This window comes from Flavobacterium aquatile LMG 4008 = ATCC 11947 (assembly GCF_000757385.1).
GTDB classification, from domain to species: Bacteria; Bacteroidota; Bacteroidia; order Flavobacteriales; family Flavobacteriaceae; genus Flavobacterium; species Flavobacterium aquatile.
Genome location: NZ_JRHH01000002.1, coordinates 1 through 57671 on the forward strand (window position 1 = coordinate 1; position 57671 = coordinate 57671).

The following is a 57671-nucleotide window of genomic DNA, read 5'->3' on the forward strand; positions in this document are numbered from 1 at the left end:
TAAATTATGGTGAAATGTTAATTTGAATTTGTAAAACTGGTCCACTTAGTAGTTTAAAATTTTCTATTTATTAAAAATTGTTGTTTTATACGCGGTTGCGTGAGTGATAGTAGCGGCATCCTTTTCTTTTTTTCTTAAAAAAAGAAAAGATAGAGCGGATAGCACGACCCTTGGGGCACGCCAAAATAAAAGATTACTAAGTATTGGTCTCTAAGTCTTTTATATAATCTTCGTATTCAAAAAAGAATGTTTCGAATTGTGTCATTGTTTGACTAAAAAAATCGAATATTTCGTTCCAAGTGTTTTTATTGTTTAGACTTACATTTAGTTTTTCAATCCATATTCTACTTATTATCTTACCATTTTCTAGATAATGGTTTCGTTCTAAAATTGCATCAGGTAAATATTCGTCTAATAAAATAGTTTTAAGAGATTCAATTTTTTCAAAATATATTTTTCTTTTTTCTTCTTCTTTTGGTTCGATATCTAATAGGACTTTTGCTTTTTTATTATCGACATAGAATTTGAAAGTTACATCTTTTATCTTTGTATCATATAAAAGCCATTTTCTTGGGTATGTTTCTGCAAACTGTACCCAAAATTCTTTCTTAATTTTTAAACTTTCTTCTTTACTGTACATGTAGAATTTAATTTTTGGGTTTGTTGTGTTTTTTTTGGTAAATTTATAAATAATTAGAACTATTAACTATGAATTTCAATTTGTTTTTTAATGCAATACCAAATGTTATGAATGTAGAATTACCTTCTATTTCTTCACATATTAAAATGGCACCTTTGGAAAGAGTTAAAATGATGGAGGAAGATAGTTATGATATTAGCTCTGTGAGAAAAGCTGCTGTAATGATGTTGTTTTATCCAAAAAATGACATTACACATTTGTTATTAATTATTAGGAATTCTTACCCAGGAGTTCATTCTTCACAGATTGCTTTTCCTGGTGGAAAAGTGGAAGATATTGATTTTGATTTGAAACAGACTGCTTTACGAGAAACACATGAAGAAATAGGTATTCATCCCAATGATATTCATGTTATTAGAGATTTTTCATCTATTTATATTCCGCCAAGTAATTTTTTGGTGTTTCCTTTTTTAGGAATATCACAATCAGAATTAACGTTTACACTTCAACAAGAGGAAGTTGCAGGAATAATAGAATTACCGTTGTCAACTCTGTTAGACGATTCTATTATCAGTAGTAAAAATTTAGAGACTTCTTACTCTAAATTAATTGATGTTCCAATTTTTCAAATAGAGGAACATTCTGTTTGGGGTGCAACTGCAATGATGCTAAATGAGTTAAAAGATGTACTGAAAATGGTTCTATAAATTTTAATTTTTGTAAGTTTGCCTTTCAATTTTCTACTGAATATTATGGGATTATTTAAACGAAATCCTTTTGGACATATACTTTTTATTAAGAAATGGCTTATCCGAATTTTCGGTGTGATAACTCATAGACGTTATCGTGGATTTAATGAATTGCATATTGAAGGATCGGAAATTATTAGAAATTTACCTGATAAAAATGTGCTATTTATTTCCAATCATCAAACATATTTTGCCGATGTTGTAGCCATGTTTCATGTTTTTAACGCGAGTCTCTCGGGTAGAGAAGATAACATCAAAAATGTGGGTTATTTGTGGCAACCAAAAATGAATGTTTACTATGTGGCAGCGAGTGAAACAATGAAAGCAGGATTGCTCCCAAGAATTTTATCCTATGTTGGTGCAATAACAGTTGAACGAACGTGGAGAGCAGGAGGAAAAGACGTAACTGAAAAAAGAGAAGTAAATCCAAACGATACCGAAAACATCAAAATTGCTCTTGCCGACGGTTGGGTAATCACTTTTCCGCAAGGAACTACCAAATCTTTCAAACCCGTAAGAAAAGGAACAGCCCACATCATCAAGCAACACAAACCAATTGTTGTTCCAATTGTTATCGATGGTTTTCGTCGATCATTTGATAAAAAAGGGCTTCGTCTTAAAAAGAAAAACATTCTTCAATCATTTATAATAAAAGAACCGCTCGAAATTGACTATGAAAATGAAACCATCGAACAAATAGTTGAAAAAGTGGAATATGCTATAGAGCAACATCCGTCATTTTTGAAAGTAATTCCTGCAGAAGAAATTGAAGAACAAGAAAAACTTAATCGCCTACGCCAGTGGGAATATTAATAAAAAAGTCTCGCTATTAACGAGACTTTTTTTTATAAATCAATTTTCTTTAATTCATTGTAATTTCTAAATAACTTTCGAAGTAATATTCCATAAATTAATCGGTAAAATAGCCAAAATAAACCAACGAAGATAATTATGCAAATGGTACAAAATGCAACCATAAAAATCATCGCATTACCTTTGGAGGTCAATTCATGCAATTTTGGATCTACAGTAAAAACAAGCGCAAAACCAATAATCATACTAACTACCATCATTCCAAGATTGTACCAAACATAATATTGTACTGTTTTTCTTGTTTTCAAAATATCCTTCATCAATTGTTTCGTTGATGTTATGGTAGAAATAGCTCTATAATTTTTGTAAAACATATAGATAAACACAGCCACAACAGCATAATTGAAAATAGTCAAATATTTAAAATATTCAATCAAGTACTCACTATGTGTTTTAATAAAATATTCATCTGAGTTGTATACCAAGCTAATTCCTGTCCAAAGTAGTACTTCTAATATACTAATAATCAATATCCACTTCACAATTGAAGACGATTTCTTATGTAACATTTTATAAATATCCACTTCCGATACCTGTTCAAAAGAATTTTCGTTCTTTTTCCAGTCTTTTTTTAATAAATCCAATTCTTCCATCATAGCCTTACGGATTTAATATTTTTTTCAATTTCCCTTTAATTCTATTCATTTTAACTCTTGCATTAACCTCACTAATACCCAATGTTTCGGCAATTTCTGTATAATCTTTATCTTCGAGATACATGAAAACCAATGCCTTTTCAATATCATTCAACTGATGCACCGCTTGATACATCAACTTTATCTGCTCTTCTTCTTCGCTATTATATTCGTCTTGACTAATAAAAAAACTATGCTTTTCATACTCCACTGTAGAAACACTTCGCGTACTCTTTCGGTACAAAGTAATGGCGGTATTTAAAGCAACTCGATAAGCCCAAGTCGAGAATTTAGAATCACCACGAAATTTCGGAAAAGCCTTCCATAATTGTATCGTAATTTCCTGAAACAAATCCTTATGCGCATCACCATCAGATGTGTACAACCTACAAATCTTGTGGATTATATTCTGATTTTCACGCAATTGCTGCACAAACGTCTGTTCCAAATTCTCGCTCATATATACGTTAGTAAACCTTTACTAGATTTTGTTACAAGATACGTAAATCAATTTCAATTTCAAAAGTCAAATTTCAACTTCAAAAATGAACAAAAGGTCAATAACAAGTCAATTATAATTTTAAAGTGTTTTATTTAGCATTGATTTTTGAGATTGCTTTTTGAAGTTGATTTTTGAAGGAGCGAATCACTTGCGCATTTCTATAAACCCTATTCCTGCTTTCCGCGTTACAAGGTAACTGCTCCAATCAGGGCTAAACTGTAATCGTCTTACCTAAAATCAGATTTTCAAAACACTATTTTCAAAACCATTTAAACTGTTAAACTCATAAACTTTTAAACAACTTTTACAATCAAAAACAACTAACTTTGTATTTCAGATAAATAGTATTCTACAATGAACATTCCACATTCAGATAAAAAAAGAGTAGTCATCATCGGTGGCGGATTTGCAGGTTTATCAATAGCCAAAAAACTTAGAAACAAAAACCTACAAGTTGTTTTACTCGATAAACATAATTACCACACGTTCCAACCACTTCTATATCAAGTAGCCACTGGCGGATTAGAAGCAGGTTCTATAGCGTATCCAATCCGTAAAGTAATTCAAGAATACAAAGATTTCTATTTTAGATTAACATCTGTAAAAGAAATCGATACGCCCAATCAAAAAATAATTTCAGAAATTGGCGATTTACACTACGATTATTTAGTAATTGCAACCGGTTCCAAAACCAATTATTTTGGTAACAAAGAAATCGAACGTAATTCCATGTCAATGAAAACCATTCCGCAATCATTAAACATTCGTAGTTTGATTCTAGAAAATTTTGAACAAGCAGTTCTTACAACAAACGAAGCTGATAAAAACGCATTAATAAATTTTGTACTTGTTGGTGCTGGACCAACAGGAGTAGAGCTTGCAGGCGCACTTGCCGAAATGAAAAGAGCCATTCTACAAAAAGATTATCCCGATTTAGATATTTCTAAAATGGAAATAAACCTAATTCAAAGTGGCGATCGAGTTTTAAACACAATGTCTGAAAAATCATCTGAAGCTGCCGAAAGATTCTTGGTGGATTTAGGCGTAATTGTGCACAAAAATGTTCGCGTAACCAATTACGACGGAAGAACCATCACAACCAACTCCGATTTAACTTTTGAAACCGCAACTGTAATTTGGACAGCTGGAGTTCAAGGCGCAAAAGTAGCAGGTTTAGACTCTAAATCTCTTGTAGAAAAAGTAGAACGTATTCGTGTAAATCAATTCAATCAAGTAGTTGGTTATAATAATATTTTTGCCATTGGTGATATTGCTTCAATGGAAAGCGAAAAATATCCTCAAGGTCATCCAATGATGGCGCAACCGGCATTACAGCAAGGTGATTTATTAGGAGAAAATCTGGTAAAATTAATAGACAATAAACCAATGAAACCCTTCGAATACAACGATAAAGGTTCCATGGCAACCATAGGAAGAAATTTAGCCGTTGTGGATTTACCAAAATACCATTTCAACGGAGTTTTCGCATGGTTCGTTTGGATGTTTGTACACCTTTTTTCACTAATCGGATTCAAAAATAAAGCTGTAGTTTTTCTAAATTGGGTATACAACTACGTTCGTTTTGACAGAGAAGGAAGACTAATTGTAAGACCTTTCAAAAAGAGAAGTTTTGTGACTTTTACTTCTGACGAGGTTTAAAATTATATACCGCAAATTCGCAAATTGTAATTAATAGATTATAAAAATAAATTTGTGAATTTGCGGTTATTTTAAATTACTAATAATCTAATCTAAAAAAAATTATAGCGATTTATTTGCATAATAATTAATCAACAAATCCACAAACTTACTATAACTTTCAATGCCATCCTGTTGCTGATTAATCTTTAAAAACTGATCGTAAAAAGCATGAAAACCTTTATCAATAAAAGTATCGTATTGTTTCCAAAAAGCATCAGTTTCTTTATAATTTTCTAGAATTCCTAGATTAATTTGAGCTTTAAAATAATTGAATTTTGCTTCATCTTTCATGCCAATATTATTCATGCAATAACGCAAAGCATTAGAATATGCTGAATATTGAAAATATAAATCCTCGTTTTTTACAGAAGCCAAAAACCCAATGAAATTGCATTCACTTTCACTTGCAAAACCCATTTGATGCGCCATTTCATGACAAATAACATTCGGAAAACCAACCATCGGAAGTTTATAATTCACCTGAGCTTCATTTGTAAACGGATTCAAATAACCACCAAATCCCATATAAGTCAACGGTAAACTAAACAACGATTTTTTCCTGCTTGGAGTTTCATACTTAAAAAACGGATATTCTTTCGCCAAAGCATCATATCCATTTTGAGTCATCTTAAAAATAGAATCTTGCGAATATAAATTAGTAACTTTTAGATTTTTATTTTTTGTAATTTGAAACTGAATTTCATTTGTTTTTAAAATCAATTTTTCTGTAAAAGCATACAAATCTTCATCAGAATACTCTCGTTTAATGCTCATTTTTTCAAAAAGAGGAACTCTATAATAATTAAAAGCCCACAAAAAATGAAACAGAAAATAGGCCACCGACAAAACGCTACTAATTTTCAGTAAATTATTTTTCCATTGCAATCGCCACGATTTTCTGGTTTTCCAAAGTTGAATCAGTAAATAAATAATTAATACTCCATAAATTACATCTCCAACCGAAAACGGAATTTTACCCAAAACTGTTCGAGAAATTTTTGAAATAAAAATGTATAATCCGTTGCTGTAAATGCGTTCAACCGCTTCAGGAAAAAAGGCAATTATCTTCAGAAATAAAATCTGAAATAGTAAAAATATTGGGAGAATGTATTTTCTTTTCATTATCAAAATTAGAAATGTAAATATAATCACAAATCAATTCGCAAAGAAATTAAACTTTGTAACTTTGTCTTTTAAAATAATTTTATAAATCGAGCTTCATTTTAAACAGTTTCCAAAATTTGTGAAAATCTGTGAAATTTGTGGCAAAAAACAAACATAATGAGCCAAGAAATTAGAAATCTTGAACCAAAACAACTTTGGAACAAGTTCGCCGATTTAAACGCAGTGCCACGTCCATCTAAAAAAGAAGAACGTGTAATTGAGTTTATGAAAAACTTCGGAGCCAGTTTAGGATTAGAAACTTTTGAAGATGAAATCCGTAATGTAATCATCCGTAAACCAGCGACTCTAGGAATGGAAAACCGCAAAACCATTGTCTTACAAGGACATTTGGATATGGTACACCAAAAAAATAACGATACTAATTTCGATTTCTTGACGCAAGGAATTGATATGTTCGTTGATGGTGATTGGGTAAAAGCAAAAGGAACAACGCTTGGCGCCGATAACGGACTTGGGGTAGCCGCAATAATGGCAGTTTTAGAAAGTAAAGATATTCCGCATCCTGCTATCGATGCGCTCTTTACCATAGATGAAGAAACCGGAATGACCGGTGCTTTAAACTTAAAAGGAGGTGTTTTAAAAGGAGAAATTCTTTTAAATCTGGATACAGAGGAAGACGACGAAATTGATATCGGTTGTGCCGGTGGCGTTGATGTTACTGCAACTAGAGCATACAACGAAGAAGAAACTCCAGAAGGTTCTGTGGGTTATACAATTACCGTAAAAGGATTGAATGGCGGACATTCAGGAATGGATATTCATAAAGGCTTGGGTAACGCTAACAAAATCATGAACCGACTTTTATTTGACGGTTTTGAGAATTTCGGACTTCAAATTGCAGAAATTTCTGGTGGAAGTTTACGTAATGCTATTCCACGCGAAAGCGTTGCAAAAGTGATTGTTGCCGCAATTTATAATGAAGCTTTTGCCTTTGATATGCAAGAAATTATTGGTGATATCAAAGCTGAATTCAAAGTGATGGAGCCTAATTTGACTATCGAAATCGAAAAATCAGATTTGCCTACTAAAGTTATGGATTTAGGAGTTCAAGAAGGTCTACTTCGTTCTATTTATACAGCTCACAACGGTGTTTACCGAATGAGTCCAGATATGGAAGATTTAGTAGAAACTTCAAATAATATAGCAAGAGTTATTGTAAAAGATGGCGAAATTTCGATTCAAAATTTAACGCGTTCGTCTGTAGAAAGTTCTAAATTTGATTTAGCAAATGCGTTGCGTTCAGCATACGAATTATTTGGTTGCGAAGTAGAATTTGGCGGAAGCTATCCAGGTTGGACACCAAATCCAAAATCGGAAATATTAGACGTTCTGACTTCCATTTATGAAAAACAAAACGGCGATAAACCAAAAGTAGTGGCTTGTCACGCAGGTTTAGAATGTGGAATTTTAGGTACGAATTATCCAGGAATGGACATGATTTCTTTCGGACCAACCATTCACGGTGCGCACAGTCCAGATGAAAGAGCAAGTATTTCGTCTTCACAAAAATTCTGGAAATTTTTCTTAGAAATTTTAGCGAATATTCCTGAATGAAAGTAGAGAAAAGAAAATAGAAAATAGCAACCTCGTTTAGAAATAAGCGAGGTTTTTTTATAAAATCAAATTCCTCCTAAATTCACTTGGAGAATTTCCGGTTTCTTTTTTGAAAAGCTTGGCAAAATAGGAGTAGTTCTCATAATTCAATTCATCAGCAATTTGACTAATCGATTTATTTTGATCGATTAAAAGTCGTTTGGCTTCCAGAATTACGCGTTCTGTAATTAGTTCGGTTGCTGTTTTATTTAAAATTGTTTTGCAAATTCTATTCAAATGCTTTAACGTAATACTCATTTTGGAAGCATAAAACGATGGCGATTTTTCAGACTTAAAATGCAGGTCAATTAATTTTTCAAACTGATTTATTTTATGATTATAAATGGGTGTTTTGTGATTGTTCACAGGTAAATATTTTCTGGAAATTTCAATGTTTATGATATCGAGCAAATTTAAAATCGCCTCTTTTTGTTTTGATTTAACCGATTCACTTTCTTTTTTCATCAAATTGAAATAAACCTCAATATCTTGAAGTTCTTTTTCATCATAAAATAATTCAGGACTTGATTTCACCGATTGATAAAAAGAATAGTCTTCAATTTTTTTATTTCCAAAATGTAAATTATAGGTTTCTTGCGAATAAAAAACAATGTATCCATCAATATCATCAGATAATTCCCAATTGTGAATTTGTCCAGGTCGCAACATAAATAAGCTTCCTCTTTTTATATTATATCGATCAAAATCTATTTCATGAATTCCAGTTCCATGGGTAAATAATACTAATAGATAGAAATTATGACGATGCGGTTTTTCTATAAAACTGTGATCTGTTAAATGATTTTTAAATGTATTTACATACAATTCACTATTTACAGTGTTGTAATTAAAATTAGAAATTCCATATATAGGAAGTTTGCCCATTTTTTAAAATGTCCTTTTTGTATTAGTAATAGCGAATTTACAAAATGTTTTTCAAACAAATTGCACATAACTTTGTAGAAAATTTTAATCATGTTATCAACGCTATCGCACATTTTCAAAAATGAATGTCCAAATTGTAATAAAGGAAAAGTCTTTGCCGATAAAAGTTTCTTTTTTAGCATAGGATTTCCAAAAATGAATACGCATTGCAGTCATTGTAATTATAAATTTGAAAAAGAACCTGGTTATTTTTTTGGTGCAATGTTCGTTAATTACGCTATTACAGTCGGTCAGGCTTTGATAACATTTTTTATCTGTTCCTTGTTTTTTGATAAAATTTTCGATTTCAGAATTCTGCTTATCATTGGTTTTGTAATTCTTACATTGAGTTTTTTCAATATTAGATTGTCACGGATGATTTGGATTTATGCTTTTAAAAATTACACTAATTAAATTCGACCATCAGATTTTTAAATTTCATCATAGAATTTACTTTATTATATTTGTTAAAATTAATAGGTAAACATGAAAAATAAATCTGCTCAAAATGAGGTTGTTTCAACTGATAATTTGTCTTTTTTTCAAAAATATAAATGGGCTTTTGTACCATTATTATTTGCTGTAGCACTTTATTTTAATACTTTAAATCACGGTTTTGTTCTTGATGATAAAATCATATTTCAAGACAAAGGAGTAACTTCTGGATTATCTGGAATTGCTAAAATATTCACCGAGAAAAATCTTCCCGAAGCTCAAAATATCAAACCATATAGACCAATTACTGGTTTAAGTTTTGCTTTAGACTATCAGTTTTTTAAAAATGATAACGAAGCAAAAATGGCTTCCAATCTACATTTAATGAATGTTTTGTATTATGCATTGGCATTATTTTTAACCTTCATTTTACTACTGAAACTTTTTAAAAATAGAAATATTGCAATTGCAGTTTCTGTTCTTTTCGCTGCACATCCAATTCATACAGAAGTAGTTGCTAATATCAAATCTAGAGATGAAATTTTGGCTTATCTCTTTGGAACCATTATGCTTATTTGTTTCCTAAAGTTTAAAGAATCCAATTTAAAAAAGTGGTTGTATGCTAGTTTGAGTTTTTACTTTCTTGCCATTTTATCCAAAGAAAATGCGATTTTATTTATAGCAATTTTACCGTTTATAAACTACTATTTGAGTTTAGAAAAAGGGTTTAAAGCATTTGCTTTAGCGAATTTAAAACTGTTTTTAATTCCTGCAATTTTGTATTTAATGTTGCAAAGAATCATTTTAGGAATGAATTTAATGCCACAAATGACTGAATTAGATAATATGTTGGTTGGCATTTCGAATCCAGCTGAAAATTTGGCAACCCGAATTTATATTGTCGGATTTTATCTTTACAAAATGTTAGTTCCACATCCATTATTTTATGATTATTCATTGAATTATATTGGTAAAAAAAGTTTTGCTTCGCCCGAAGTTTGGATGAGTTTACTTGCCATAATTTCAATAATAGTTTTGACTTACAAAGGAATTATTAAGAAAAATAAAATAGCTTTTGGAATGGTATTCATGTTCATCACTTTTTCATTAACGTGTAATTTTTTCATTGCAATTGGTGCCACTTTTGCCGAGCGTTTTGCTTTCACACCAAGTTTAGGATTTGTAATTGCTTTGGTTTATTTGTTATTCGAATTGGTAAATCGATTGAAATTGAAGCAAGTTTATTTATTGCTTTTTATAGTTCCAATACTTTCATTGTACAGCTTTAAAACCATCACAAGAAATGCCAATTGGAAAGACAATGAAACTTTATTTGTGCATGATTATAACCAATCTTCCAAGAGTTTGCGTGTTCAAAATAATTATGCCGCGATTTTATATCAAGAAGCAAAAACTACAACCGATACTTTAGAAAAGAAACGATTGTATTTGAAATCTATTGAAATTCTTGACACGGTAACCAATCAATATGATATTTATATTGAAGCCTATATCCAAAAAGGAATTGCTTATTTGGAATTGAAAAATTGTGAAAAAGCACTAATTAATTTTGAGAAGGCTAGGAGTATTGCCAAGTACAATCCGGTTGTTGAAGCAAATTTAGGAATTGGTTATATTAATTGTGGAAGACCTCAAGATGCGTTGACTATTTTTTCTAAATTGCTAAAGAATGATAACTTACTTCAGGATTTTTATTTGAAACACATTGGCGTAGCTCATTTTAATTTGAAAAATATAGATTCTGCCGAATATTATTTTAATCGATTAAAGAATGATTATCCTAATGATGTTGAAGTAGATAGTTACATTAAATTAGTTGCTGATTTTAAAAAAGGAACTATCGTTGCCGCAAATTCTTCGCAGGTACAAACTTCAACTCCAATTAATACTGCTCTTTACGATGAAGCTTATAAACTTTATCAAAATGGTGATAAAAATAAAGCCGAAAAAATGCTTTTCGATTTTACAAAAACCAATCCAAATCATGCTATGAGTTATGCTGTTTTAGGATTGATTTCGGATGAAAAACAACAGTTTGGAAAAGCTATCAAGTATTACAAAAAATCAATCGAATTAAATCCAGCCGATTATCGAATTCAATATAATTTAGGAAATACCTATTTAAAAAACAATAATGAAGTTGAAGCGGTAAAACAATTTGAAAAAACAATTGCAATTGAACCTTCCTATATTAATTCTTATAAATCATTGGAACTATATTATAAGAGTAAAAATAATGTTGAGAAAACTGCTTTTTATTCGAATAAAATTAAGGAATTAGGGAAATAAAAAAAGCTCCAAATAAATTTGAAGCTTCTCTAACTTTAAACAAAAATAAGAATTAATAAAGGTATTATCAGTCCAGCGAGTGCTAGTTTCCAACCTCTTTTCTTGAAAGTGAATTTTCCAGCAGGAATCATAATTGCTCCAGTAAAAGCAATTGTAATTAATGACAATCCAAAAATATCACTGTAATAAATCCACCAATTGGATGTAGATTTATGTAATTTCATTGTTTGACTGATGATGGGTGTTTTTACAAACGATACAATTTCGCCTTTTCCAGTTTCCATATCAATTTCAACGTCGTGCTTTTCAAAGGAGATTTTAAACGTTCCTTTCTTTACATTGTGACGACGAATTTTATCATCGATGCCTAGTTTTTTTCCTAATTCTTCAGCATATTTTTCACTAATTTCCTCTTCTGGCGGAAGTTTTACTGCAATAGCTTTCGTTTCAACAGTATATTTTTCAGGATGCCAATGTTCTCTGTGGTTCATTAATATTCCCGAAAAGGCAAAGGAAATAATTAATCCGATGTAGAAATATCCCAAATCACGATGAAGGTTTCTAGCTTTTAATGGTGAAATCATGGTCTTAAAATTTGTATCGTAAAGAAGTTAAAAATTGTCTTGGTGCAATTGGATTCACACTATAATTTTCGTGAACTGTATAATTTAGTTCGTCTGTAATGTTCGATAATTTACATAAAATTGAAAATTTATCCCAATTGTAACCCAATGAAAAGTCAATAGTTGTATAACCTTCAAGTGGAATTTCTCTTTCCCAAATTCCTCCAGGTGAGTCAGTATCATATTGATTGTTCCAACCGGCAACTCTATTTCCAATGTAATTACCAATTGCTCCAACAGATAAACCTTTTAAAGTACCCGATTGTAATGTATAGAAAAAGCTCAAGTTAGCAGTATGTGCAGGTGTTCTTGCAACGCGATCGCCTTCAATAAAACTTCCGTCTAAACCAGATGTTTTTGTAAATCTCATATCGTTATAACTGTATCCAGCCAAGATATTAAATGCATCAGATGGTTTAACAATAATGTCAAGTTCAACTCCTTTACTTGTAGTTTCGCCGCTTAATTCTCTTACTTGCGGATTTGTATTCACATTTCCATCGGCATCAAATTCAGCAGTTTGAACCAAATTACTATTTACAATTTGATAAACAGTAAGATTAGTGCTTAAAATTCCTTTGAAGAATTCCTTTTTTACACCAGCTTCAAATTGATCGATAATAGATGGCTTAATAGGTTCGTTAAAAATAGTTACACCACCAGTATTTGGAGTAAACGAATTAGAATAACTTGAGAATAATGAAATTGTCTTGTTAGGTTGGTAAATTAATCCCACTTTTGGTGAAAATGCACGATCGTTTTTAACAGCTCCAGGTACAACTTTATCTGCTTCAACCGTTGTTGTAGGATTGTAAGTTACTGGTTTAGCTTCTTGAATTGTATAACGAAGTCCGGCTAAAACCTTGAATTTATTGGTAATCGAAATTAAATCTTGAGCGTAAATTCCGTAACGATTGGTTTCTGTTTTTACAATTCTTGTGAGTTCTGAAAGTGGAATTGGCAATTCATCTATGTTTTCATAAGTTGAGGGATCAAAAATATTTATCGTATCATAAATATTCGGAGAAAAAACATAAGTATATGCATCAGCAAATGATTTTTCAGTATCAATTCCAGTGAACAATTGATGTTTGATTTTTCCTGTGTTGAAATTTCCTTGTAGGCTTATTTGATTGGCATAGATTTGCTCAACTGCTTTATTTTTTCCTAAAGGTCTATTCCAATTTCCATCTGCTGCAGGTTGGATACGTTCTGTACCTTCGGAAGCTCTTTGATAATCTTGGAATGAAGCATTAAAACTCAATCTCCAATTGTTGTTAAATTGGTGATTTAATAATAAAGTTGTTGTTGCTTGAGTCGTTTTTCCATTAGACCATCTTGCTCCTAAATAAGCATCTCTCGGTACATCAGCAATTGTTGTTCCTATCATTCCTGTACCAAAATCGGGTGTCCAATCGTCATTTAAGTAATCTCCTTGAATTGTAATATCTGTTTTCGGACTTAATTTGAATAGAAACGACGGATTTACATAGTAACGTTCTCTTGTTGCAACATCACGAAAACTTTCTGAATTTTCGTATGAACCATTAATTCTAAAGGCAATGGTGTTGCTTAAAGGTCCGTATAAATCTATTGATGGTTTGTAGAAATTGTAACTTCCAGCTTGCATAGATGCTTCTCCACCAAATTTAAATTGAGGTGTTTTGGTAACCATATTTAAGATTCCTCCAGGTGCCACATTTCCGAATAGTAGAGCAGAACCACCTTTTAAAATTTCAACTTTTTCTAAAGATGAAACTTCGGGCATTGAACCACTATTAAATCTAAAACCATTTTTAAAAATATTATTGGCAGACATATCATAACCTCTTGACCAAAAAGATTCTTGAGCGCCACCACGAGCAGAACCAACATAAACTCCGTTTGCATTTTTAATAACATCACTTAAGCGAATTGATTGCTGTTGTTCAATTACTGCTCCAGAAATTACTTGAACGCTTTGTGGCAAATCCATTGGTTTAATACCCGATTTAATCACTGAAGCATTTTTTTGTTGGTTTCCGGTGATTTGAACTTCTTTAAGAATTTCACCTTTTTTATTTTTTATAGTATCGTAAATTGCTAAAAGGTCATCGTCATTTGAGGATTCTTGAGCAAAACTTGTGGCACAAAATAGGAGTGCGATGGTTGAAAGGAAAGTATATTTAAACATTTATTTAGAATAATTAAAAATAATATTGATTTTCTGGTGCAAATATAAGTACGAGATTTCGATTAAAAAAGTTTATTTAGATTAAATATAAATAATTAACAACTGTTCGGCTTTAAGTAATTGGTTTTCTGAAAAATAGGAGTAAAAAAAAACCTTGAATAAATTTTCAAGGTTTTAAATTGTGTTTTAATTCTCTAGTTTTTGAGCTTTTTTATTGCGTCTTCCATACCAAATTAAAAACCCAGTTACTGGAAGTGATGCACAAATTAAGCTTATTATTAGCGCCAAAATTTTTGTCCAAATTCCAAATATGGCTCCAACGTGAATATCATAATTAGCTGCAATTGCTTTTTCACCTAAGTTTTTATCGTTGTGCGAACGAACATGTAATAATTCACCTGAATTTTCATCAAATATTAAACTGTGATTTACATGATACGAATAGGAGAGTTGTTTTACAAAAACATCATAATTAGGATGTTCATGATCGTCAATGTGCTCGTGACCAAAATCTAAACTATAGCCAAAAGCATTAGGATATAATTCTTCGACTTTTTTACCTATTTTGTCTAACGTATGCTCGTTTCTTATTTCAATTGGTGCTTTTGTTTTGATATGTGAAAAATCAGGATAGGTTGTGCTTCCACCTGAAAAAACAAAATAAAGAATCGCTTGAATAAAGTAGAACGCATAGAATAATCCAGTAAATGCAACAACAAATGCTATCGACGAAGCATAAAATCCTAAGATATTGTGAACATCATAGTTTTTTCTTTTCCAATTTTTTACGTTTTTCCAGTTGAAAGTAAAACGTTGTTTTCGAGCATTTTTATTTTTTGGCCACCAAAGGATAATTCCAGAAATTAGCATGAAAAGGAAAATAAGTGTCGGAATTCCACATACATAAGTTCCCCATTCTGTATTGAGCATAAAACTAAAGTGAATGGATTTTATGATGTTAAAAAAATCGGTTGTTTCATCATAAACACCTTTAATTTCGCCAGTGAATGGATTTACATAAACTGATTTGTAGATTATGTATTCTTCGTAAAAATTCCATCCGTCGGGATTGTGTTCGTAATAATAAAAAATATAACTTCTGCTTTTATCAATTGGGACATTCACCCAATGAACTGGATATTTCTCTTGAGTATATTCGTTTACTTTTTGTTCTAAAACAGTAAGTGAAAGCGGATTTTTGTTTGTAATATTCTTCTCATGATGAAATATCGACTCACTTCTTACAGAATTTGTAATTTCTTCTTGAAAAACATAGATAGCTCCAGTGATAGAAATTATAAAAACGATTAAGCCCGAAGATAATCCGAGCCAAAGATGAAGTCTGCCAATCCAATATTTAAATCCAGTCTTTTTTTGTTTTTTCATTTGAAAACAAGTGTATTGAAAAACTTCGGCAGCCAAGATTATGACTACCGAAGTTGATAATTAAAATTTGTATGTTAATCCAGCGGTTAAACTTCTTAAACGTTGCGGTGTAATGGTTGACCAACCTGAAAAATACTTTTCATTTAAAATGTTATTTACTTTTAATGCAATGTTGAACTTATCAGTATTATAAGATAACGCTGAATTCAAAATGGTGTAATCTGGTAATTTGAAAGTTCCAGTGTTTTTTCTGTGTAAAACTTGATATTCACTTGCATAGTTTCCACCAAATCCAAATCCAAATCCTTTTAATTTTCCATCGGTGAAAGCATAGTTTGCCCAAAAATTTACTAACGCTCTTGGTCCAGCTTCTTCTGGTCTTAGACCTAAATAAGAATCATCAATAATATCTCTTGTGACTTCGCTGTCATTATAACTGTAACCTGCAATTACGTTTAAACCTTTTATAGGATTGGCAGTAAAACTTATCTCCACACCGTTACTATTTACTTCGCCTCCTTGGATAGTGCTAATAAATGTTACAGGATCAGTCATTACTTTATCTTTAACATCGATGTTGTAATAACTAATTGTTGCTGAAATAATTTCTTTGTAAAGATTTGTTTTTAAACCAAATTCATATTGGTTGGCGTGTTCTGGTTTGAAACTTTTGTAGGTTGTATTGTCAGCTTGAATTGCTGGTGCGATGTTTTTAAATCCGTTCATGTAATTACCAAAAACGGAAACTTTGTTTTCAATTATTTGATAAACAGCTCCAAATTTTGGTGAAACCGCCGTTTGATTAAAGCTTTCTTCAGTTTTGTTGATAAATCTATCAACTCTAACACTTGCCATAACTGATAATTTATCAGTAATATTCAATACATCTGAAACGTAAGCACTAATTACTTCATTTTCAGAATTTGAAATACCAGCATAAGATCCTTCTAGAATCGTATCAACTGCATTTTGGCTTAACTCTGTATTACTAACTTCTCCAGAAATAGGATCTGCATATATGTCAGTTTGATTTGCTAACGAAACTGTTCCAAATCCTCTCCAACCAGCATTGGCATTTCTTTGATTTAAGTTTAGATAATCAAAACCTACGACCATTCGGTTTCTTAGATTTCCAATTTTGAAATCACCAATAAAGTTTTGTTGGATATCTGTTCCTTGCGTTTGAGAATTGGCTTTTGAAATAAATCTTGTAAATTCATCACCATTTCCTACATCGTATAAATAGTGGTAGTAACCATTTGTTTTGGCGCTGCTTCGAGATAAAACTGTTTGTGATGTCCATTCTTTAGATAATTTATAGAACATTTGAGCTTGCATATTAAACGTTGGATTGCTCATAGTTAACTCGTTTGTAGTGTATGAGTTGTTATAGTTTTGTTCAAACAAGTCCATTGAAAAGAAGGATAAATCAACATTTCTATTTAAGAAAATCATTGGAGCATTTGCCGAAGTTCTGTTAGTAAATTCGGTATTTATCAGGAACGAAAGTTTATCATTTACGTTGTAACTCAATGATGGTGCAACAAAAAACGATTTTGAAAAACCTGCGTCTTGAAATGAATCTTCATTTTGATGAGCAGAAGTTACTCGAAGCGAAACGTCTTTATTTAACGGAATATTTACATCGGCAGTAATTCTATCAAGACCATAAGTTCCTGCATTATAACTTATTTCACCGCCAAAAGTAGAATATGGCTTTTTGGTAACAATATTAATTAGTCCGCCATATGATATTAAACTACTACCATACAAAGTTCCCGATGGACCTTTTATCACCTCAATATTATCAACATTAATTGGATCAATTGCACCATTGTTTAATCCTGGCAAACCATTGATCATTGTAGGTTGTACTGCAAAACCGCGCATTGAATAATATTCGGCTCCATCGCCACCACGACCTGTAGATTCCCATAGACGCGTTATTCCAGTTGCATTTTTTAAAGCATCATTAAAGTTTGTAACCACTTGTTCTTTTAATAATTCGCTTGTAACGGTATTGTAAACTTGTGGGTTTTCAATATTGTTTAAAGGCATTTTAGAAACAGTGGTACTTTTCTCTCTTTTGTATTTGTATTTGTTGGAATTGATAATTACTTCCTTCAATACTTGAGTAGAATCTTTCTTCTTCTCATTATTTTCTTGTGCATAATTGGAAAGGGTAACCAATAGCATTGCGGCAACAATTGTAAATTTATTCATTCTTATTTAGATTAATTAAAAATAATGGCAAATATAATTTGCTGTTTTGAATTTACAAAACTTATTTAGACTAAATATAAATAATTAACAATTGTTTCTTTTTAAGTGATTGGTTTTCTGAAAAATAGAAATAAAAAAAACCTTGAAAAATTAATTCAAGGTTTAAGGTATTTAATTATAGAAGTTTATTCTGTTGCTTGCGATATAGTGTAGGTTTCGCTACTTTTTTTACCTTTTATAATGCCAGAAATTGTAGTTTTTACGCTTTTATCTTTATTTAGTTGGTAAGAAATTTTGTTAGGATATTCGTGCTTAGGGTTTGTAAAAACAAGCAAACTATCTTTTTCCTCCATTTTTTGAAAAGGAACCGATTCATCTTTATTTTCGCCTTTAATAGTAGTTCGATAAATTAAATAGTCACCATCTTGCATCAATTCCATCGACTCTCTGTGAATAGTATCTTTTTCGTTAATTATAAAATAAGAAGTTCCTGTAAATGTGCTATCATCTATTGCAATCCAATTTTCTTTCAAAACACCTATGCTGTCTTTTTTCTCCCATTCGCCAAGTAAGAAATTGGCTTTGCTTAATTCTTCATATTCTTTAATTTCTTTACCATTAGCGTCATACTTTTTACAAGAATGCAAAAATAATACTGCAGAAACGACAACTATAAAATGTAACTTTTTCATTCTTTTGTGATGTAAAATTATTGTTTTCTACTCATCGGAAATGATTCTGTTATTTTTTTTCCGTCTTTTAAACCAAAAATTTCAGCAACAATACTGTCTTTCGAAACTTTAGAATAGGTTATTTTAGATGGATAATCGTGATTTGGATTTTCAAAAACAAGTTTATCATTATCAGATGAGGTTAAATAAAACGAAACGGCTTGGTCTTTATTTTGTCCTTTAACAGAAACATTGTAAAAAACAGAATCATTTTTTTGTTCCAAACTCACATTTTCGTAGAAAACTGTATCTTGTTCAATAACTACAATACTTAATCCAGAATAAACACTGTCATTTTTTTTGGTCCAGATTTCTCTAAAACTTCCTTCATCACTAGCATTTTCCCAGTCACCGATAAACCAATTTGCTTCTTCAATTTGAGATTTATTTTTACACGATTGTAAAATTGAAAATAGTATGAATATGGTTAAAATTGGTTTAATGGATTTCATGTTTTTATTTTAAGATTATACAATATTATGAAAATTATGGCAACTAGCCCAGATAGAAGCGAAAATCCTTTTATCTCGTTTTTTTAAACGAGATAAAAGATTGTAGTGAATAGCTGGAAATAGCTTCTAAAAAAAAGAAAATGAATTGGTTTGATTGTGTTTTTAAAAAATGTGTTTAATTTCTGTTAACTCACTATTGATTACTGAACACTTTTTAGTAATTTTGCACTCCAAATAAAGAATACAAAATGTTAGAAAGACTTCAATATGTAAAACAGCGTTTCGATGAGATTTCGGATTTGATTATTCAACCCGACGTAATCAGCGATCAAAAGCGTTATGTTCAACTGAATCAAGAATATAAAGGTTTAAAAAACCTGATGGAGAAGCGTGATGAATATGTAACTCTTGATGCTAATATTAAAGAAGCTAACGAAATTTTAGCCGATGGAAGTGATGCAGAAATGGTTGAAATGGCCAAGATGCAACTTGACGAAGCGAAAGGTCGTTTGCCAGAATTAGAAGAAGAAATTAAGTTTTTATTAATTCCGAAAGATCCAGAAGATGCGAAGAATGTAATGGTTGAAGTTCGTGCCGGAACAGGTGGCGATGAAGCATCAATCTTTGCTGGAGATTTGTTTAGAATGTATACTAAGTACTGTGAAGCGCGTGGATGGAGAACTTCGGTTGTTGATATGAATGAAGGAACTTCTGGCGGATTTAAAGAGGTGATTTTCGAAGTTACTGGTGAAGATGTTTATGGAACTTTAAAATTTGAAGCTGGTGTTCACCGTGTGCAACGTGTTCCTCAAACCGAAACTCAAGGTCGTGTTCACACTTCTGCAGCAACAGTTATGGTATTACCAGAAGCTGAAGAATTTGATGTACAAATTGATATGAACGATGTTCGTGTAGATTTTTTCTGTTCGTCTGGACCTGGAGGACAATCTGTAAATACTACCAAATCGGCGGTTCGTTTAACACACATTCCAACTGGTTTAGTGGCACAATGTCAAGATCAGAAATCGCAACATAAGAATAAAGATAAGGCATTAAACGTTTTACGTTCAAGATTATACGAACAAGAATTGGCTAAGAAAGAAGCAGAAGATGCTACAAAACGTACTTCTCAAGTAAGTTCTGGTGACCGTTCAGCTAAAATTAGAACTTACAACTATGCTCAAGGTCGTGTAACCGATCATAGAATTGGATTAGATGTATTTGATATGGATGGTGTAATGAATGGAAAAATTCAGAAATTTGTTGACGAACTTCAATTAGTTAACAACATGGAAAAGCTTAAAGAAAGCGAAGTTTTTTAATTTAAACATATAGAATTATAAAAGCCAAACAATTATGTTTGGCTTTTTTTATACATACAATTTGATATTTTGTGAAAGATAAAAACCAGCGAAAATAAATTCCGCTGGCTTTCCCCAATTTAAACAAAATTCAAACTTAACCTTATTTTTTTGCCGTAGCATTTTCGTTAGATTTCGCTCCCATTCTGTTTATAGTAAACATTGGAGCAAATTTTAATTTTAACATAGCAATTTTTCTATTGTCTGAACTAGTTAAACCTTCATTTTCAATCGTGTTTTTTCTAGTGTCTAATGCTTCATAGAGCATTTTAATTTCATCCCAATCTTCTCTTGAGTAAGCGTCTTTATAAGTTGAAACGGTTGATACAAAATGATCGTAAACAGCAAGTATATTGTCTTTATTTACCCATTCAAACTTAAAATTATCACTTACATAATCCGCTCCAAAAAGAACTTTCTTTTCTTTCAAATCTTCATTGTTAGCATCAAGAATTACCTTTTTCTCTATGATTAAGATTTTGAAGTTTTCATATCTTGCTTCTGCTTCGTTGATTTTTTTATCGATGGCAGTTTTGTTCTCAAGTTTATCTACTTCAGTATTTAACTGATTTGTTTTTTTATCGTAAATTTTTTCAATTTCGTTCCATTTAGCTGCTGCTTCATCTGAAGGTATAGCCGCAACCGAATCTACAAATCGAATGTAGTTATCGGTAAGCTGTTCTGCTTTTTTTTCTTGTTCACTTGTGCATGACACGAAAGCTAATAAAATTGTAAGTAATCCAGTTGCTTTAATTAACTTTTTCATTAGATTTTTTTTTTACAACTTGAAACCGTATGCTATTCTTAAAGAGATTAGTCCTAATCCAGTATCAACAGAAGCTCCATCTAATACAGGAAAGTCATTGAAATGTTCGTATCTTAAACTGATATCTATTGCACTTGTTGCATATCCAATAGTTGGACTTAATATAAGTGATGTTTTATCGTATCCATTAGTAACAGCGAATGCTGCACCAACTTCACCCATTAAATACAATTGATCTTTAAGAACAAATGCTTTAAAACCAGCTTTTGCAGGAATATATCCTAAATCATTATCATCACCAGAAACAAAAAAGTTGCTAAAACCTGTAGTAAATGTGATTGAATATTTTTTTGATAAATCATATTGTAACCTTGCATCAGCACCTAAATTAAAATCATACGGATCGTCTAATGGAAGTCCACCACTAATACCAATTCCCAAACGGAATCCTTGATCATAATTTTTTTCAGCTTCTTGAGCACTTGTTGTAATAGTAAAAGCTACAGCCATTACTGTAAGGATTGATTTTATTAAGTTTTTCATGTTTTCAGTTTTTTATGTTTTAAAGTATGTTTGATTTATTGATTTGCTTTATGTTATCAAGATTTGATTTTTCTTCCTGTAAAATTTCTTTCGCATCAGCAATTACATCTTGAGTTTCATTTTTTAAACTGCTTACAGTTTGAGATATTTTGTCAGAAATTCTGCAAGCAGTATCCTTTAAACTATCTTTTAAATCATGACTTTTGTCACTGATTTTTTTTCTCGTTTCGCTTCCTTTTGCTGGTGCAAATAAAACTCCTAAAGCTGCTCCTACGGCAACTCCACCAAGTAATCCTATTATTAAATTTTTATCTTTCATAGCATTTTTTTTAAGATTAAACTTTTTAAAGAATTATACTCCGCGACCTCTAATTAATCGTAATAATATTGCTATAACTGCTATCACTAAAAGGATGTGAATGATGCTACCTGCACTGTATACGAAAAATCCTAAAGCCCAAAGGATCACTAAAATTATTGCGATTGTGTAAAGTAAATTTTGCATGATGTTGATTTTTTAAATTAATATTGGTTGAATATATCTTGTTGTTATAGATTTTCTACATTACAAAGTTCCAATTTTACTGATATTTAGTTGTTATATCATTTTACAAAATCGTTATAGAATTTTCATCTATTGAACTTGTAAATCTTGAAAAAGAACGTGTTATAATCTACATTACAAAGTTGCAACAGATTTGAAATTATTGTGTTATAGGATGTTTATAAATAATTACAGAATTTCCATATGAAAGTTATTTAAACAAAAAAACTCTCGTTACGGAGAGTTTTGTTTCTTATTCTATAAAATAAATTTATTTTTCTGAAGGGTTTGCTTTATTAACCTTTATTTCTATTTCATCTGCTTTTTTTAATTCTTTAATTTCTTCATCTGCTTTTTGAACTGTTTTAGAATCGGTTGGAACTTCAACAACTTGAACTAATTCTGCAAATTCTAAAGGTTTTATTGGAGAGGCAAATTTTACAGCATAACATTTAGAAAATTCGGCCCCAAAATATAAAATTACGGAAGAGTAATATACCCAAATCATTAAGACAACTAACGATCCAGCAGTTCCATACATTGATGAAATATTGGATTTAGAAATATAATAGGAAATTAAAAACTTACCAACCATGAATAAAACTGCAGTTGTAATGGAAGCTACTTTTACTTGTTTCCAGGCGATTTTGGCATCGGGCAGAATTGTGAAAATAGATCCAAAAAGCATTGTAATAACTGCTGTGGTTAATAACGTTGTTGCAATATTCATTAAATAAACGCCAACTGTCGAGAATTCAGAAAATAATTTATCATTTGCAAAATCCAACAATGCAGAAAATCCTAACGATACCAGAAGAATAAATCCTAAACTTCCAATAACACCAAAGGATAGCAATCTTGATTTTAGATACAACCAAAATCCCGATTTAATCTTAGGTCTAATTCCCCAAATAGTATTTATAGAATCTTGAATTTCGGCGAAAACCGATGTTGCTCCTATAATTAAGATTACAATACCAACAATTCCTGCAATATGGCTATCATTAGAAATTGTCAAACCTTTTATCATCAATTGCAATTGTTGTGCTGCATTTGGACCGATAAAACTATTGGTTTGATTGTAAATAGCACCTTCAATTGCTTCACGACCTAAAAAAATATCGCATAAAAATAAAACAACTAATAATAATGGTGCCATTGAAAATACAGTCGTATAAGCCAAAGCAGCACTCATTTTAAGTATTTTATGCTCAAAAAAACCGGCAAAAGTATCTTTTAAAACTTGTATAATGGTTTTAAATTTGGACATAGTTACTGTTTTTAAGTTGTAGGTAAATAGATTGTAAATACCGATCCTTCATTTGGATGACCTTCAGCAAAAATATAACCTTTGTGATTTTCGACTATTTTTTTACAAATTGCTAAACCAATTCCGGTTCCATCAAATTGATTTTTATTGTGAAGTCTGTTGAATAGAATGAAAATTTTGTTAGCATATTCTTGTTCAAATCCGATTCCGTTATCTTCTACACTTATTTTATAAAATTTATCTTTTGTTTTAGGTAGTAATTCTTCATCTTTTGCAACAATTAATGAACTTTTAATTTTGATAAGCGGTGTAACGTTTTCTTTACTGTACTTTAATGAGTTTCCAATTAAATTAACAAACAACTGCTGAATTTGAAACGGAATTATGTCTAACATTGGTAAATCGGTATTCTCAATCACAGCGTTTTTATCTTCTATTAATTGACCTAATTCTTGTCTGGCATTTTCAAGTAAACTATTTAAATCTGTTTTTTCAAATACTTTTTCTGCTTTATTGGTTCTTGAGAATTGTAATAAATCATCAATTAATACTCTCATTCTGCTTGCCGACGACTGAATTCTAGTGATGTATTGTTGTCCAGTTTCAGAAATATTATTGAAATCTTTATCGACTAATCTTGAAATAAAGGTTTCAATTTTTCGCAGTGGTTCTTGCAAATCATGACTAGCAATGTAGTTGAAAGCAGTTAATTCTTTGTTGGTCGTTTCAAGTTCTCTGTTTCGATCTTCAATTAATTTTTTATCGTAAATTTCTTCGGTAACATCACTTGTAGTTCCAATAAAAGTCTTGTTCCCCGATGCGTTTTCTACAATTCTACCTAAACCTCTAAAATACCTTATTTGCCCATCTTTTCTTATAATTCTATAGGTAAATGGTGGAAGATTATTATCGACAGACATGTTTTTTGTTTTCTCAATTACAAACTCCAAATCTTCGGGATGAACAAATTTTAAAAACGATTCTAAACTTGCTTCAAATTCTTGAGGTAAGTGACCCAATAATCGATATTCATTATCGGAAAAAATGTAAGTGTTATTTTCAATATTTAGCTGCCAACTACCAAAATTACCTACAATTTCTGCCAGATTATTAGCTTCATTGCTAACCATAAGAACGTTATTGGCTTTTTTGAGTACACTTAAATCATTATTCATTTTTAAAAATGCACTTGTAATTAAAAATAAAGTGATTAATAAGGTTAAGTAAATGAATATTGGCGTGTAACTCATCGTGTCTTCGTAAGCTTTTTGCCGTCCGTTTAAAAGATTTTTCTCGGCTATCATCATGTCTTCTATTTTATATCGAATAGAATCCATAGCAATTTTTCCCTCAATCAAATTTTTATTTAACTCGATTTCATCCGTTTTATTTTGCTTAATTAAATAGAGTGATTTTGATAAATAGTTCTGTTTTTTGTTGATGTAATACAGTAATTTTTTCAAATTACTTTGCTGCGTTCTACTGTTTTTTGTTAAACGTGACACCTTATCAAACGATACTTTTACTAAGTCTTTCGATACATAGTAAGGTTGTAAATAGGAATCATCTTTAGATAATAAATAACCTCTTTGCCCAGTTTCGGCATCTTTTATATATGAAATTAAACGCTCTAATTCGGTGTTAACTTCGTAACTTTTATTTAGCCAAATGGATGAATTTTTTAAAACTGTTATATGTTTAAATGTTATACCACCAATAAAAAAGATTATGGCGATTGAAAGTACAAAAATTACTTTTAAAAATATTGTGGATTTATAAAGTTGTAGGTATTTAAACATTACATTCTCAATAAAAAGTTATCCTTATTTAATCCAGAAGTATGGTATTGCCAGTTTAAAGTAACCACTTCGGCTAGTATTTTCTTTAAAGTATTGAAATCGTTAGGTTTTTTTATATAAATGTTAGCGCCATTTACAAAAGTTTCTTCTATATGTTCTTCTGATGATGATGTAGAATAAATAGCAATTGCTATATCATTAAATCGTTCATTTTGTTTTATTTCTAACAAACATTCTACACCATTTTTTCTTGGCATGTTTAAATCTAGAAATAAAATATTTGGTAAAACAGATTCACTATTATTTAGATAATCCATCAATTCAACTCCATCGTTAAAAGTATTTACTTTGGTATTAATTTTTAATTCACTGAAAGCATCTGTGAAAAATAATCTATCATCTTCATCATCATCTGCAAGCGTAATATATATAAAATCTGTAGTCATTAGTTTAGGTTTTATTAGTTATTTTTTGACGATAATTCTCGTCTTTTTGTAATAATTCTTTGAAAAGCCGATGGAGTAATTCCAGTTGTATTTTTAAATTGTGTACTCAAATGTGCAACACTAGAATAATTTAATCGATATGCTATTTCAGTTAAACTAAGTTGATTATTAATAATCAGTTGCTTGGCCAACTCAATTTTTTGAATAATAATATAATTTTCTATTGACGTGTAAGTAACATCCGAAAATAAATTGGACAAATATCCGTAACTATGATTCAATTTTTCGGCTATAAAAACTGAACTTTTTACATTTAATGGTTCTTCACTTGTAACCAATTCAGTAATGGTGTCTTTAATTTTTTGAACTAAAACACTCTTCTGATTCTCAACCATTTCAATCCCATAAGATTCAAACTTAGCTGATAAATCATTAATCTTTTCATCAGGAATATTTTCTAAGAAATCAATTTCACCAAATCCTGCAATTGTGTATTTGCAACCAAGCTCTGATAGCTTTTCTTGGATGATTTTTTTGGTTAAAATGTTGTAATCAAATTTTAAATATACTTTCATAAGTGCTAATTCATTTAAGTAAAGATAGTTTTTTTTTGCATTTAAAAACATTTAGGTCTTTTTCGATCTATGCATTAGTAATTGTTTTAATGCTTATTGTTGAATGTTAATAACTTATAAATTGTTAAAGTTTAGTATAAGCATTAGAAAATAAACTCGTGTTACTGTAAACGCTGTGAATTATAAATAAAAAAGCACAGAAAAAACTTTTCTCTGTGCTAAATTTCATTACAATTCAGAAATCATTTTTTTAATTTCTTCCTTGGTTGAGCCAATTCTTTGCTGAATTCTTCCGTACAATTCGTCTTCTTTTCCTTCTTCAAATAACAAATCATCGTCGGTTAAATCGGCATACTTTTGCTTTAAAGTTCCTTTCAACTCATTCCATTTTCCTTTAAGTTCTGTACTGTTCATGATTTCTATATTTAAATATTAATAATCTGTTTTATTTTTTATTGGCTTTTTCTTCTACAAACTTGTTATGTCTTAAATTCATTCCGTAAGTGTAATTAGTGCTTAATATCACATCATTACAGTCAAAATGTTTTATAACGCCAGTTTCCTGCAAAGCTACAACCCAACACGAATTTTGATGCATGCCATAATCAATGATAAATAAAGTTTGTCCAGTTCCTAATGGTGTTTCAACCAAAATTGAAGGATTAAGTTGTAGTATCATTTCTATATTTTTACGTTTTAACTCAAGTACTTTTTTAACATCCAACCCATAGATTCATGTGATTCTAATACCGATGTAAGGAAATCTACAGTAACTAAATCACTAGTTTCTTCATCAATTGTTTCTATAAATTCGCGCAATTTTTTCGCCATTGTGTTGTGATCATTCCATAAATCTTCCAGCATTTCTTTTTGACCAACAGTTGTAGTTTTTGCTTCTTCTAAAACTGAGTTTTTCAAAAACTCCTGCATACTTCCAATTGCTTTTCCGCCTAATTTACTAATGCGTTCTGCAATTTCATCAATTAAAAACTCTACTTTTTTGTATTGTTCTTCAATTAATCGATGCAATTCAATAAAACTATTTCCAGAAATATTCCAGTGATAATTCCTCATTTTTACATAAAAGACCATTTCACTTCCTAAAATAATAGTTAAGTTGTCTGTGCTTGATGTAATCTCTTTTTTAGATAATCCAAATCGTGTTTCATTTACCGCCATAACATTAGTTTTTTGAATATTGTTAGTATTTGTATTTACAAAGTTAATCCCATTGAAGCCATAATTTATTACATAATTTCTTTAGAATGTTGCACTATTTTATGTTTTATTGAATAGATGTTTGTAATTTTGCAAAACAACGAAACACAACAATGACTACACAACAATTAATTGATCAAATTCGCCTTAAAAAATCATTTCTCTGCATCGGATTGGATGTCGATTTAACTAAAATTCCTCAACATTTATTAGAACTCGAAGACCCAATTTTCGAATTCAACAAAGCGATTATTGATGCTACAAATGATTTATGCGTTTCCTACAAACCAAATACGGCTTTTTATGAAGCTTACGGGATAAAAGGTTGGCAATCATTACAAAAAACCATTAATTATATTAACGAAAAGTATCCTGAAATTTTTACAATTGCCGATGCAAAACGCGGCGATATTGGAAATACTTCAACTATGTATGCCAAAGCTTTTTTGGATGATTTAAATTTTGATAGTGTAACCGTTGCGCCATACATGGGAAAAGATTCTGTTGAACCGTTTTTGGCTTTTCAAAACAAACATGCTATTATGTTGGCTTTAACTTCAAACGAAGGTGCATTCGATTTTCAAACGAAAAATGTTGATGGGAAAGAGCTCTATAAAGTGGTGATTGAAACATCCAAAACATGGAAAAATTCCGAAAACCTAATGTATGTTGTTGGCGCAACCAAAGCTGAATATTTTACAGAAATTAGAAAAATAATTCCAAATAGTTTCTTGCTTGTTCCTGGTGTTGGCGCTCAAGGTGGAAGCCTTCAAGAAGTTTGCAAATACGGAATGAGTGAAAATGTTGGACTTCTAATAAACTCTTCTCGCGGAATTATTTATGCATCAAATGGAATTGACTTTGCTGAAAAAGCAAGAGAAGAAGCTATGAAAATGCAAAAGGAAATGGATGTGATTCTAAAAAGATAATTGTATGACTAAAAGAGATTTATTTCGTGTTTTAATAAAAATTTTCGGATTATATTCTGGAATATTAACACTGTTTACAGTTATTCCAAATAATATTTCAAATTTAGTTTATCAGCTAGACACAATTATAATTTTAATCATTTTAAGTACCATATTAATTCCAACGGGATTATTTTTACTTTTAATTTTTAAGACAGATACAATAATCAACTTTCTTAAATTAGATAAAGGGTTTGATGATGAACAAATTCAGATAGAGAATTTGAAGAATGAAAGCATTTTGAAATTATCAATTATTATTATTGGAAGCTTCTTGATTTTAGATTACATCCCAGGTTTGTTATTTGATATAGTTAATGCATTCAAATATAAAGGAAGTGCTGCTCCAATAGAAGGCACATCAGTTGATTATTTTGGAATAACAATTGGAATAATTAATATTGTTTTGGGTTATTTATTATTAACAAATTACAAATCGTTAGCTACTTTCTTTAGTAAAAATGAATAAACATATAGATAGTAGTTTAAAAATAACATGAAACAACTTCAAGATCAACTAGGAACGTTCCACACTTTTGAAACTTCTCCAAAACGAATAATTTCATTAGTTCCATCGCAAACCGAATTACTTTATGATTTAGGTTTGGAAGAAAATATCATTGCAATCACTAAATTTTGCGTGCATCCTTACCATTTAAAATCGACTAAAGAAATTATTGGTGGCACAAAAAATGTAAAATTCGATAAAATAAAAGCGCTTCAACCTGATATTATTATTGCCAATAAAGAAGAAAATACGCTTGAAATTGTTGAAGAATTAAGAAAAATTTGCCCTGTTTGGGTAACTGATATTGTGACAATTGAAGACAATTTGAAAATGATTCACGATTTCGGACAATTGTTCAATAAACGTACCGAAGCACAAAAAATATCAGATAAAATTAATTTCGCTTACGCAGATTTTGTGTCGTTCATGAAAGACAAACCGTTTCAAAGAGCTGCGTATTTTATTTGGGCAAATCCATACATGGTTGCAGGAAATAATACATTTATCAACGAAATGTTGAAACTAAATAAATTTGAAAATATTTATGAAAATAGGGAAGAGCGTTATCCTGAAATAATCATCCAAAAAATGCGAATTCAAGGCGATCCAGATTATGTTTTTCTATCATCAGAACCGTTTCCTTTTAATGATGAACACGCTTTTGAACTCGGACGATTTACACATCATGCCAAAACCGTTTTTGTAGATGGAGAAATGTTTTCGTGGTACGGAAGTAGAATTTTAAAAGCATTTGATTACTTCAAACTATTACAGTCTAAAATTCAATAAGTTGAAGTTTTAAACAAAAAAAACCAGTGCTTCTCCAAACACTGGTTCATACTTTAACTAACCTAAACCAAACAAAATAATAAATCCTCATCTATTACTTTGCAAATATCCGACGATTTTTTAAATCTATATGTTAAGATAATGTTATTCTTATGTTATTGATTATTAAAACGTTGTAGGATTTATTCTATGCCCTAAACTAGCCAGTTTTAAAGGCTTAAAAACACTTTAATACAACTATTTTTTATCTTGCAAAGCAAAAACTTTTTTCAATAAATCAGAACTTCTTGCATTTAAATCGGTTCTGATATTTTTTTCTTCAACCGCTACCATTTTAAAAACTCCTTCTAATGCTTTAGTAGTAGTATAATCAGTCAAATCTGGATTTACTTTTTTTACTAAAGGAATAGAATTGTATTTGGTAATAATATTCGACCATACTTTATCAGCTCCAACTTTGGTAAATGAATTTTTAATTACAGGATTGAATTTTCCGTACAATGCAGTTGTTGTGCTATTTTGTAAATAGGTTGTTGCCGAATTTTCATTACCCATCAAAATGTTTTTTGCATCGGCAAAAGTCATCCCTTTTATAGCATCAACAAAAATTGGTGTAGCTTCTTTTACTGCATCTTCAGCTGCTCTGTTTAATACTTTCAAACCTTCGTCGGCCAAACTTGATAAACCAATACTACGCAATCCTTTGTCTACTTTTTGTAGTTCTTCTGGAAGTAAAATTTTAACCATTTGGTTTTTGTAAAATCCATCAACGGCAGTCAATTTTACAACTTGTTTGTTAATTCCATTATTCAATGCTTCTTTCAATCCGCCAGCAATATCAAGCGTTCCGGTTCCCTGATTTAAAATTCCGGGTAATTGATTGGCAACCTGTTGCATTTCGGCACATCCTGAAACAGTTGTTCCAAAAAACAAAATCGATGCTACTAAAAGTGTCTTGTTCATTTTCATACGTATTTATTTTCGTTATTTTTATATTCTTGTTGTTAACAAAGATAATGCCTCAATTAAATATTTGCTCTAAAATTAAGTTAATAGTAATTTTTAAATTTCAAAATTGATTAATTATCAGATAGATATAAATTTTCTGTAAAATTAGTGCTACAGATATTTCTGAAGATAATTTACCCAGAATAAAATCGTATAAAAATTATTAAATTCGTAAATTGCACACCTAAATTCGAATAAAAATTATAAATGGAACCACAAACTCCCTATATTCCTAAAAATAAAGTAAGAATTGTTACCGCTGCATCACTTTTTGACGGTCACGATGCTGCCATAAATATCATGCGTAGAATTATTCAGTCAACTGGTGTTGAGGTAATTCATCTTGGTCACGATAGAAGTGTTGAAGAAGTAGTAAATACTGCCATTCAAGAAGATGCCAATGCTATTGCAATGACATCATATCAAGGAGGACACAATGAATATTTCAAATACATGTACGATTTGCTTAAAGAAAAAGGAGCAGGTCATATTAAGATTTTCGGCGGTGGTGGCGGAGTTATTCTTCCATCAGAAATTTCAGAATTACATGAATACGGCATTGAAAGAATTTATTCGCCAGACGATGGACGTGCCATGGGATTACAAGGAATGATTAACGATTTAGTGCAACGTTCCGATTATCCAATTGGTGATAAATTAACGGATGAATTGGCACATATCGAAGATAAAAATCCTACTGCAATTGCACGATTAATTTCGGCTGCAGAGAATTTTCCTGAAATAGCAAAAGCGGCTTTTGACGAAATTCATAAGAAAAATGAAACCAATAAAATTCCAGTTTTAGGAATTACAGGAACTGGTGGCGCAGGAAAATCATCATTAGTTGATGAATTGGTGAGAAGATTTTTAATCGATTTTCCAGAAAAAACCATAGGATTAATTTCTGTCGATCCATCAAAACGTAAAACTGGTGGTGCACTTTTAGGCGATAGAATTCGTATGAATGCTATCAATAATTCTAGAGTTTACATGCGTTCTTTGGCAACGCGTCAATCGAATTTGGCTTTGTCAAAATATGTAAACGAAGCAATCGAAGTTTTGAAAGCTGCAAAATACGATATCATTATTTTAGAAACTTCTGGAATTGGTCAAAGTGATACCGAAATTATGGATCACTCTGATGTTTCGCTATACGTTATGACCCCTGAATTTGGTGCTGCAACACAATTGGAAAAAATTGATATGTTGGATTTTGCCGATTTAGTAGCATTAAATAAATTTGACAAACGTGGTGCATTAGATGCCATCCGTGATGTTAAAAAACAATACCAACGCAATCATAATTTGTGGGATGAAAATGTAGATTCGATGCCAATTTTTGGAACAATCGCATCACAATTTAACGATCCAGGAATGAACACGCTCTACAAATCTATTATGGATAAAATTGTAGAAAAAACGGGTGCCGATTTAAAATCGACGTTCGAAATTACACGTGAAATGAGCGAGAAAATTTTCGTAATTCCGCCACACAGAACACGTTATTTATCTGAAATTGCTGAGAATAATAGAAAATACGACGAAATAGCGCTATCTCAAGTTGAGGTGGCACAAAAGTTATACGGAATTTACAAAACCATCGAAACTGTTTTTGGAAGCAAACCTACGTTAACAAAGGCTGGAATAGAAGAAACTATTTTGCATTCAAAAGATGAAAATAGAAACGAATTTTTAAATCTTTTGGTAAAAGAATTCGACCGTGTAAAAATGAATTTGGATCCCTACAATTGGGAAGTGATTCTTACTTGGGATGAAAAAGTAGCCAAATATAAAAATCCGATTTATAGCTTTAAAGTTCGGGATAAAGAAATTAAAATTGCTACACATACCGAAAGTTTATCACATTCTCAAATTCCGAAAATCTCATTACCAAAGTACCAAGCTTGGGGTGATATTTTAAAATGGAATTTACAAGAAAATGTTCCAGGAGAATTTCCATTTGCGTCAGGATTGTATCCATTTAAACGTGAAGGAGAAGATCCAAGCCGAATGTTTGCTGGTGAAGGTGGACCAGAACGTACCAACAAACGTTTCCATTATGTTTCTGCTGGATTGCCTGCAAAACGTCTTTCAACCGCGTTTGACTCGGTAACTTTATACGGAAATGATCCACACATTCGTCCTGATATTTATGGAAAAATCGGTAATGCTGGTGTTTCAATTTGTTGTTTGGACGATGCTAAAAAATTATATTCAGGTTTCGATTTGAGTCATCCGTTAACTTCGGTTTCCATGACAATTAATGGTCCAGCGCCAATGTTACTTGGGTTTTTCATGAATGCTGCCATCGATCAAAATTGTGAAAAATTCATTGTTGAAAATAACCTTCAAGTTGAAGTAGAAGAAAAAATCAACGAAATCTACAAGAAAAAAGGAACTATCCGACCAAAATATCAAGGAGATTTGCCTGAAGGAAATAATGGTTTAGGCTTGATGCTTTTGGGAGTAACTGGTGATCAAGTTTTACCGTTGGATGTTTATAATGATATCAAAATTAAAACTTTATCTCAAGTTCGTGGAACGGTTCAAGCCGATATTTTAAAAGAAGATCAAGCTCAGAATACTTGTATTTTCTCTACAGAATTTGCACTTCGATTGATGGGTGACGTTCAGGAATATTTCATCAAACAAAATGTTCGTAATTTTTATTCGGTTTCAATTTCTGGATATCATATTGCCGAAGCTGGAGCAAATCCTATAACGCAGTTGGCTTTCACACTTTCTAATGGTTTCACTTACGTGGAATATTATTTAAGTCGCGGAATGAACATCAACGATTTCGGTCCGAATTTATCATTCTTCTTCTCTAACGGAATTGATCCAGAATATGCTGTAATCGGTCGTGTGGCGCGTAAAATTTGGGCAAAAGCCATGAAAAATAAATACGGAGCCAACGAAAGAGCGCAAATGTTGAAATACCATATTCAAACATCGGGTCGTTCGTTACACGCACAAGAAATTGACTTCAATGATATTCGTACAACGTTACAAGCCTTGTACGCAATTTATGATAACTGTAACTCGTTGCATACCAATGCGTATGACGAAGCGATTACAACGCCAACCGAAGAATCGGTTCGTAGAGCAATGGCAATTCAGTTGATTATTAATAAAGAATTAGGTTTGGCGAAAAACGAAAATCCAATTCAAGGTTCGTTCATCATTGAAGAATTGACCGATTTAGTTGAAAATGCAGTTTTACAAGAATTTGACAGAATTACAGAACGTGGTGGAGTTCTTGGCGCAATGGAAACAATGTACCAGCGTTCTAAAATTCAAGAAGAATCGTTGTATTATGAAACTTTGAAACATACAGGCGAGTTCCCAATTATTGGTGTGAATACGTTCTTGAGTTCTAAAGGTTCGCCAACGGTAATTCCAGCGGAAGTTATTCGTGCAACCGAAGAAGAAAAGCAATATCAAATTGATATGTTAACCAATTTACAAAAATCAAGTGCTGATAAAGTTGCCGAACAAATAGATTTGTTACAAACAGCAGCAATTAAAAACAAAAATCTTTTTGAATTATTGATGGACGCAACCAAAGTTTGTTCGTTAGGTCAAATCACAAACGGATTGTTTGAAGTTGGTGGACAGTACAGAAGAAATATGTAATTAAGAAAATAGAATAACGAAAATAGAAAAAAAGACCTTTCAGAATTGGAAGGTCTTTTTTTTATTCTATTATTTTTTATTTATCGAATATAATCCACCTGCAAATAAAACTACAGCGATACCAATAAACAAATACCCTTTTTCTTTTCCAGATTCGTTTGAAGCATCAATTTCTAATCCTAAAACTTTGACTTCTTTACTGTTGTTAGAAACTTTATCGATTCCTAAATAGCCAACATAAAGCGAAATTAAGATTAATACAGTTCCAATAATTTTTTCGGTTTTCATAATGTTAAATTTTATTTTGTAAACTTACTATTAAGTCATCTCAAGTTTATTATATCCTTTATTGGCAAATTTGTAAAATTACCATCTAATTGAAAAATTGATTTTATTAATGGAATAACTTGCAAAAAGATGTTTAATTGTTAGAAGGTTTTTTTTATTTTTGAAAAATGAACCCAACAATAAAAACCTTCCCAACCACAAAATTCATCGGTAAAAACCTTTCGTTTACTTATGTAGATTATCGCACTTTCGAATTATGGAGTAGTTTCATGCCAAGACGAAAAGAAATTAAAAACGTCATTGGTAACGAAGTTTACAACATCCAAATCAATCCCAAAGATTTCGATTTTAAACCCAATACGCCTTTTGTGAAATGGGCTGCGGTTGCAGTTACAAATTTTGATTATATTCCAGATGAAATGGAAACCTTAGTAATGGAAGAAGGATTGTATGCTGTTTTTAATTATAAAGGTGATCAAACTAATGCGGCTGCATTTTTTAATTCGATTTATACTGAATGGTTACCTAGTTCGGGTTATCAATTGGATAGTCGTCCGCAGTTTGAAATTTTAGGAGAAAAATATAAAAATGATAGTTCTGAATCTGAAGAAGAAATTTGGATTCCAATCAAGCTCAAATAAAATTAGTAACTTCCATCAACATACAACCAACTTCCATTTTCAAAAATAAAAGTAGAATGTTCGTGATGAATTTGAGCTTTCAATTGGTAATCTAAATAATACGCTTTAAAAGTTACTGTAGTTTCAGTTGTAGCAAGAACTTCCAATTTTATCCATTGGTTGCATTTACTCCATTCTAAAATATCCGATTTTTTATGATTTTTTCTTGTAGATGAATGCGTGGTTGCTACTAAATAATCAGCATTTTGCGTGGCATAAGCTGAATATCTTGAACGCATTAATGCTTCTGCAGTAGGTGTTTTCTTTATACCTATTATATATGGTTGGCAACAATTTTCTAACGATTGTAAATTTCCGCAATAGCAATTGGACATAAACTATTCTTTATTTTCATTGAATTTTTTCACAATAGCTTTTAGTTTCTCTTCACGTGCTACTTTTTTAGCCTTGACTTTATCTTGCTCTTTATGCAGTTTGTCGTTGTGCTTCTTGATATTTCTTTCGTTATTTCTTCCCATGGTTATTGTAGTTTATCAATTTTCAAATAGCCAATGTGCAGCCTATCTTCGTTAGTGTTATCAGATTCAGAAATTTGAATATCAAATCGTTCAGTAAAAGTATCAGCTAATATTTCTTCAACTTTAAAAGCATCGTCAATATCAATTCCAAATTTATCATCAATATGAGATGTTGCGCCTTTAAATCCGCAATGTTTGTAAAAAGTGGTTGCTTTTGCTTTTTTTGAAGCATCGGCTAATGTTTGACCAACGGCTAGAACTTTATAATGGTATTCTTCAAATTCGTTTTCTTTATATCCGCCAAGATTTATAAAAAATAAATTATTTGAAGTTGGTGCGCTCGTACCTTTATCTAAAATTTCAATTTTGTAATTATCGACTTGGGTAACTTCGCGCCAAGCATCAATATGAATTCTACCTTTTGCTTCGGGCCAAAAATTTTTCATGTCTGGAAGTAATTCTTTCAAGGATTTTCCAATTCCAAAAAAAATATCGTGTTGCTCTGTATATCTGCCTTCAGGACGACATCCAAGCATAACCATGTATAATTTATTCTGATTTTCCATTTGTCAAAGATACATTTTTTTTAAATTAATAAACTTTGGCACAACAATTGGTTATATCTTTATGTCATTAATCTAAAAAAAATATACTATGAAATCGAAGATTCACGAATACCTAAAAAACAGTAATATTATGAGTAAAAAACTTACTTTGATTTTAGCTTTTATCGGGATGATAGGACTAACAACCGCTTGCTCTAACGAAGATGATATTGATAATGATACAATTGCAGAAGCTTTTGAATTAAGAAATGTAAATTTCGATTTCAATCCTGCTGATGGTTATACGATTTATCGCGCTTTGAATCCGCAAATTTTTGCATCAGACGTAATTTTAATATACAGATTAGCTGGAACAATTGATTCAAGTACACCAATTTGGCAACAAATTCCAAGAACTTTATATTTGCCAGAAGGTGAATTAGATTACGATTTTGATTTTAGTAAAGAAGATTTTACAATTTATGCTGGTGGAACGTATGATTTAGCAACAACTCCTACATATATCACTAATGAAACTTTTAGAATTGTAATAGTTCCTGCCTATTTGTCTAATAAAGGTGCAAGTCAAGTAGATTTCTCAGATTATAATGCAGTTATCAAAGCTTATAATATTGATGAATCTAAAATAAAAATAATGAAATAGATTTTGGTTAGTCTATAGTTTGTTTGTTTGGTAAAAGAGATTGTGAAAGCAGTCTCTTTTTTTTGTGCTCATTTTTTTACATTATAAGACACTAAATGTTATCCTAATAACATGAATTCATTGTAAAATTATTAATTTATAAAATTTGCCCCTAAAAAAATAGGGTATAATTAATTTTGAATTAAAATATTGCTATATTTGCATCAAATTAATAGGGTATAACTTTTTAAAATCAATTTTATGTCAACTTTACGTTTTCAAGCATTAAAAGAAGCATCAGGTAGAAAGCCTGTAAAATTTGAGGAAGCAGGAAGAAAATCAGATCTTTTTGGTTCTAATGTATTCAATGATAAAGCAATGAAGCAGTTTTTAACTTCAGATGCACACAAAGGAGTAAAAGATGCCGTGCAACACGGAACTAAAATTGACAGAAAATTAGCCGATTATATTGCAATGGGAATGAAAGAATGGGCTTTGTCGAAAGGAGTAACTCATTACACGCACTGGTTTCAACCATTAACTGGAACAACTGCTGAAAAACATGATGCTTTTTTTGAAACTTCATATGATGGTTCAGATGCAGTTGAAAAATTTGGTGGTGGACAATTAGTACAACAAGAACCAGATGCATCGTCTTTCCCAAATGGAGGAATTAGAAATACATTCGAAGCTAGAGGATATACAGCTTGGGATCCAACTTCTCCAGCTTTTATCTTTGGAACAACTTTATGTATTCCAACGGTTTTCATCTCTTACACAGGTGAAGCTTTAGATTATAAAACACCACTTTTACGTGCTTTAAATGCTGTTGATGAAGCGGCAACTGATGTATGTAAATATTTTGATAAAAATGTTAAGAAAGTAACAGCCACTTTAGGTTGGGAACAAGAATATTTCTTGGTTGATTCTTCTTTAGCACAATCACGTCCCGATTTAATGATGACAGGTAGAACATTACTTGGTCATACTTCTGCAAAAGGGCAACAACTTGATGATCATTACTTTGGTTCAATTCCGTCTCGTGCATTAAATTACATGAGAGAATTAGAAGAAGAATGTATGTTATTGGGAATTCCAGTTAAAACTCGTCACAATGAAGTAGCTCCAAATCAATTTGAGTTAGCTCCAATATTTGAAGAAACGAATTTAGCAGTTGACCATAATTCACTTTTAATGGATGTTATGTCTAAAGTTGGTGAGCGTCATGATTTTAAAGTACTTTTCCATGAAAAACCTTTTAAAGGTGTAAATGGTTCTGGAAAACATAACAACTGGTCATTGGCTACAGATACTGGAGTGAATTTACTTTCTCCAAGTAAAACTCCAATGAGCAATTTACAATTTTTATCATTTTTTATCAATACAATCAAAGCGGTAAATGATTATGAAGAATTACTTCGTGCAGCAATTGCAACAGCAAGTAATGATCATAGATTGGGTGCAAATGAAGCGCCGCCAGCAATTATTTCGGTATTTATTGGTGCGCAATTGACAAAAGTTTTAGCAGAATTAGAAGGTGTTTCAACAGGAAAATTATCTCCAGAAGAAAAAACCGATTTAAAATTAAATGTAGTTGGTAAAATTCCAGACGTAATGTTAGATAATACGGATAGAAATAGAACATCACCATTTGCTTTCACAGGAAATAAATTCGAATTTAGAGCTGTTGGTTCTACTGCAAACTGTGCTAATGCAATGACAACTTTAAATTCAATCGTTGCAAAACAGTTGAAAGATTTCAAAAAAGAAGTTGATACTTTAATCGAAACTAAAGATTTAAAGAAAGACGAAGCGATTTTTAATGTATTGAGAGAATATATTAAAGGAACAAAAAATATCCTTTTTGAAGGCGATGGATACAGCGATGCTTGGGAAAAAGAAGCTAAAAAACGTGGATTGAGTAATCACAAAACTACTCCAGCGGCTTTGAAAGCTAAAATTTCTAAAAAAGCATTAGATTTATTCAAAGATTTAAATGTAATGAATCATGTTGAGGTTGAAGCTCGTTACGAAATTGAATTGGAAGAATACACTAAGAAAATCCAAATTGAAGGAAGAGTTTTAGGAGATATTGCTCGTAATCACGTAATTCCAACAGCTATTCGTTACCAAAATACTTTAATTGAAAACGTACGTGGGTTGAAAGAAATCTTCGGAAGCGAATTTGAAAAAATTGGAAAAGAGCAGATTGTTTTAATCAAAGAAATTTCAGGTCATATAGAAGGAATAAATTCTAAAGTTGAAGCAATGACTGAAGCTCGTAAAAAAGCTAATGCGTTGACCGATGCTCAAAAAATGGCTGAATCGTATTGTGATAAAGTAAAACCATACTTTGATGAAATCCGTGAACACTGTGATAAATTGGAACTTTTAGTAGATGACGAAATCTGGACATTGACAAAATACAGAGAATTGTTATTTACAAGATAATTTTCTGGATAATAAAAATAGAGAAAACCTGTTAAGAAATTAGCAGGTTTTTTTGTGGAACAACTTTTGCAATCATCAAGTTTAATTTCCGTAAATTCGTAGTATGAAGAAGTTATTTTTTTACAGTGTATTTTTATTAGTTTTTCAAATTGGAAAAGCGCAAGAAAAATTTGTAGTCTATTTTGACAACAATAAATATGATTTGAATAAAGTAGAACAGGCCAAATTTGATAAGTGGATTATCGAAAATAAAACATCTAAAATTTTATCAATCACTGGTTCTACAGATGAAGTAGGTTCTAACGGATTTAATGATACGCTTTCGCAAAAACGTGTTAATACAATTTATGCTTTAGTTAATGGGAAATTAAAAATTCGAAACGATTTTAAAAGCATTAGCCTTGGTGAAAAAGGTGCAACATCTACAAACAAAGCCGAAAATAGAAAAGCAATTATTCATTATATATTCGAAAAAGATTTAGCTCGCGAAGATGAGATTTTAGGTATTAAACCAAAAGTTGTTCAAGAAGAAGAGATTATTCCGATTGAAGAAGAACGTATGCATTTCCCTGAAGGTGCAACCTTACAAGACAAAATCGAACTTTCTACAAAAGGAACATTAATTCGTTTGAATAACATCAATTTTCATATTAATACGTTCGCTGTTATGGCAAATTCTAAACCATCAATTACGGAATTGGTAAGAGTTTTAGATAAATATCCAAAAATTAAAATCGAAATTCAAGGACATATTTGTTGTGTCGATAAAGATGTAAAAAATCTATCGCTTGATAGAGCTAAGCAAATAAAACGAATTTTGGTTTATGAAGGAATCAACGAACGAAGAATTAAAGTCAAAGGATTTGGAGTGTCAAAACCAAAATTTCCTATTCCTGAAAAAACAGAATTTGAAGCAGCTCAAAACAGAAGAGTTGAAATTATGATTATAGATAAATAAATCATGAAAAAATGTATCATTTTATTTCTAATTTTTACTCTTGGGATTAATGCTCAAGAAAAACTCAATGTCTATTTTGATTTTGATAAGCATAATCTAAACGAACAAGCAATAAAAACAATAAATACCTGGATTGCTGAAGGGAAAAATTATCAAGTAACAAAGTTGTATGGTTTTTGTGATTGGAAAGGAACCAACTCCTATAATGATACATTAGCTTTAAAACGTGTTAATGAAGTTTATAATTTCTTGATAGAAAGCGAAGTTGATGTTGTAAAGAATATCGAAATTCGCGGATTTGGAGAAGATTTTAAACAGTCAAAAATACAAGATGAGAATAGGCGAGTAACAATAATATTTAAAGAAAAATCGTCTGTAGCAGTTACAGAAAATAATATTGAACTAGAAAAAAATAAATTCACCGAAAAAATTAAGTCGGCTAAGAAAGGCGATTTATTAAAACTTGATAATATTTATTTTTACAATAACTCTGCTAAAGTAGTTCCTAAATCTGAGTCTATTCTATATGAACTTCTGTGTGTAATGGTCGATAATCCTAATTTAAAAATAGAAATCCAAGGACACATTTGTTGCAAAAGACCAACTGAACCTGAAGTGATATCTACAGCACGAGCGCGAGCAGTTTATAATTATCTTATTCGAAATAAAATTGATAGAACTCGCATGACATTTAAAGGCTATGGCGTGTCAAGACCAATTCATCCAATACCAGAAAAAAACGCTTTAGAAGAAGATGACAACCGAAGAGTTGAAATTTTAGTGATTGAAAGGTGATTTTAATTTCCTTAAAATCAACGCTTTAGCTTTAATGAAATTATCTAAAATACGTATTTTTACGTAGTGATATATTACTTTTATGGGTAAAATTCTTATATTTTTGTGAATTTGATGTATTTTGGCGACTATAAATATTATGTATCGAAAATATTCACATTTTTTATAAATTTAATTCATTACTTACATTTACTTAACAATACTTGTTGTAGTTTTGTGTAGTTCAAGTTCTACAAAAAGACGTCGTTGTGGGATTGAATTTTAAAATTTAGTTTAATTTTATTTTTTCCCAAATCTAAAACACTAACCTCATTTTAATCATTTACCAAATTATTTAAATTATGAAAAATGTGTTTTTAAGCATCTCAATGATGCTAGCTACAACGGTAGCTCTTGCTCAGGCAAATTCAAGTAGTGTTTCACAGTCTGGAACTTCAAACAGTTCTAATGTGCTACAAGTAGGAAGTTCTAACAACTCAGCGGTTACTCAAGCTGGTGCAGTTGGTCCATTAAGTGGATTATCAAATTTAGCTGATGTTGACCAAGCTGGTGTTGACAATGAGTCTTTAGTTAACCAAAATGGAGATTTCAATCAAGGTTTTGTTGAACAAGACGGTGATTTAAACGACGCTACAATTGATCAAGGTGTTGGTAATGCAGAAGGAAACTATGCAACTACTACTCAAACAGGAGACAGTAACGTTTCTATGCAAAAACAAAGATTTGACAACAATGATGCTTACATTACTCAAACAGGTGATCGTAATGATGCATTGCAAGATCAAAGTTCAGGACCAAATGGATCTGCAGGTAACTATGCATTAGCATCTCAACTTGGCGATGACAATCAATCTATCCAAAGACAAAATGGAAGTTTGAATGATGCTCGTGTATTCCAAGTAGGTACAGATCATTGGGCAAGACAACGTCAAACAGGTGACTCTAACGACGCTATTGCTTACCAAGGAAAATCTGGAAACAGTTCTGATCAATGGCAAATTGGTAATAGCAACTACGCATTAGCTTATCAAAATGATGTTAACAATGGTGGTGATAATACTTCTATGCAAACTCAAACTGGTGATAGCAACAATGCAATTGTTGATCAAGGATTAGGAACTCCAGATACAACAAACAGTTTAGCTGTTCAAGTTCAATCAGGAGATTTTAACTCTGCTTATGCTGAACAAAATGGTGACATGAACGATTCTTACCAATCTCAAGTTGGTGATGGAAACTTAGCTAACCATAATCAAACAGGAGACTTGAATCAAGCAGACACTTTACAAAGTGGTGATGATCATGATTCATTTATAACTCAAAATGGTAATGGAAACGGTGCGTTAACAACACAAACTGGTAATTTACATTTAAGTACTGTAACTCAAAACGGTAACATGAACATGTCTACTGTTACACAATCAAACTAAATTTTAAATATAGAGTAAGGCAGTTTTCTTTTAAAGCTGCCTTGCTTTATTAATAATATGAAAATTATGAAAACCAAATTTTTATCGGGTATTATTTTATTATTTTCATTAGGAACTTGTTTTGCTCAAGAGGAGCAGGATGAGTTTTCTTCCGTTTTTAGTAATAAGCAAAATTCATTACTTACACTTTCTAAATTTTCTACATTAGAAAATAATAATGCTGTAAATACTACTACTCAAAACGCAGTTTTTATTCAACAAATTGGCGATAATAATCAAGCTAGAACAACTATCAACTCGTCTAATTCTAATGTAAATCTTAACCAAAATGGTTCTGATAATTTTATTTTTTTAGATAAAACTGCCAATCAAATTAATCAGTTTGTACTGCAGCAAGGTTCTAACAATAATGTAATTGATTTTAATTTGTCAACAAATAGTTCAATCAACTCTAATTTTACCCAAACAGGAAATAATTTAAATATTGTCAATATTGGAGCTAATAGTATTTCTAAAGATTTAACTATAAACCAAACAGGAAATGCAGGTTCGGTTATAATTCTCAATAAATAAATCATGAAAAAAATCCTCCTTTTTATCTATTTAATTTTACCTTTTGTAGCTTTATCACAAACGATGAATAAAGAAGTAAAAGCTAAAATTGAAGTGAGCTATACTGAAGATTTGATTTTGATTAAAGGAACTGCCGAAAATTTAACTGATGTTTACAAATCAATTTCATACAAATTATCGGTAATTAAAAACGGTAATAATGGCGGTAATAAATCTACCAATGCACAATCTGGTAGAGAAACATTGGAAGCAAATCAAATTAAAGATTTATCTAAAACTCAAATTAATAAAAGCAAAGACGATGAAATAATATTGTTATTGTTACTTTTTGACGAAAAGGGAAATATCATCGGTAAAGATCGAATTGTAATAGGCGAAAAAAAAAAGACTTTAGAAATTAAAGAAGTACCAGAAGATGGTTTAGAGCTAACCGGACTAGTATTTGACGAAACAAAAACCAAATTTGGCAAAGACTTCTACGACTTATTTTATACCGAATATGGTAAAATAAATAAGAAAGCCAATAAAATTGTTAAACTTACTGAAGAATTAACAATAGGTAGAAATACAAAAATGACTATATTTGTTGATACAGATATGATTTCGGAGTTTATTATTAAGCCAGATGAAGACTATCTGACTTATATGGCTCAGGAATCTGCTAATGCCGTTTTTAAACATTTTAAAAATTTAGAACGTCAAAGTGAACAAATAATTAGGTATTAAATTATGAAAAAATTATTACTTCTTTTTTTTCTTTTTATTTCTGGTTTTTCATTTGCACAAGAATTAGTTTATAAACCAAGAAATCCCGCTTTTGGTGGCGATACATTCAATTATCAATGGCTATTGAGTTCTGCCGAATCTCAAAATTTATACAAAGATAAAGCTGCTGCAAAAGATGAACGCTCAGAGATTGAACGATTCACAGAAAATCTTAATGCACAATTATTAAATCAAGTTTCTCGATCTTTATTTACCCAACAATTTGGTGAAGAAGGAATATCCGAAGGAAATTATGTTTTTGGAAGTCTTTCTGTAGAAGTTTATCAATCTACAGGAGGTTTAACAATTAATATTTTAGATACCGTCACTGGCGAAGAGACTCAAGTTATTATCCCAAATCCATAATAAATGAAGTTATTAAAAATTACAAGCCTATTAGTAGTTTTTCTATTTACAAGTTGCGGAGCCTATTTTAATCAACCTGTTGATGTTGAGAAAGCAACTTTAGGCGAAGCTACTAGTGCTACTAAATTGCTAAAAAATCTTCCGAGTCCAAAAGATAAAGTTGTAGTTGGCGTTTATAAATTTAGAGATCAAACTGGGCAATATAAAGCGCTTGAAACTGGAAGTACCTTTAGTACAGCGGTTACTCAAGGCGCAAGTTCTATTTTAATTAAAGCATTAGAAGATTCTAAATGGTTCATTCCTATTGAAAGAGAAAATCTAGGAAACTTACTTAACGAACGTAATATTATTCGTTCTACAAGACAAGAATATCTTAAAAATGCTAATCCGAATGATACACAACTCACACCACTTTTATACGCAGGAGTTTTAATTGAAGGCGGAATTGTATCGTACGATAGCAATATTATAACCGGAGGTTTTGGTGCTCGATATTTTGGAGCAGGTTCATCAACTAGATACAGACAAGATCGTATATCAATTTATTTACGATTGGTTTCTACTTCAAATGGTGAAATTCTAAAAACAGTTTATGTTTCTAAAACGATACTGTCGCAAGCAATTGACGCCAGTTTATTTAGATATGTTAGTTTCAAACGATTGTTAGAGGTGGAAACTGGTTTTACCAAAAACGAACCAGTACATCTTGCGGTTACAGAAGCGATTGAAAAAGGTGTAGAATCTCTAGTTATTGAAGGAATTCAAGACGGAATTTGGAAAACTACTGCCGATAAAGAAACTATGGATAAAGTATATGCAAAGTATTCTGTTGAAGAAACCGATGCCGATGCTGCACTTCTTTACGGAAGAACAACCAATAAAATCAGAAAAAAATACGGAGTAGATTTTGCTTCTGGTGTAACTTACATCGATAGCGATTATGAAAATCCACAAGCAAGACATTTTGTGCGAGCAAGTGGTAAAGTTGCTTTGAGTCCTTATTTTAATTTTTCTGCCTCATTACAACTTTTTGGTCTATCAAATAAAGATAAATTTGACGACAGTTACGGCTCATTTGACATTAATACCGAATTTTTTCTACTTCCAAAAGACAAGCTAACTCCTTATTTTTATGGTGGTTTTGGTGCAGCTGGAACTTCGTATGTACTAAAATATCATATGAAAACGCAATTCGGATTTGGACTAGAATATCTATTTGCTAAAAATGCTGGTGTACGTGTTTTTGGAGAACAAAATGTAACTTTTTCCGATGAGATAGATTACATTTCAGCAGGTAAATTAAATGATAATTACTGGCGAGCAGGAATCGGATTTGTGTATTACTTCGGAAAAAAATAAAAAGGCATTGTTATGAATCAACTATTAAAATATACCACATTTGTTTTACTAATTTTCCTATTTTCTTGTAGCGAAGAAAAACTAGGCGATGATGGTAAAGGTTCCATAAAAGGAAAAGTCGTAAAAGAAGACACCTTCGAGCCTCTCGAAAATGTAAGAATTTCTTCAAGTCCAAACTCAAGTATCGTTTTCACAGATGCCGAAGGAAATTTCCAAATTAACGATATTCCAGCTGGTGATTACTCTTTTGAAGCTAGAAAAGATGGTTACATTGCGAAATTCGAAGCAGTAACAGTAATTACAGATACCGAAGTAGAAATTGTGTATGAACTTAAAGTCTCTACAGCTGGTAATATGCCACCATCAATTCCGGTTTTAACTTCTCCAGCTGATAATGCAACCAATCAAAACCTAACTGTAGATTTGACTTGGACAGTTACCGATGCTGACGAAGAAGACGAATTGACATCGACCGTGATTTTAAGAAACGACGTTACCGACGAAGTTGTAACTTTTGAAGATTTAACAGCAACAACTTTAACATTAACCGATTTAACTTTTAGTACAAAATACATCTGGCAAGTAGTAGTTTCTGACGGAATTAACGATCCAGTTTACAGTCCGATTCGCTCTTTTAGAACTAAAAATTTCCCGGATGCACGTTTTTTATTCAGCAAAAAAATAGAATCTAATAGCGTGATTTATACCGCAGATGATGCTGGAAATCAACTGCAACTCACTTCTTCTGCTAAAAATAGTTTCCGACCTGTAAAGAATTTACAGTCGGGCAAAATTGCTTTTATACAATCGGACGGTTCTCAAAATCATATTTATACAATGAATTATGATGGTTCGGGCTTGTTTAAAGTAACCAATACAGTTCCAATTGCAGCATTCAATTTTGATTATGCTAAGTTCGCTTGGAAAACCAATGGTTCTCAAATAATCTATCCAAATTTTAATAAATTGTATATTATTAATGCTGATGGTTCGGGTTTAACCCAAATATATCAAACCCCAAACGGTAAATTCATAACCGAATGTGATTGGAGTTATGACGGATCGGTAATTGCATTAAAAGTCAATGATAGCAATGGTTACAATGTCGAACTATATACCATAAATCCATTTGGCGCTGTTTTAAACAATGTTATTTCAGGAATAAACGGAGCAATTAACGGAATTCACCTTTCGGCAAATAACCAACGCATTGTTTTTTGTCGTGACATAACAGGATTTGAAAACGCAAATTACCGACAATTGGATTCACGAATTTACATGCATAATTTTGTAACTGGTTTAACCACAGAAGTTCCTGTAGAAAAACCATCTGGATTTAATGATTTAGACGTCAGATTTTCTCCTAACGAAGCCGATTTAATTTTTATCTCAACATCCAACGATGGAATTTCGCAAAGGATGATTAAAAAGTTTACGGTTGGTTTACTAAATTCAAGAGTCAATTTGTTCAATGATGCCGTAATGGTCGATTGGAAATAAATAATTATCAAAACTTTAAAAAATACTAATTTGTAGTTCTTTATTCGAAATTCAAATTACTATCTTTGCACCACACAACTAAACTGGAATAAATTTCAGTTCAACAACGCAAATAATGAGTTCTGATAACAGCCAACGCTATGCAATGCGCGGAGTTTCTGCATCTAAAGAAGATGTTCACAACGCCATCAAAAATATTGATAAAGGTTTATTTCCTAAAGCTTTCTGTAAAATTGTTCCCGATTATTTAACCAATGACAAAGAGTATTGTTTAATAATGCATGCCGATGGCGCCGGAACAAAATCGTCGTTAGCCTACATGTATTGGAAAGAAACTGGTGATATTTCTGTGTGGAAAGGCATCGCTCAAGATGCGTTAATCATGAACATCGACGATTTATTATGTGTTGGTGCAACCGATAATATTCTACTTTCATCTACAATCGGAAGAAATAAAAACTTAATTCCTGCCGAAGTAATTTCTGCCATTATCAACGGAACCGAAGAACTTATTGCTGAGTTAAAAACATTTGGCGTGACCATTCATTCTACTGGCGGAGAAACTGCCGATGTGGGTGATTTAGTGCGAACAATTATCGTAGATTCTACTGTAACAGCTAGAATGAAACGCAATAAAGTAATTGATAATGCCAATATAAAACCTGGTGATGTTATTGTAGGATTGGCTTCTTTCGGTCAAGCCAAATACGAAAAAGATTACAATGGCGGAATGGGAAGCAACGGATTAACGTCGGCAAGACATGATGTTTTTGCTAACTATTTAGCCGATAAATTTCCAGAGAGTTTTGACAGTTCTGTTCCGAAAGATTTAGTGTATTCTGGTAATGTGAAATTGACCGATGCTGTTGCAAATTCGTCAATCGATGCTGGAAAATTAGTGCTTTCGCCAACGCGAACGTATGCGCCAATTATCAAATCGATTTTAGATAACTATACTTCAAATGAAATTCATGGAATGGTACATTGTTCTGGTGGAGCACAAACCAAAGTCTTGCATTTTGTAGATAATGTACACGTTATTAAAGATAATTTATTTCCAGTGCCACCATTATTTCAATTGATTCAAGAGCAATCTAAAACCGATTGGAAAGAAATGTACCAAGTATTCAATTGTGGTCACAGAATGGAATTATACGTTCCACAAGATATTGCCAATGATATAATTGAAATCTCTAAATCATTCGGAGTTGATGCACAAATTGTTGGTAGAGTAGAAGCGAGCGAAACTAAAAAGCTTACTATTACCAGTGAATATGGAGTTTTTGAGTATTAAAATTTTAAATAAAAAAACGCAAACTTCAAGTAACAATTTTTTATTTTTCTTGCAAATCTTAGCTTAATTTGGATTCACTTTCTTCAAATTCATTTGAATGGTATCTTTGTAGAAAATCATTTTCCATTGCATTGATTTTTCGTTGAAATTAGAAATATCAACGGCTATAGTATCTGGGTTTTTTGGATTTTTTTCATACGATATAACTTCAAAATTCTGTTTTTTATCATCGTAATGGTATTTCATAAATATAGAAGTGCTGTCAACATACAGGTATGGATTTGGACACAAAAACATTTTTCCACGTTCTTCAATGTAAATTGTTTTCCACGCTAATGTATCTTTTTGCCATTCATTTTCAGAAATTAATTTTCCGTTGCGAGTCATTGATTCGACTTTCCATTTTCCGAAATATTTTTTAGAAAGATGAACGCTGTTATTGTAATAAATAACAAATAATAGCGGAATAAGAATACACAATATACGAGCAATTGACCGTGAAAAATTGGTTCCAATGGACGGCAAAGTATTTTTATAAAGATTGAAAAAATGTATAATATCAACTTTTTGCTGTAGCATTAGATTAACCAAACCTAATGTTATTAAAATCGATGTAAATAAGGTGATGAATCCGATTGAATAAAAAATATTGATAAGAACGATGTTTAATAGTACAGGTAAAAGTATTGTTATGCCTAATAAAATGGTGCGTTTAAATAACAAAAGAATACTGCCAATTATTTGAAATGACGCCAGTATTAAAGCCAATCCATAAGAATAGCCATAATACTTCCAAGTTAATTCTTGACCAGTTAAAGCACTTGCTAACGAATCGTTTATGTGATAGGAATAATTAAAATTGACTTCAAATATTTTTTGAAATCCAAAATCCAATAATAGAAATGCAATCCAGTAACGTAAAATTGTTGAAAGCCACGAAATATATTTTATAGAATTAGAAGTTCCTTTTTTCTCTTTTTTGTGCCAATAAATAGAAAACCCAATAGAAAATAAAACGGACAAGGCTAAAGCCAAAAAACCTGCAGGAAGAATAAACTTTGATAGGTTAAAAGGTAAAAGCGGTAAGATTACAAAAAGCGCAGTATTGATAGCTCCAACAATGGCTAAAGAACTTAAAGAAAATTTAGAAAACCATTGCGTGTTATTTTGCGTTTCGATTGTATTCATGGATTGGTTTTGGTTAGATTAAAATGAAAGGTCAGATGATATTTGTTTGGGTCTTTATTGGAAGTATTCGTTGATATTAGATTATTTCTTACTAATTTTATTTCCAATAAAAATAAATATTGGTCTAATATAATTGAAAATAAGGTAAAAAATAGTTGTCAAAACAATTGCGATTATAACTGGTAAAGCACCTCCAAAAGAGTAAGATAGTCCTAAAATAAAACCTAAAAAATACTCTGATTTGTAAATTGGAATAAATAAAGCCACAATAAAAAGTGCCAAAAACATGAAGTAAGATATTTCAGAATTTCCTGTTGAAGAAAATACCACAATTAAAATAGCAAATAGTACTGCAATTAAAAATGGTAATAAATGGTGTTTAATTAAATGTTGATTACTCAATTCTGGATTATAATTAATTCCTTTCCCAATTCTTTTTAATGATAGAAATGTTACTAACGGAAGTAAAATTAATCCCCACCAGTTGGAAATAAACGGCATATCTTTTCTTTTTAAAAAATGATGCCCCGAAACACCACCATTGTAGTATTCCCAAATTAGCAATCCCATAATAGCAATTGTTATAAATAGGGTAAAAACTATTGTTATTTTTGAGAAGATTTTTTGTGTCATAAAAAATTGAGTTTATTAGTAGTTACAGGACGGCTAAAATTGTCTTTTGTTACAAAAGTTTGAGGAGAATTTAGAAAACCAATAAATAGTATTTTGCGTTTGGATTGTATGTGGTTTGGTTTTGGTTAGATTAAAATGGAAAGTTAGGTTGTATTTGTTTGGATTTTATAGGAAGTTTTTTGTGGAACTTAGGAAAACCAACTATTAAGAAAAAACTTCCGATGTAAGTAGTTTAGTGTAGTTTTAGTTGTGGTAAATCTCTACTCAAAGTTTTGTTAACAATTTTATCTCTCATCATTGTTTTTTGATTAAAATGGCGAGAAATATTTCTTACTATATCTGAATAATTATCAGTTTGACCATTTGGTTTAGCCGATGGATATTGATGATAAAATACTTTTATTGATTTACAGTTTCTATTTTCAAAAATTGCATTTAGCAACGTCCTATCTGACAAACCACAAGAATGTCCCATAATTTGTACTTGAAATGAAGATTCTTCTACAAAGTCAAAAAGCTCTTTATAATTATTGTTGTTTGAATAATAAAAAGACTTTATAAATCTTAAATATTCATTTTCATTTTGGTCTTCAATTGTTGGGTAAAATTTATCTCGTTCATCTCCAAATCCAAGATTTATTGGATTTGTAGAATTTCTAACTTGTCCATGAATATGTATTATTGAAGCCATTTTTGGTCTTAAATAGTGAAAAATTGTTTCTGTATAATTAAAATTTAGAACTAATGTATGATCAAATTTTTTTACTATTCCGCTTTCATTTTTCTTTTTTTCAAATTCTTGTTTTAATTCCTTACCAATAAGATTTTTAGGAAACTCTGCAAAAAAATGTTTTAAATCGTTTTCAAAAATTTCATCATTATCAAACAATTCTTTCATTCTTGGATTAAAAGAGTTATCGATTTCTGGTAAAACTTGACTTTCTAAATATTTATCAAATTCATTTGCTATAATAGAAATATCATCATTTAGTTTTAGAATTTTATTGTATGTTTCCTTTTCAAATTCATCAACATTTTGCGTAGGTTCTCGATTTAATATTTTTTTTAAATTTGTATAATATTCCATTTCAATATCAACCCAATCTGCCTCATCATATCTTTCATTTATTCTGCAGAAAAATTCATTCTTTACAGTAATTGCTAATTTTCCATTATTAAAATAATTGGGGTTATTTAGCTTTTTTTTTAAATCGATATTTCTAGAACTAAAATAATCTATTGTTGATTTTAGTCCATCACAATCATCTAGAATATATCCTGGAATATGAAATCCCAAAAAATTGTCTGTATAACTGGAATCTTTAATTTGACTCCAATAATATTTTATAAAATCTCCATATTTGGTTTTTAATCTATGCGCAATGTCAAATCCATTACCGACAATAATTAGTCTGTTCATATTAAAATGTATTAAAATCACCTGTGATTTGTTTATAACTACCACAAACAAACAATTACATATATAATCGTTTCTCAGTAGTTGTAAATATATAAAAAATCCCCAATCGTTTTTACAATTGAGGATTTTGTTATTTCTATTTCAGTGAATTATGCTTCTTCTAAAATTCTATTTGGGTCGTAACCAAACAATTGGTGTTGCTTAATTAATTCGGCTGTACCTGTTGGTAGCATTTTTTCCCAACCAGGAATTCCTTTGCTAATCATTTTTAATACTTCGCGCGAGAATATTTTTAAGTTGTCTTTTTCGTTCACTGGTACATCAACTACTTTTCCGTTGTAAGCGAAGAATTTATACAATTCTTTCATTCTAGGATGTACTTTTAAGTTTTGTGAGGTCACTACTTCGCCATCTTCTTCCATTGGATACAGATATACTTTTAAATCTCTGTAGAATAATTTCCCGAAAGCTTCTAGAATTCCACCACTTAAATGACGGTAGTATTTCTCGTCGAAAATATCAACTAAATTATTTACGCCCATAACCAATCCCATTCTGGCTTTGGTATAACTAGAGAAATATTCTACCACTTTATAATATTCTTGAAAGTTGGATATCATAACGGTTTGCCCAAGCGAACAAAGTAATTCGGCTCTGTCCATAAAATCACGCTCGTCAATTTCACCTTCTGAACGTAAATTAGACAAAGTAATTTCGAAAATTACAAAGGTGTTTTCTTTTTCCACTTTGTTTTCGGCAACAAACATTTCAAGTGATTTTTCATACATGTCCATATTTACTTTCGTAACTGGACGGAAACTTCCTCTTAATGCTAAAATATTTTTCTTGTATAAAACTGCTGCTGGCAAAATGTTATTTCCGTCTGGTCCAAACATTACGGCATCGGTCATACCATTTTTTACCAATTGCAAACTCATTAATCGGTTGTCCACATTTGCAAATCGTGGTCCCGAAAAATTTATAGTATCAATTTCTAACTGATCTTTATCTAAATGGTCATACAAATAACGCAACAATTTTTTAGGATCATTATATTTGTAAAAAGCGCCATAAATTAGGTTAACCCCAAGAACACCAAGTGTTTCTTGTTGCAAACGAGCATCAGTTTCTTTAAATCTAATGTGAATTATTATCTCATTGTAATCTTCATCTGGTTCGATTTGGTATTTAATTCCAACCCAACCGTGACCTTTAAATTGTTTAGCAAAATCTATCGTAGCAACAGTATTTGCATAACTGAAGAACATTTTATTTGGATGTTTTGTTCTATCCAAACGCTTTTCAATCAAATCTACTTCATGAGAAAGCATTTTTTTCAAACGACTTTCGGTTACATAACGTCCGTCGCCTTCAATTCCGTAAATGGCATCACTAAAATCTTTATCATAAGCCGACATCGCTTTTGCAATAGTTCCAGACGAACCTCCAGATCTAAAAAAGTGACGAACGGTTTCTTGTCCAGCACCAATTTCGGCAAAAGTTCCGTATATATTTTCATTCAAATTAATACGCAACGCTTTGTCCTTAACTGAAGGAATTTGTTCAATTACTCTGTCGCCTTTTAATTTAATATCAAGTCCGTTATTTCCCATAATCATTTGTATACATTGCAAAGTTAATAAAACGATTGCGGTATTAAAAGATAAATAGTTCTATTTTTGTAGAAAATTAACATCTAAAAATACTGATGTAAATTAATCATAACAAAAACCGTGCTAAATGAAAGTCTATTTTTTAGGAACTGGTACATCACAAGGAATTCCTGTTATAGGAAGTAATCATTCTGTGTGTTTGAGTAATGATTTAAAAGACAAACGGTTGCGTGTTTCTGTTTGGATTCACGATGAGAACAATTCGATTGTTATTGATTGCGGACCCGATTTTAGACAGCAAATGCTAACATCGAAATGTCAGAAAGTAGATGCCATTTTGTTTACACATGAACATGCCGATCACACAGCTGGTATGGATGACATTCGTCCGTTTAATTTTAAGCAAGGTCCAATTCCGATTTATGCTCACGATAGGGTTTTAAAAAATTTAGAAAAACGTTTTGATTATATTTTTGAAACCGAAAATAAATATCCTGGCGCTCCATCAATTCAATCAAATGAAGTTGTAAATAATAAACCATTTTCCATTGGAAGTTTCCAAGTTATTCCGATAAATGTGTTGCATGGAAATTTGCAAGTTTTTGGTTATCGAATTGGTGATTTTGCCTATTTAACCGATGTAAAAACAGTGGAACCATCAGAAATTGAAAAGCTTAAAGGCGTAAAAGTATTGGTTGTTAATGCGTTAAGAGAAGAACCACATCATTCACATTTTAATTTGCAGGAAGCATTAGATTTTGTAACTTTGATTCAACCAGAAATCGCCTATTTTACTCACATAAGTCATATTTTAGGTTTTCACGATGAAGTGCAGAAAAAACTACCTAAAAATGTGTTTTTGGCTTACGATAATTTAGAAATTTCAATATAAAATTACACCATGAAAAAGCAATTGTTCTTATATTTATTTATTGTTTCGGCTTTAATCAATGTTTTTACTTACATGTATTATAGCAAGAAAGATGCAACTATCGAAAAGCGTTTTGAAGACAAAAATAAACGAATGAAAGATAGTATCAGCCAGTTTGAGAATGTTTTATACGATGCAAATTATTTTTCATTAGAGAATAATCAAAATGCTCAAGAGTATCATTCGAATTATGATGTTACCAAATTACTTCCTCAAATAAAAGATGCTTTGTTGGCATACAATGACGCGCCTGAAGGAAATAAATACATCGATCAACCAAAAATGGGTGAACAAAAATTCATAATTAATAAAATAAAAGTATTAAATCATCGTTGGATAGTAGCAGATTACAGCAACGGAACTTTATGGGGTGATGTTTTAATCAAATATTTTGTGAAAGAAGACAATTCAATTACATTCGAAACAATTGAAACTTTTCTTTATCCGAAACAACAAATGGAATAAAAATGAAAAAAACTATACTAGTGTTATTCGCATCGATTTCAATAATCTCGTGCGATTATTTTAAAAAAGAAGAGGAAGTAAAACCAGAACCAGTTGATGCTGCCAAAGACGTAGTTCTTGGCGGTGATAAAGACGATAATGGATGTTTGGCATCGGCAGGTTATACTTGGTCAAAATTAAACAAAGAATGCGTTAGAGTTTTTAGCGGATTACAATTGTCACCAGCTAACAATCCTAATAGCGATGATGCCACTTTATGTACTTATGTGCTTTTTGATCAAAAAGCAGACAATGCCGAATTATTTTTACCAAATCAAGACGAATCAATTGTTTTAACTCGCAAAGCCGAAGGTCAACCTTACGTTAATGGCGAATGGCAATTAATTCCTTGGAAAGGTTTTGTTCTAAAGAAATCGGGTGAAATTCTTTACAGTGGTGATGGCGAAATAGGAAATAAAGTATCGGGAAGTTTAGATAGTGAAGAAATTCCGATAACTGAATAATATAAAATTAAAAGGTCTTGAAATTTTCAAGACCTTTTTTTTACTGTTGCAACCAGTTTTTAAAATCATAAAAGTTTTGTGGAGAAACGCCATGACCAATTGGATACTCTTTATAAACAATGTCAATTCCAAATTGTTTTAAAGTTGGTTCGGCTTTTCTCGCCCAATCTACTGGCACAACTTGATCGACACTTCCGTGTGATGCAAATATTTTTAAATTACTAAAATCGTTTTCTTTAAAATTTTGTGTTGCAATTTCGGCATTAAAATAACCACTCATTGCCACAACACGTTTAATTTTTTGTGGATAAGAAAGTGCTACAGCATAACTCAAAATGCAACCTTGACTGAAACCAATTAGATTTACATTATTTGAATCAATAGCGTAATTAGCAAGTAATTCGTCAATGAAATTCGAAATTAAATCACGTGATGTTTTAGCTTGCTCAATATCTGAAAACTTATTTTCGTCGGCATCAAAGTTGATTGCGTACCAAGCATAACTTCCGTACATTAAGTCGTAAGGTGCACGAGCAGAAATTACATAATATTCTTCTGGAAGTTCAGATGCGAATGAAAACAAATCTTCTTCATTGCTACCATAACCATGAAGCAATAACAACAACGGATTTTTATCTAATTTTATTTTAGGTTCACGAACTAAATGATGTAACGATAAATTCATTATAAGCTTTTAAAAGTAGTTTGAAAAAATGCACCAACAACTGGAATTAGTCTTTTTTGCCCAGATAAAGCTCCAGAAAAACCATAAATCCAAAGGATAAAATAGAATAAATAGAAAGCTGACGAAACCGTCCAACTATCAGCATAACCTACAAAATATCCTAATAGAAAAAAGGATAAAAATATTCCTAAAGCCTGACGAATATGAAACGAAGCAAACTCAGTTTTTTTCTCTTCATTGTTCATGAAAATGGCAATTACAGTTCCTAAAATGGTTAAATAGGCAACTAATACGGCGTCTTTATTTTGATTTTCATTCATGATTATCCTAAAATTAATTTGTTGTTATTTAAAACTCCAATTATTTTTCCTCTCATTTTTGTTCCTAAAAAAGCAGAATTTTTAGATTTAGATAAGATGTTTTCTTTGGTAAAAGTCCATTCGCCTTCTGTTGAGAATAAAGTCAAATTCGCTTTATTACCTTCGGCTATTTCAGAACTTTTTAATCCGAAAATGATTCTTCCGAATGTTAGTTTTTCTACGATTTTATCTAATGGTAAAACGGTTAATAAAGCGCCAAAAGCACTTTCTAATCCGATAGTTCCATTTTTAGCCATATCAAATTCCATCTTTTTATGTTCAATATCAATCGGATTATGGTCGGATGTAATGATATCTATCGTATTATTTAAAACTCCAGAAATTAGTGCAATCCTATCGTTGTCAGTTCGCAATGGTGGCGTAACTTTAAATCGAGTGTCAAATCCGTCTAGTTTTTCATCGGTTAAAACCAAATTATGAACGGCAACGCTACAAGTTACTTGCAATCCTTTGGCTTTTGCATCACGTATCAATTCCACCGATTTAGCTGTAGAAATAGTCGGAATGTGTAATTTTCCACCTGTGTATTCAAGTAAAAATAAGTTTCTGGCAATGATTAATTCTTCGGCTAAATTCGGAATTCCTTTTAATCCTAATCGTGTAGAAACAACGCCTTCATTGGCAACGCCGCTTCCTTTTATTTTATCGTCTTGACTGTAAGCGATGACCAATCCGTCAAAATCTTGAACGTATTGTAAACCAATTTTTACCAAATTAGCATTACTCAAACTTTTATTATAATCACCAAAAGCAATTGCTCCAGCGTTTTTCATATCGAATAACTCTGCCAAATCATTTCCTTCGCTATTTTTGGTTAAAGCACCAATTGGAAACAATTCTGTTACAGTTTTTGAAGCTTTTTGTTTTACAAATTGCACTTGCGATTGGTTGTCAATTATAGGAAAAGAATTGGGTTGAAGTGCGATTCCTGTGAAACCACTTTTGGCAGCAACATTCAATCCGTTTTCAATAGTTTCTCGATCTTCAAATCCAGGTTCACCAAGGGAAACGCTACTGTCAAACCAACCTTGAGAAATCAATAAATCGGATTGCTTTATTTCTTTAAAATCATCAGCTTTTGAAAGGTTTTGACCTATCTTTTCTATGGTTCCATTATTGATTTGTACATCAACCACTTGGTTGTGAAACGGACTTTTAGGG

At 31.2% G+C, this 57671-nt stretch carries 60 protein-coding genes (1 of these 60 running past the window's edge); 26 read left to right on the forward strand and 34 right to left on the reverse strand.

Going from position 1 to position 57671, the window contains the following annotated elements; translation table 11 throughout:
- Positions 1 to 196: 196 nt before the first annotated feature.
- A complete protein-coding gene (locus LG45_RS02895) occupies positions 197 to 640 on the reverse strand; it encodes a DUF4268 domain-containing protein (protein WP_035124292.1) in 444 nt (147 codons plus the stop codon).
- Positions 641 to 708: 68 nt separating this feature from the next.
- Between LG45_RS02895 and LG45_RS02900 the strand changes: the two genes are divergently transcribed.
- Positions 709 to 1347 carry an NUDIX hydrolase gene (locus LG45_RS02900; protein ID WP_035124293.1) on the forward strand — a complete coding sequence of 213 codons (639 nt, stop codon included), beginning with the start codon at positions 709 to 711 and terminating at the stop codon, positions 1345 to 1347.
- Between the two features lie 45 nt (positions 1348 to 1392).
- Entirely contained in the window at positions 1393 to 2202 is an 810-nt protein-coding gene (locus tag LG45_RS02905) for a lysophospholipid acyltransferase family protein (RefSeq protein WP_035124294.1), read from the forward strand.
- A gap of 32 nt (positions 2203 to 2234) precedes the next feature.
- Here the strand turns inward: LG45_RS02905 and LG45_RS02910 are convergent, their stop codons facing one another.
- Together LG45_RS02910 and LG45_RS02915 are read right to left on the reverse strand one after the other, a co-directional pair.
- A complete protein-coding gene (locus LG45_RS02910) occupies positions 2235 to 2858 on the reverse strand; it encodes a hypothetical protein (protein WP_240471803.1) in 624 nt (207 codons plus the stop codon).
- 4 nt (positions 2859 to 2862) lie between these two features.
- Entirely contained in the window at positions 2863 to 3357 is a 495-nt protein-coding gene (locus tag LG45_RS02915) for an RNA polymerase sigma factor (protein ID WP_035124295.1), read from the reverse strand.
- A gap of 396 nt (positions 3358 to 3753) precedes the next feature.
- Between LG45_RS02915 and LG45_RS02920 the strand changes: the two genes are divergently transcribed.
- Entirely contained in the window at positions 3754 to 5058 is a 1305-nt protein-coding gene (locus tag LG45_RS02920; RefSeq protein ID WP_035124296.1) for an NAD(P)/FAD-dependent oxidoreductase, read from the forward strand.
- 102 nt (positions 5059 to 5160) lie between these two features.
- Here the strand turns inward: LG45_RS02920 and LG45_RS02925 are convergent, their stop codons facing one another.
- Positions 5161 to 6222 carry a DUF3810 domain-containing protein gene (locus LG45_RS02925; protein ID WP_035124297.1) on the reverse strand — a complete coding sequence of 354 codons (1062 nt, stop codon included), beginning with the start codon at positions 6220 to 6222 and terminating at the stop codon, positions 5161 to 5163.
- A 159-nt stretch (positions 6223 to 6381) separates the two neighbouring features.
- Between LG45_RS02925 and LG45_RS02930 the strand changes: the two genes are divergently transcribed.
- Positions 6382 to 7839 carry an aminoacyl-histidine dipeptidase gene (locus LG45_RS02930; RefSeq protein WP_035124298.1) on the forward strand — a complete coding sequence of 486 codons (1458 nt, stop codon included), beginning with the start codon at positions 6382 to 6384 and terminating at the stop codon, positions 7837 to 7839.
- Between the two features lie 57 nt (positions 7840 to 7896).
- On the opposite strand, the gene LG45_RS02935 is transcribed toward LG45_RS02930, so the two are convergent.
- A complete protein-coding gene (locus tag LG45_RS02935) occupies positions 7897 to 8763 on the reverse strand; it encodes an AraC family transcriptional regulator (protein ID WP_035124299.1) in 867 nt (288 codons plus the stop codon).
- Between the two features lie 195 nt (positions 8764 to 8958).
- On the opposite strand from LG45_RS02935, the gene LG45_RS02940 reads away from it, so the two are divergent.
- Both LG45_RS02940 and LG45_RS02945 read left to right on the forward strand, forming a co-directional pair.
- On the forward strand, positions 8959 to 9216 hold the full coding sequence (locus LG45_RS02940) for a DUF983 domain-containing protein (RefSeq protein WP_240471810.1): 258 nt from the start codon (positions 8959 to 8961) through the stop codon (positions 9214 to 9216).
- 72 nt (positions 9217 to 9288) lie between these two features.
- Complete coding sequence (locus LG45_RS02945) at positions 9289 to 11547, forward strand: tetratricopeptide repeat protein (protein ID WP_035124301.1); 2259 nt, start codon at positions 9289 to 9291, stop codon at positions 11545 to 11547.
- Positions 11548 to 11582: 35 nt separating this feature from the next.
- Here the strand turns inward: LG45_RS02945 and LG45_RS02950 are convergent, their stop codons facing one another.
- From LG45_RS02950 to LG45_RS02975, 6 genes are all read right to left on the reverse strand, one after another.
- Positions 11583 to 12131: a PepSY-associated TM helix domain-containing protein gene (locus tag LG45_RS02950; protein ID WP_035124302.1), complete on the reverse strand. Its 549-nt coding sequence runs from the start codon at positions 12129 to 12131 to the stop codon at positions 11583 to 11585.
- Between the two features lie 4 nt (positions 12132 to 12135).
- A complete protein-coding gene (locus LG45_RS02955) occupies positions 12136 to 14343 on the reverse strand; it encodes a TonB-dependent siderophore receptor (protein WP_035124303.1) in 2208 nt (735 codons plus the stop codon).
- A gap of 186 nt (positions 14344 to 14529) precedes the next feature.
- Positions 14530 to 15729: a PepSY-associated TM helix domain-containing protein gene (locus LG45_RS02960; RefSeq protein ID WP_035125310.1), complete on the reverse strand. Its 1200-nt coding sequence runs from the start codon at positions 15727 to 15729 to the stop codon at positions 14530 to 14532.
- Between the two features lie 60 nt (positions 15730 to 15789).
- Positions 15790 to 17952, reverse strand: a complete 2163-nt coding sequence (locus LG45_RS02965) for a TonB-dependent siderophore receptor (protein WP_035124304.1) — start codon at positions 17950 to 17952, stop codon at positions 15790 to 15792.
- A 185-nt stretch (positions 17953 to 18137) separates the two neighbouring features.
- Positions 18138 to 18644, reverse strand: a complete 507-nt coding sequence (locus LG45_RS02970) for a DUF6265 family protein (RefSeq protein ID WP_035124305.1) — start codon at positions 18642 to 18644, stop codon at positions 18138 to 18140.
- Positions 18645 to 18661: 17 nt separating this feature from the next.
- Entirely contained in the window at positions 18662 to 19135 is a 474-nt protein-coding gene (locus LG45_RS02975) for a DUF6265 family protein (RefSeq protein WP_052087468.1), read from the reverse strand.
- A gap of 248 nt (positions 19136 to 19383) precedes the next feature.
- On the opposite strand from LG45_RS02975, the gene prfA reads away from it, so the two are divergent.
- The gene (gene prfA / locus LG45_RS02980; protein WP_035124306.1) at positions 19384 to 20457 is read left to right on the forward strand and encodes a peptide chain release factor 1; all 1074 of its coding nucleotides are present in this window, start codon (positions 19384 to 19386) and stop codon (positions 20455 to 20457) included.
- Positions 20458 to 20599: 142 nt separating this feature from the next.
- Here the strand turns inward: prfA and LG45_RS02985 are convergent, their stop codons facing one another.
- From LG45_RS02985 to LG45_RS03030, 11 genes are all read right to left on the reverse strand, one after another.
- A complete protein-coding gene (locus LG45_RS02985) occupies positions 20600 to 21262 on the reverse strand; it encodes a hypothetical protein (RefSeq protein WP_035124307.1) in 663 nt (220 codons plus the stop codon).
- A 12-nt stretch (positions 21263 to 21274) separates the two neighbouring features.
- On the reverse strand, positions 21275 to 21805 hold the full coding sequence (locus LG45_RS02990) for a hypothetical protein (protein WP_035124308.1): 531 nt from the start codon (positions 21803 to 21805) through the stop codon (positions 21275 to 21277).
- 19 nt (positions 21806 to 21824) lie between these two features.
- On the reverse strand, positions 21825 to 22124 hold the full coding sequence (locus LG45_RS02995; RefSeq protein WP_035124309.1) for a YtxH domain-containing protein: 300 nt from the start codon (positions 22122 to 22124) through the stop codon (positions 21825 to 21827).
- A gap of 33 nt (positions 22125 to 22157) precedes the next feature.
- Entirely contained in the window at positions 22158 to 22310 is a 153-nt protein-coding gene (locus LG45_RS16335; protein ID WP_106387436.1) for a lmo0937 family membrane protein, read from the reverse strand.
- A gap of 310 nt (positions 22311 to 22620) precedes the next feature.
- The gene (locus LG45_RS03000) at positions 22621 to 23619 is read right to left on the reverse strand and encodes a YihY/virulence factor BrkB family protein (RefSeq protein ID WP_052087469.1); all 999 of its coding nucleotides are present in this window, start codon (positions 23617 to 23619) and stop codon (positions 22621 to 22623) included.
- Between the two features lie 11 nt (positions 23620 to 23630).
- Positions 23631 to 25418: a sensor histidine kinase gene (locus tag LG45_RS03005; protein WP_035124311.1), complete on the reverse strand. Its 1788-nt coding sequence runs from the start codon at positions 25416 to 25418 to the stop codon at positions 23631 to 23633.
- Entirely contained in the window at positions 25418 to 25864 is a 447-nt protein-coding gene (locus tag LG45_RS03010; protein ID WP_035124313.1) for a response regulator, read from the reverse strand. Before LG45_RS03010 ends, LG45_RS03005 begins: the two co-directional genes overlap by 1 nt.
- A 14-nt stretch (positions 25865 to 25878) precedes the next feature.
- Positions 25879 to 26439 (reverse strand): helix-turn-helix domain-containing protein, encoded by a 561-nt coding sequence (locus LG45_RS03015; protein ID WP_035125321.1) that lies wholly within the window; start codon positions 26437 to 26439, stop codon positions 25879 to 25881.
- A 228-nt stretch (positions 26440 to 26667) separates the two neighbouring features.
- A complete protein-coding gene (locus tag LG45_RS03020) occupies positions 26668 to 26853 on the reverse strand; it encodes a CsbD family protein (RefSeq protein WP_035124314.1) in 186 nt (61 codons plus the stop codon).
- 31 nt (positions 26854 to 26884) lie between these two features.
- Positions 26885 to 27118: a hypothetical protein gene (locus LG45_RS03025; protein ID WP_035125323.1), complete on the reverse strand. Its 234-nt coding sequence runs from the start codon at positions 27116 to 27118 to the stop codon at positions 26885 to 26887.
- Positions 27119 to 27135: 17 nt separating this feature from the next.
- Entirely contained in the window at positions 27136 to 27618 is a 483-nt protein-coding gene (locus LG45_RS03030) for a Dps family protein (protein WP_035124317.1), read from the reverse strand.
- 152 nt (positions 27619 to 27770) lie between these two features.
- On the opposite strand from LG45_RS03030, the gene pyrF reads away from it, so the two are divergent.
- The 3 genes from pyrF to LG45_RS03045 are packed head-to-tail and all read left to right on the forward strand — an operon-like array spanning position 27771 to position 29922.
- On the forward strand, positions 27771 to 28586 hold the full coding sequence (gene pyrF / locus LG45_RS03035; RefSeq protein ID WP_035124319.1) for an orotidine-5'-phosphate decarboxylase: 816 nt from the start codon (positions 27771 to 27773) through the stop codon (positions 28584 to 28586).
- A 4-nt stretch (positions 28587 to 28590) separates the two neighbouring features.
- Positions 28591 to 29094, forward strand: a complete 504-nt coding sequence (locus LG45_RS03040; RefSeq protein ID WP_035124321.1) for a hypothetical protein — start codon at positions 28591 to 28593, stop codon at positions 29092 to 29094.
- Positions 29095 to 29121: 27 nt separating this feature from the next.
- Positions 29122 to 29922 carry an ABC transporter substrate-binding protein gene (locus tag LG45_RS03045; RefSeq protein WP_035124323.1) on the forward strand — a complete coding sequence of 267 codons (801 nt, stop codon included), beginning with the start codon at positions 29122 to 29124 and terminating at the stop codon, positions 29920 to 29922.
- A 237-nt stretch (positions 29923 to 30159) separates the two neighbouring features.
- Here LG45_RS03045 and LG45_RS03050 read toward each other — a convergent pair whose 3' ends face one another.
- Entirely contained in the window at positions 30160 to 30885 is a 726-nt protein-coding gene (locus tag LG45_RS03050) for a DUF4197 domain-containing protein (RefSeq protein ID WP_035125324.1), read from the reverse strand.
- Between the two features lie 252 nt (positions 30886 to 31137).
- Here LG45_RS03050 and LG45_RS03055 point away from each other — a divergent pair, with 252 nt between their 5' ends.
- The gene (locus tag LG45_RS03055) at positions 31138 to 34566 is read left to right on the forward strand and encodes a methylmalonyl-CoA mutase family protein (protein WP_035124325.1); all 3429 of its coding nucleotides are present in this window, start codon (positions 31138 to 31140) and stop codon (positions 34564 to 34566) included.
- A gap of 69 nt (positions 34567 to 34635) precedes the next feature.
- Here LG45_RS03055 and LG45_RS03060 read toward each other — a convergent pair whose 3' ends face one another.
- The gene (locus tag LG45_RS03060; protein WP_035124327.1) at positions 34636 to 34854 is read right to left on the reverse strand and encodes a DUF5963 family protein; all 219 of its coding nucleotides are present in this window, start codon (positions 34852 to 34854) and stop codon (positions 34636 to 34638) included.
- Positions 34855 to 35021: 167 nt separating this feature from the next.
- Between LG45_RS03060 and LG45_RS03065 the strand changes: the two genes are divergently transcribed.
- Positions 35022 to 35495 (forward strand): GyrI-like domain-containing protein, encoded by a 474-nt coding sequence (locus LG45_RS03065; RefSeq protein ID WP_035124329.1) that lies wholly within the window; start codon positions 35022 to 35024, stop codon positions 35493 to 35495.
- A 2-nt stretch (positions 35496 to 35497) separates the two neighbouring features.
- Here the strand turns inward: LG45_RS03065 and LG45_RS03070 are convergent, their stop codons facing one another.
- The 3 genes from LG45_RS03070 to LG45_RS03075 are packed head-to-tail and all read right to left on the reverse strand — an operon-like array spanning position 35498 to position 36579.
- Positions 35498 to 35869 (reverse strand): YchJ family protein, encoded by a 372-nt coding sequence (locus LG45_RS03070; protein WP_035124330.1) that lies wholly within the window; start codon positions 35867 to 35869, stop codon positions 35498 to 35500.
- A 3-nt stretch (positions 35870 to 35872) separates the two neighbouring features.
- A complete protein-coding gene (locus tag LG45_RS16435) occupies positions 35873 to 36013 on the reverse strand; it encodes a hypothetical protein (RefSeq protein ID WP_089046957.1) in 141 nt (46 codons plus the stop codon).
- A gap of 2 nt (positions 36014 to 36015) precedes the next feature.
- Positions 36016 to 36579 (reverse strand): DUF1543 domain-containing protein, encoded by a 564-nt coding sequence (locus LG45_RS03075; RefSeq protein ID WP_035124331.1) that lies wholly within the window; start codon positions 36577 to 36579, stop codon positions 36016 to 36018.
- Positions 36580 to 36667: 88 nt separating this feature from the next.
- Here LG45_RS03075 and LG45_RS03080 point away from each other — a divergent pair, with 88 nt between their 5' ends.
- The 11 genes from LG45_RS03080 (at position 36668) to LG45_RS03135 (ending at position 48692) form a co-directional block, all read left to right on the forward strand.
- On the forward strand, positions 36668 to 37222 hold the full coding sequence (locus LG45_RS03080; protein ID WP_240471804.1) for a hypothetical protein: 555 nt from the start codon (positions 36668 to 36670) through the stop codon (positions 37220 to 37222).
- Between the two features lie 240 nt (positions 37223 to 37462).
- Positions 37463 to 39652 (forward strand): glutamine synthetase III family protein, encoded by a 2190-nt coding sequence (locus LG45_RS03085; protein ID WP_035124332.1) that lies wholly within the window; start codon positions 37463 to 37465, stop codon positions 39650 to 39652.
- A gap of 103 nt (positions 39653 to 39755) precedes the next feature.
- The gene (locus LG45_RS03090) at positions 39756 to 40610 is read left to right on the forward strand and encodes an OmpA family protein (RefSeq protein WP_035124333.1); all 855 of its coding nucleotides are present in this window, start codon (positions 39756 to 39758) and stop codon (positions 40608 to 40610) included.
- A gap of 3 nt (positions 40611 to 40613) precedes the next feature.
- Positions 40614 to 41405: an OmpA family protein gene (locus LG45_RS03095; protein WP_035124334.1), complete on the forward strand. Its 792-nt coding sequence runs from the start codon at positions 40614 to 40616 to the stop codon at positions 41403 to 41405.
- A 341-nt stretch (positions 41406 to 41746) separates the two neighbouring features.
- Positions 41747 to 42835 carry a hypothetical protein gene (locus tag LG45_RS03100; protein WP_081932026.1) on the forward strand — a complete coding sequence of 363 codons (1089 nt, stop codon included), beginning with the start codon at positions 41747 to 41749 and terminating at the stop codon, positions 42833 to 42835.
- A gap of 66 nt (positions 42836 to 42901) precedes the next feature.
- Positions 42902 to 43408 carry a hypothetical protein gene (locus LG45_RS03105; protein WP_131494635.1) on the forward strand — a complete coding sequence of 169 codons (507 nt, stop codon included), beginning with the start codon at positions 42902 to 42904 and terminating at the stop codon, positions 43406 to 43408.
- A gap of 3 nt (positions 43409 to 43411) precedes the next feature.
- Positions 43412 to 44134, forward strand: coding sequence for a CsgE family curli-type amyloid fiber assembly protein (locus LG45_RS16440; RefSeq protein WP_089046956.1), 723 nt, complete (start codon positions 43412 to 43414; stop codon positions 44132 to 44134).
- Between the two features lie 3 nt (positions 44135 to 44137).
- A complete protein-coding gene (locus tag LG45_RS03120; protein ID WP_035124338.1) occupies positions 44138 to 44539 on the forward strand; it encodes a curli production assembly/transport component CsgF in 402 nt (133 codons plus the stop codon).
- 3 nt (positions 44540 to 44542) lie between these two features.
- The gene (locus LG45_RS03125; protein WP_035124339.1) at positions 44543 to 45898 is read left to right on the forward strand and encodes a CsgG/HfaB family protein; all 1356 of its coding nucleotides are present in this window, start codon (positions 44543 to 44545) and stop codon (positions 45896 to 45898) included.
- A 12-nt stretch (positions 45899 to 45910) separates the two neighbouring features.
- Positions 45911 to 47398 carry a carboxypeptidase-like regulatory domain-containing protein gene (locus tag LG45_RS03130; protein WP_035124341.1) on the forward strand — a complete coding sequence of 496 codons (1488 nt, stop codon included), beginning with the start codon at positions 45911 to 45913 and terminating at the stop codon, positions 47396 to 47398.
- A 115-nt stretch (positions 47399 to 47513) separates the two neighbouring features.
- Complete coding sequence (locus LG45_RS03135) at positions 47514 to 48692, forward strand: AIR synthase related protein (protein ID WP_035124343.1); 1179 nt, start codon at positions 47514 to 47516, stop codon at positions 48690 to 48692.
- A gap of 63 nt (positions 48693 to 48755) precedes the next feature.
- Here LG45_RS03135 and LG45_RS03140 read toward each other — a convergent pair whose 3' ends face one another.
- The 4 genes from LG45_RS03140 to LG45_RS03155 form a co-directional block, all read right to left on the reverse strand.
- Positions 48756 to 49880, reverse strand: coding sequence for a VIT1/CCC1 transporter family protein (locus tag LG45_RS03140; protein WP_035124344.1), 1125 nt, complete (start codon positions 49878 to 49880; stop codon positions 48756 to 48758).
- 81 nt (positions 49881 to 49961) lie between these two features.
- Entirely contained in the window at positions 49962 to 50513 is a 552-nt protein-coding gene (locus LG45_RS03145; RefSeq protein WP_131494636.1) for a hypothetical protein, read from the reverse strand.
- A 232-nt stretch (positions 50514 to 50745) separates the two neighbouring features.
- Positions 50746 to 51933: an AbiH family protein gene (locus LG45_RS16225; RefSeq protein WP_081932027.1), complete on the reverse strand. Its 1188-nt coding sequence runs from the start codon at positions 51931 to 51933 to the stop codon at positions 50746 to 50748.
- Between the two features lie 149 nt (positions 51934 to 52082).
- Positions 52083 to 53546, reverse strand: coding sequence for a hypothetical protein (locus tag LG45_RS03155; RefSeq protein WP_035124346.1), 1464 nt, complete (start codon positions 53544 to 53546; stop codon positions 52083 to 52085).
- Between the two features lie 127 nt (positions 53547 to 53673).
- Between LG45_RS03155 and LG45_RS03160 the strand changes: the two genes are divergently transcribed.
- The 3 genes from LG45_RS03160 to LG45_RS03170 are packed head-to-tail and all read left to right on the forward strand — an operon-like array spanning position 53674 to position 55445.
- Complete coding sequence (locus LG45_RS03160) at positions 53674 to 54438, forward strand: MBL fold metallo-hydrolase (RefSeq protein ID WP_035124347.1); 765 nt, start codon at positions 53674 to 53676, stop codon at positions 54436 to 54438.
- Between the two features lie 9 nt (positions 54439 to 54447).
- Positions 54448 to 54942 (forward strand): hypothetical protein, encoded by a 495-nt coding sequence (locus tag LG45_RS03165; protein WP_035124348.1) that lies wholly within the window; start codon positions 54448 to 54450, stop codon positions 54940 to 54942.
- Between the two features lie 2 nt (positions 54943 to 54944).
- Complete coding sequence (locus LG45_RS03170) at positions 54945 to 55445, forward strand: hypothetical protein (RefSeq protein WP_052087470.1); 501 nt, start codon at positions 54945 to 54947, stop codon at positions 55443 to 55445.
- 40 nt (positions 55446 to 55485) lie between these two features.
- Here LG45_RS03170 and LG45_RS03175 read toward each other — a convergent pair whose 3' ends face one another.
- The 3 genes in view from LG45_RS03175 to LG45_RS03185 are tightly spaced (at most 2 nt apart) and all read right to left on the reverse strand, a layout consistent with a single transcriptional unit that may run on beyond the window.
- On the reverse strand, positions 55486 to 56130 hold the full coding sequence (locus tag LG45_RS03175) for an alpha/beta hydrolase (RefSeq protein ID WP_035124349.1): 645 nt from the start codon (positions 56128 to 56130) through the stop codon (positions 55486 to 55488).
- Positions 56130 to 56450, reverse strand: coding sequence for a membrane protein (locus tag LG45_RS03180; RefSeq protein WP_035124350.1), 321 nt, complete (start codon positions 56448 to 56450; stop codon positions 56130 to 56132). Before LG45_RS03180 ends, LG45_RS03175 begins: the two co-directional genes overlap by 1 nt.
- A gap of 2 nt (positions 56451 to 56452) precedes the next feature.
- On the reverse strand, positions 56453 to 57671 hold the 3' portion of the coding sequence (locus LG45_RS03185; RefSeq protein WP_035124351.1) for a dihydroorotase. The gene runs 35 nt beyond the window's last position; the window shows 1219 of its 1254 coding nt (coding positions 36–1254); its start codon lies beyond the right edge, outside the window; the stop codon is at positions 56453 to 56455.

Excerpts from the sequence above, each read along its gene's own strand:
- LG45_RS03130 (WP_035124341.1), top strand. The coding sequence starts at position 45,911 with ATGAATCAACTATTAAAATATACCACATTTGTTTTACTAATTTTCCTA.
- LG45_RS03010 (WP_035124313.1), bottom strand. The coding sequence starts at position 25,864 with ATGACTACAGATTTTATATATATTACGCTTGCAGATGATGATGAAGAT.
- LG45_RS03005 (WP_035124311.1), bottom strand. The coding sequence starts at position 25,418 with ATGTTTAAATACCTACAACTTTATAAATCCACAATATTTTTAAAAGTA.
- LG45_RS02950 (WP_035124302.1), bottom strand. The coding sequence starts at position 12,131 with ATGATTTCACCATTAAAAGCTAGAAACCTTCATCGTGATTTGGGATAT.
- LG45_RS02960 (WP_035125310.1), bottom strand. The coding sequence starts at position 15,729 with ATGAAAAAACAAAAAAAGACTGGATTTAAATATTGGATTGGCAGACTT.
- LG45_RS03070 (WP_035124330.1), bottom strand. The coding sequence starts at position 35,869 with ATGTCCAATTGCTATTGCGGAAATTTACAATCGTTAGAAAATTGTTGC.
- LG45_RS03040 (WP_035124321.1), top strand. The coding sequence starts at position 28,591 with ATGACTAAAAGAGATTTATTTCGTGTTTTAATAAAAATTTTCGGATTA.
- LG45_RS02925 (WP_035124297.1), bottom strand. The coding sequence starts at position 6,222 with ATGAAAAGAAAATACATTCTCCCAATATTTTTACTATTTCAGATTTTA.
- LG45_RS03055 (WP_035124325.1), top strand. The coding sequence starts at position 31,138 with ATGGAACCACAAACTCCCTATATTCCTAAAAATAAAGTAAGAATTGTT.
- LG45_RS03165 (WP_035124348.1), top strand. The coding sequence starts at position 54,448 with ATGAAAAAGCAATTGTTCTTATATTTATTTATTGTTTCGGCTTTAATC.
- LG45_RS02945 (WP_035124301.1), top strand. The coding sequence starts at position 9,289 with ATGAAAAATAAATCTGCTCAAAATGAGGTTGTTTCAACTGATAATTTG.
- LG45_RS02900 (WP_035124293.1), top strand. The coding sequence starts at position 709 with ATGAATTTCAATTTGTTTTTTAATGCAATACCAAATGTTATGAATGTA.
- LG45_RS02920 (WP_035124296.1), top strand. The coding sequence starts at position 3,754 with ATGAACATTCCACATTCAGATAAAAAAAGAGTAGTCATCATCGGTGGC.
- LG45_RS03000 (WP_052087469.1), bottom strand. The coding sequence starts at position 23,619 with ATGTCCAAATTTAAAACCATTATACAAGTTTTAAAAGATACTTTTGCC.
- LG45_RS03020 (WP_035124314.1), bottom strand. The coding sequence starts at position 26,853 with ATGAACAGTACAGAACTTAAAGGAAAATGGAATGAGTTGAAAGGAACT.
- LG45_RS03125 (WP_035124339.1), top strand. The coding sequence starts at position 44,543 with ATGAAGTTATTAAAAATTACAAGCCTATTAGTAGTTTTTCTATTTACA.
- LG45_RS16335 (WP_106387436.1), bottom strand. The coding sequence starts at position 22,310 with ATGCAAAATTTACTTTACACAATCGCAATAATTTTAGTGATCCTTTGG.
- LG45_RS02935 (WP_035124299.1), bottom strand. The coding sequence starts at position 8,763 with ATGGGCAAACTTCCTATATATGGAATTTCTAATTTTAATTACAACACT.
- LG45_RS03030 (WP_035124317.1), bottom strand. The coding sequence starts at position 27,618 with ATGGCGGTAAATGAAACACGATTTGGATTATCTAAAAAAGAGATTACA.
- LG45_RS03160 (WP_035124347.1), top strand. The coding sequence starts at position 53,674 with ATGAAAGTCTATTTTTTAGGAACTGGTACATCACAAGGAATTCCTGTT.
- LG45_RS03180 (WP_035124350.1), bottom strand. The coding sequence starts at position 56,450 with ATGAATGAAAATCAAAATAAAGACGCCGTATTAGTTGCCTATTTAACC.
- LG45_RS03175 (WP_035124349.1), bottom strand. The coding sequence starts at position 56,130 with ATGAATTTATCGTTACATCATTTAGTTCGTGAACCTAAAATAAAATTA.
- LG45_RS03135 (WP_035124343.1), top strand. The coding sequence starts at position 47,514 with ATGAGTTCTGATAACAGCCAACGCTATGCAATGCGCGGAGTTTCTGCA.
- LG45_RS03145 (WP_131494636.1), bottom strand. The coding sequence starts at position 50,513 with ATGACACAAAAAATCTTCTCAAAAATAACAATAGTTTTTACCCTATTT.
- LG45_RS03170 (WP_052087470.1), top strand. The coding sequence starts at position 54,945 with ATGAAAAAAACTATACTAGTGTTATTCGCATCGATTTCAATAATCTCG.
- LG45_RS03090 (WP_035124333.1), top strand. The coding sequence starts at position 39,756 with ATGAAGAAGTTATTTTTTTACAGTGTATTTTTATTAGTTTTTCAAATT.
- LG45_RS03060 (WP_035124327.1), bottom strand. The coding sequence starts at position 34,854 with ATGAAAACCGAAAAAATTATTGGAACTGTATTAATCTTAATTTCGCTT.
- LG45_RS02905 (WP_035124294.1), top strand. The coding sequence starts at position 1,393 with ATGGGATTATTTAAACGAAATCCTTTTGGACATATACTTTTTATTAAG.
- LG45_RS03120 (WP_035124338.1), top strand. The coding sequence starts at position 44,138 with ATGAAAAAATTATTACTTCTTTTTTTTCTTTTTATTTCTGGTTTTTCA.
- prfA (WP_035124306.1), top strand. The coding sequence starts at position 19,384 with ATGTTAGAAAGACTTCAATATGTAAAACAGCGTTTCGATGAGATTTCG.
- LG45_RS03075 (WP_035124331.1), bottom strand. The coding sequence starts at position 36,579 with ATGGAAAATCAGAATAAATTATACATGGTTATGCTTGGATGTCGTCCT.
- LG45_RS03065 (WP_035124329.1), top strand. The coding sequence starts at position 35,022 with ATGAACCCAACAATAAAAACCTTCCCAACCACAAAATTCATCGGTAAA.
- LG45_RS03050 (WP_035125324.1), bottom strand. The coding sequence starts at position 30,885 with ATGAACAAGACACTTTTAGTAGCATCGATTTTGTTTTTTGGAACAACT.
- LG45_RS02995 (WP_035124309.1), bottom strand. The coding sequence starts at position 22,124 with ATGAAAGATAAAAATTTAATAATAGGATTACTTGGTGGAGTTGCCGTA.
- LG45_RS03155 (WP_035124346.1), bottom strand. The coding sequence starts at position 53,546 with ATGGGAAATAACGGACTTGATATTAAATTAAAAGGCGACAGAGTAATT.
- LG45_RS03100 (WP_081932026.1), top strand. The coding sequence starts at position 41,747 with ATGAAAAATGTGTTTTTAAGCATCTCAATGATGCTAGCTACAACGGTA.
- LG45_RS02990 (WP_035124308.1), bottom strand. The coding sequence starts at position 21,805 with ATGAAAAACTTAATAAAATCAATCCTTACAGTAATGGCTGTAGCTTTT.
- LG45_RS02915 (WP_035124295.1), bottom strand. The coding sequence starts at position 3,357 with ATGAGCGAGAATTTGGAACAGACGTTTGTGCAGCAATTGCGTGAAAAT.
- LG45_RS16435 (WP_089046957.1), bottom strand. The coding sequence starts at position 36,013 with ATGGGAAGAAATAACGAAAGAAATATCAAGAAGCACAACGACAAACTG.
- LG45_RS02910 (WP_240471803.1), bottom strand. The coding sequence starts at position 2,858 with ATGATGGAAGAATTGGATTTATTAAAAAAAGACTGGAAAAAGAACGAA.
- pyrF (WP_035124319.1), top strand. The coding sequence starts at position 27,771 with ATGACTACACAACAATTAATTGATCAAATTCGCCTTAAAAAATCATTT.
- LG45_RS03085 (WP_035124332.1), top strand. The coding sequence starts at position 37,463 with ATGTCAACTTTACGTTTTCAAGCATTAAAAGAAGCATCAGGTAGAAAG.
- LG45_RS03025 (WP_035125323.1), bottom strand. The coding sequence starts at position 27,118 with ATGATACTACAACTTAATCCTTCAATTTTGGTTGAAACACCATTAGGA.
- LG45_RS02970 (WP_035124305.1), bottom strand. The coding sequence starts at position 18,644 with ATGAAAAAGTTACATTTTATAGTTGTCGTTTCTGCAGTATTATTTTTG.
- LG45_RS02985 (WP_035124307.1), bottom strand. The coding sequence starts at position 21,262 with ATGAAAAAGTTAATTAAAGCAACTGGATTACTTACAATTTTATTAGCT.
- LG45_RS03140 (WP_035124344.1), bottom strand. The coding sequence starts at position 49,880 with ATGAATACAATCGAAACGCAAAATAACACGCAATGGTTTTCTAAATTT.
- LG45_RS02965 (WP_035124304.1), bottom strand. The coding sequence starts at position 17,952 with ATGAATAAATTTACAATTGTTGCCGCAATGCTATTGGTTACCCTTTCC.
- LG45_RS16440 (WP_089046956.1), top strand. The coding sequence starts at position 43,412 with ATGAAAAAAATCCTCCTTTTTATCTATTTAATTTTACCTTTTGTAGCT.
- LG45_RS03105 (WP_131494635.1), top strand. The coding sequence starts at position 42,902 with ATGAAAACCAAATTTTTATCGGGTATTATTTTATTATTTTCATTAGGA.
- LG45_RS02895 (WP_035124292.1), bottom strand. The coding sequence starts at position 640 with ATGTACAGTAAAGAAGAAAGTTTAAAAATTAAGAAAGAATTTTGGGTA.
- LG45_RS02930 (WP_035124298.1), top strand. The coding sequence starts at position 6,382 with ATGAGCCAAGAAATTAGAAATCTTGAACCAAAACAACTTTGGAACAAG.
- LG45_RS02940 (WP_240471810.1), top strand. The coding sequence starts at position 8,959 with ATGAATACGCATTGCAGTCATTGTAATTATAAATTTGAAAAAGAACCT.
- LG45_RS03095 (WP_035124334.1), top strand. The coding sequence starts at position 40,614 with ATGAAAAAATGTATCATTTTATTTCTAATTTTTACTCTTGGGATTAAT.
- LG45_RS02955 (WP_035124303.1), bottom strand. The coding sequence starts at position 14,343 with ATGTTTAAATATACTTTCCTTTCAACCATCGCACTCCTATTTTGTGCC.
- LG45_RS03080 (WP_240471804.1), top strand. The coding sequence starts at position 36,668 with ATGAAATCGAAGATTCACGAATACCTAAAAAACAGTAATATTATGAGT.
- LG45_RS03015 (WP_035125321.1), bottom strand. The coding sequence starts at position 26,439 with ATGAAAGTATATTTAAAATTTGATTACAACATTTTAACCAAAAAAATC.
- LG45_RS02975 (WP_052087468.1), bottom strand. The coding sequence starts at position 19,135 with ATGAAATCCATTAAACCAATTTTAACCATATTCATACTATTTTCAATT.
- LG45_RS03045 (WP_035124323.1), top strand. The coding sequence starts at position 29,122 with ATGAAACAACTTCAAGATCAACTAGGAACGTTCCACACTTTTGAAACT.
- LG45_RS16225 (WP_081932027.1), bottom strand. The coding sequence starts at position 51,933 with ATGAACAGACTAATTATTGTCGGTAATGGATTTGACATTGCGCATAGA.